General features: G+C 30.9%; 64 protein-coding genes and 11 pseudogenes. 5 read left to right on the forward strand and 70 right to left on the reverse strand.

Going from position 1 to position 57361, the window contains the following annotated elements:
* The first annotated feature begins 254 nt into the window (after positions 1 to 254).
* Positions 255 to 3782 (forward strand): annotated as a pseudogene (gene nifJ, locus JCM7501_RS06180) (pyruvate:ferredoxin (flavodoxin) oxidoreductase).
* 146 nt (positions 3783 to 3928) lie between these two features.
* A pseudogene (locus tag JCM7501_RS06185) lies at positions 3929 to 5015 on the forward strand (VIT1/CCC1 transporter family protein).
* 133 nt (positions 5016 to 5148) lie between these two features.
* Here the strand turns inward: JCM7501_RS06185 and JCM7501_RS06190 are convergent.
* The 4 pseudogenes from JCM7501_RS06190 to JCM7501_RS06205 all read right to left on the reverse strand — a co-directional run bounded on the left by JCM7501_RS06190 (position 5149) and on the right by JCM7501_RS06205 (position 9072).
* Positions 5149 to 5993, reverse strand: a pseudogene (locus JCM7501_RS06190) (M42 family metallopeptidase).
* Between the two features lie 133 nt (positions 5994 to 6126).
* A pseudogene (locus tag JCM7501_RS06195) lies at positions 6127 to 7148 on the reverse strand (M42 family metallopeptidase).
* Positions 7139 to 8001, reverse strand: a pseudogene (locus JCM7501_RS15845) (M42 family peptidase). The pseudogenes JCM7501_RS06195 and JCM7501_RS15845 overlap by 10 nt, the downstream one beginning before the upstream one ends.
* 409 nt (positions 8002 to 8410) lie before the next feature.
* Positions 8411 to 9072, reverse strand: a pseudogene (locus JCM7501_RS06205) (SdpI family protein).
* 101 nt (positions 9073 to 9173) lie between these two features.
* Between JCM7501_RS06205 and JCM7501_RS06210 the strand changes: the two are divergent.
* Positions 9174 to 10121 (forward strand): AEC family transporter, encoded by a 948-nt coding sequence (locus JCM7501_RS06210; protein WP_012994540.1) that lies wholly within the window; start codon positions 9174 to 9176, stop codon positions 10119 to 10121.
* A gap of 71 nt (positions 10122 to 10192) precedes the next feature.
* Here the strand turns inward: JCM7501_RS06210 and JCM7501_RS12925 are convergent, their stop codons facing one another.
* The 27 genes and pseudogenes from JCM7501_RS12925 to JCM7501_RS06315 all read right to left on the reverse strand — a co-directional run bounded on the left by JCM7501_RS12925 (position 10193) and on the right by JCM7501_RS06315 (position 26790).
* Positions 10193 to 10357, reverse strand: coding sequence for a hypothetical protein (locus JCM7501_RS12925; protein WP_211204194.1), 165 nt, complete (start codon positions 10355 to 10357; stop codon positions 10193 to 10195).
* A 48-nt stretch (positions 10358 to 10405) separates the two neighbouring features.
* The gene (locus tag JCM7501_RS06215) at positions 10406 to 11074 is read right to left on the reverse strand and encodes an ABC transporter ATP-binding protein (RefSeq protein WP_012994539.1); all 669 of its coding nucleotides are present in this window, start codon (positions 11072 to 11074) and stop codon (positions 10406 to 10408) included.
* A gap of 32 nt (positions 11075 to 11106) precedes the next feature.
* Positions 11107 to 11958, reverse strand: a complete 852-nt coding sequence (locus JCM7501_RS06220) for an ABC transporter permease (RefSeq protein WP_054644810.1) — start codon at positions 11956 to 11958, stop codon at positions 11107 to 11109.
* Positions 11959 to 11981: 23 nt separating this feature from the next.
* Complete coding sequence (locus tag JCM7501_RS06225; RefSeq protein WP_162199501.1) at positions 11982 to 12398, reverse strand: hypothetical protein; 417 nt, start codon at positions 12396 to 12398, stop codon at positions 11982 to 11984.
* A 17-nt stretch (positions 12399 to 12415) separates the two neighbouring features.
* A complete protein-coding gene (locus tag JCM7501_RS06230) occupies positions 12416 to 13576 on the reverse strand; it encodes an ABC transporter permease (protein ID WP_054644812.1) in 1161 nt (386 codons plus the stop codon).
* Positions 13577 to 13718: 142 nt separating this feature from the next.
* The gene (locus JCM7501_RS16200) at positions 13719 to 13847 is read right to left on the reverse strand and encodes an ATP-binding protein (RefSeq protein ID WP_370590980.1); all 129 of its coding nucleotides are present in this window, start codon (positions 13845 to 13847) and stop codon (positions 13719 to 13721) included.
* A gap of 58 nt (positions 13848 to 13905) precedes the next feature.
* Positions 13906 to 14338, reverse strand: a pseudogene (locus tag JCM7501_RS14450) (IS21 family transposase); the annotation flags it as partial.
* A gap of 175 nt (positions 14339 to 14513) precedes the next feature.
* A complete protein-coding gene (locus JCM7501_RS06240; RefSeq protein WP_028992185.1) occupies positions 14514 to 15209 on the reverse strand; it encodes a CPBP family intramembrane glutamic endopeptidase in 696 nt (231 codons plus the stop codon).
* 18 nt (positions 15210 to 15227) lie between these two features.
* Positions 15228 to 16007 (reverse strand): ABC transporter permease, encoded by a 780-nt coding sequence (locus JCM7501_RS06245; RefSeq protein ID WP_154653784.1) that lies wholly within the window; start codon positions 16005 to 16007, stop codon positions 15228 to 15230.
* A 5-nt stretch (positions 16008 to 16012) separates the two neighbouring features.
* On the reverse strand, positions 16013 to 16348 hold the full coding sequence (locus tag JCM7501_RS12615; protein WP_082392678.1) for an ATP-binding cassette domain-containing protein: 336 nt from the start codon (positions 16346 to 16348) through the stop codon (positions 16013 to 16015).
* A 23-nt stretch (positions 16349 to 16371) separates the two neighbouring features.
* The gene (locus JCM7501_RS12620) at positions 16372 to 16899 is read right to left on the reverse strand and encodes an ABC transporter ATP-binding protein (protein ID WP_082392680.1); all 528 of its coding nucleotides are present in this window, start codon (positions 16897 to 16899) and stop codon (positions 16372 to 16374) included.
* Positions 16900 to 17212: 313 nt separating this feature from the next.
* Positions 17213 to 17656 (reverse strand): hypothetical protein, encoded by a 444-nt coding sequence (locus JCM7501_RS06255; RefSeq protein ID WP_054644813.1) that lies wholly within the window; start codon positions 17654 to 17656, stop codon positions 17213 to 17215.
* Entirely contained in the window at positions 17656 to 18018 is a 363-nt protein-coding gene (locus tag JCM7501_RS06260; RefSeq protein WP_054644814.1) for a P-loop NTPase family protein, read from the reverse strand. The genes JCM7501_RS06255 and JCM7501_RS06260 overlap by 1 nt, the downstream gene beginning before the upstream one ends.
* Positions 18019 to 18041: 23 nt before the next feature.
* Positions 18042 to 18511: pseudogene (locus tag JCM7501_RS06265) on the reverse strand (ATP-binding cassette domain-containing protein).
* Positions 18512 to 18552: 41 nt separating this feature from the next.
* The gene (locus JCM7501_RS06270; RefSeq protein ID WP_038002084.1) at positions 18553 to 19827 is read right to left on the reverse strand and encodes a radical SAM/SPASM domain-containing protein; all 1275 of its coding nucleotides are present in this window, start codon (positions 19825 to 19827) and stop codon (positions 18553 to 18555) included.
* An 89-nt stretch (positions 19828 to 19916) separates the two neighbouring features.
* Entirely contained in the window at positions 19917 to 20087 is a 171-nt protein-coding gene (locus JCM7501_RS12935) for a hypothetical protein (protein ID WP_156202104.1), read from the reverse strand.
* 63 nt (positions 20088 to 20150) lie between these two features.
* Entirely contained in the window at positions 20151 to 20600 is a 450-nt protein-coding gene (locus JCM7501_RS06275) for a hypothetical protein (protein WP_028992191.1), read from the reverse strand.
* A gap of 419 nt (positions 20601 to 21019) precedes the next feature.
* The gene (locus JCM7501_RS06280; protein ID WP_154653785.1) at positions 21020 to 21409 is read right to left on the reverse strand and encodes a helix-turn-helix transcriptional regulator; all 390 of its coding nucleotides are present in this window, start codon (positions 21407 to 21409) and stop codon (positions 21020 to 21022) included.
* Positions 21410 to 21488: 79 nt separating this feature from the next.
* Positions 21489 to 21632 carry a hypothetical protein gene (locus JCM7501_RS13130; RefSeq protein ID WP_173571579.1) on the reverse strand — a complete coding sequence of 48 codons (144 nt, stop codon included), beginning with the start codon at positions 21630 to 21632 and terminating at the stop codon, positions 21489 to 21491.
* Between the two features lie 3 nt (positions 21633 to 21635).
* Positions 21636 to 22130, reverse strand: a complete 495-nt coding sequence (locus JCM7501_RS06285; protein WP_013149842.1) for a nitroreductase family protein — start codon at positions 22128 to 22130, stop codon at positions 21636 to 21638.
* The gene (locus tag JCM7501_RS14455) at positions 22106 to 22591 is read right to left on the reverse strand and encodes an ABC transporter permease (RefSeq protein WP_306301455.1); all 486 of its coding nucleotides are present in this window, start codon (positions 22589 to 22591) and stop codon (positions 22106 to 22108) included. The genes JCM7501_RS06285 and JCM7501_RS14455 overlap by 25 nt, the downstream gene beginning before the upstream one ends.
* Positions 22592 to 22594: 3 nt before the next feature.
* The gene (locus JCM7501_RS14460; RefSeq protein ID WP_256201209.1) at positions 22595 to 22924 is read right to left on the reverse strand and encodes a hypothetical protein; all 330 of its coding nucleotides are present in this window, start codon (positions 22922 to 22924) and stop codon (positions 22595 to 22597) included.
* Positions 22917 to 23684: an ABC transporter permease gene (locus JCM7501_RS06295; RefSeq protein ID WP_028992192.1), complete on the reverse strand. Its 768-nt coding sequence runs from the start codon at positions 23682 to 23684 to the stop codon at positions 22917 to 22919. The genes JCM7501_RS14460 and JCM7501_RS06295 overlap by 8 nt, the downstream gene beginning before the upstream one ends.
* Before the next feature lies 1 nt (position 23685).
* Positions 23686 to 24651 carry an ABC transporter ATP-binding protein gene (locus tag JCM7501_RS06300; RefSeq protein ID WP_028992193.1) on the reverse strand — a complete coding sequence of 322 codons (966 nt, stop codon included), beginning with the start codon at positions 24649 to 24651 and terminating at the stop codon, positions 23686 to 23688.
* Positions 24652 to 24656: 5 nt separating this feature from the next.
* The gene (locus tag JCM7501_RS06305) at positions 24657 to 25508 is read right to left on the reverse strand and encodes a radical SAM/SPASM domain-containing protein (RefSeq protein WP_028992194.1); all 852 of its coding nucleotides are present in this window, start codon (positions 25506 to 25508) and stop codon (positions 24657 to 24659) included.
* Between the two features lie 39 nt (positions 25509 to 25547).
* Positions 25548 to 26552 (reverse strand): radical SAM/SPASM domain-containing protein, encoded by a 1005-nt coding sequence (locus tag JCM7501_RS06310; protein ID WP_054644816.1) that lies wholly within the window; start codon positions 26550 to 26552, stop codon positions 25548 to 25550.
* Positions 26545 to 26790: a PqqD family protein gene (locus JCM7501_RS06315; RefSeq protein ID WP_028992196.1), complete on the reverse strand. Its 246-nt coding sequence runs from the start codon at positions 26788 to 26790 to the stop codon at positions 26545 to 26547. Before JCM7501_RS06315 ends, JCM7501_RS06310 begins: the two co-directional genes overlap by 8 nt.
* Positions 26791 to 27103: 313 nt before the next feature.
* On the opposite strand from JCM7501_RS06315, the gene JCM7501_RS13310 reads away from it, so the two are divergent.
* Positions 27104 to 27421 (forward strand): IS110 family transposase, encoded by a 318-nt coding sequence (locus tag JCM7501_RS13310; RefSeq protein ID WP_211232390.1) that lies wholly within the window; start codon positions 27104 to 27106, stop codon positions 27419 to 27421.
* Entirely contained in the window at positions 27418 to 28362 is a 945-nt protein-coding gene (locus JCM7501_RS06320) for an IS110 family RNA-guided transposase (RefSeq protein ID WP_218184434.1), read from the forward strand. Before JCM7501_RS13310 ends, JCM7501_RS06320 begins: the two co-directional genes overlap by 4 nt.
* A 586-nt stretch (positions 28363 to 28948) precedes the next feature.
* Here JCM7501_RS06320 and JCM7501_RS06325 read toward each other — a convergent pair.
* The 39 genes and pseudogenes from JCM7501_RS06325 to JCM7501_RS06480 all read right to left on the reverse strand — a co-directional run.
* Positions 28949 to 29149, reverse strand: a complete 201-nt coding sequence (locus JCM7501_RS06325) for a hypothetical protein (protein WP_028992197.1) — start codon at positions 29147 to 29149, stop codon at positions 28949 to 28951.
* Between the two features lie 134 nt (positions 29150 to 29283).
* Positions 29284 to 29409, reverse strand: a pseudogene (locus JCM7501_RS12625) (helix-turn-helix transcriptional regulator); the annotation flags it as partial.
* Between the two features lie 27 nt (positions 29410 to 29436).
* A complete protein-coding gene (locus JCM7501_RS06330) occupies positions 29437 to 30648 on the reverse strand; it encodes an ABC transporter permease (RefSeq protein WP_028992198.1) in 1212 nt (403 codons plus the stop codon).
* Positions 30645 to 31619, reverse strand: a complete 975-nt coding sequence (locus JCM7501_RS06335) for an efflux RND transporter periplasmic adaptor subunit (protein WP_028992199.1) — start codon at positions 31617 to 31619, stop codon at positions 30645 to 30647. Before JCM7501_RS06335 ends, JCM7501_RS06330 begins: the two co-directional genes overlap by 4 nt.
* 16 nt (positions 31620 to 31635) lie before the next feature.
* Positions 31636 to 32340: a Yip1 family protein gene (locus tag JCM7501_RS06340; protein ID WP_051421917.1), complete on the reverse strand. Its 705-nt coding sequence runs from the start codon at positions 32338 to 32340 to the stop codon at positions 31636 to 31638.
* Positions 32341 to 32368: 28 nt separating this feature from the next.
* On the reverse strand, positions 32369 to 33097 hold the full coding sequence (locus JCM7501_RS06345; RefSeq protein WP_028992200.1) for an ABC transporter ATP-binding protein: 729 nt from the start codon (positions 33095 to 33097) through the stop codon (positions 32369 to 32371).
* 830 nt (positions 33098 to 33927) lie between these two features.
* Positions 33928 to 34407, reverse strand: a complete 480-nt coding sequence (locus JCM7501_RS13315; RefSeq protein WP_218184435.1) for a 4Fe-4S cluster-binding domain-containing protein — start codon at positions 34405 to 34407, stop codon at positions 33928 to 33930.
* Positions 34408 to 34411: 4 nt separating this feature from the next.
* Positions 34412 to 34564, reverse strand: a complete 153-nt coding sequence (locus tag JCM7501_RS12940; RefSeq protein WP_156202106.1) for a hypothetical protein — start codon at positions 34562 to 34564, stop codon at positions 34412 to 34414.
* Between the two features lie 455 nt (positions 34565 to 35019).
* The gene (locus tag JCM7501_RS06355; protein WP_156202107.1) at positions 35020 to 35487 is read right to left on the reverse strand and encodes an SPASM domain-containing protein; all 468 of its coding nucleotides are present in this window, start codon (positions 35485 to 35487) and stop codon (positions 35020 to 35022) included.
* A 156-nt stretch (positions 35488 to 35643) separates the two neighbouring features.
* Entirely contained in the window at positions 35644 to 36507 is an 864-nt protein-coding gene (locus JCM7501_RS06365; RefSeq protein ID WP_054644819.1) for a radical SAM protein, read from the reverse strand.
* The gene (locus JCM7501_RS06370) at positions 36500 to 38176 is read right to left on the reverse strand and encodes an ABC transporter ATP-binding protein (RefSeq protein ID WP_028992202.1); all 1677 of its coding nucleotides are present in this window, start codon (positions 38174 to 38176) and stop codon (positions 36500 to 36502) included. The genes JCM7501_RS06365 and JCM7501_RS06370 overlap by 8 nt, the downstream gene beginning before the upstream one ends.
* A 103-nt stretch (positions 38177 to 38279) precedes the next feature.
* Positions 38280 to 38444 carry a huazacin family RiPP peptide gene (locus JCM7501_RS12945; protein WP_156202108.1) on the reverse strand — a complete coding sequence of 55 codons (165 nt, stop codon included), beginning with the start codon at positions 38442 to 38444 and terminating at the stop codon, positions 38280 to 38282.
* Positions 38445 to 38470: 26 nt separating this feature from the next.
* Positions 38471 to 38635 (reverse strand): huazacin family RiPP peptide, encoded by a 165-nt coding sequence (locus tag JCM7501_RS12950; RefSeq protein ID WP_156202109.1) that lies wholly within the window; start codon positions 38633 to 38635, stop codon positions 38471 to 38473.
* Positions 38636 to 38933: 298 nt separating this feature from the next.
* Positions 38934 to 39704, reverse strand: a complete 771-nt coding sequence (locus tag JCM7501_RS06375; RefSeq protein ID WP_028992203.1) for a LuxR C-terminal-related transcriptional regulator — start codon at positions 39702 to 39704, stop codon at positions 38934 to 38936.
* Positions 39705 to 39834: 130 nt separating this feature from the next.
* Complete coding sequence (locus tag JCM7501_RS06380) at positions 39835 to 41427, reverse strand: putative ABC exporter domain-containing protein (protein WP_028992204.1); 1593 nt, start codon at positions 41425 to 41427, stop codon at positions 39835 to 39837.
* Positions 41424 to 42137: an ABC transporter ATP-binding protein gene (locus JCM7501_RS06385; RefSeq protein WP_028992205.1), complete on the reverse strand. Its 714-nt coding sequence runs from the start codon at positions 42135 to 42137 to the stop codon at positions 41424 to 41426. Before JCM7501_RS06385 ends, JCM7501_RS06380 begins: the two co-directional genes overlap by 4 nt.
* A 14-nt stretch (positions 42138 to 42151) precedes the next feature.
* Complete coding sequence (locus JCM7501_RS06390; RefSeq protein WP_028992206.1) at positions 42152 to 42349, reverse strand: hypothetical protein; 198 nt, start codon at positions 42347 to 42349, stop codon at positions 42152 to 42154.
* Positions 42350 to 43381: 1032 nt separating this feature from the next.
* Positions 43382 to 43822: a hypothetical protein gene (locus JCM7501_RS06400; protein WP_012994526.1), complete on the reverse strand. Its 441-nt coding sequence runs from the start codon at positions 43820 to 43822 to the stop codon at positions 43382 to 43384.
* A gap of 35 nt (positions 43823 to 43857) precedes the next feature.
* Positions 43858 to 44442: a DUF4879 domain-containing protein gene (locus tag JCM7501_RS06405; protein ID WP_012994525.1), complete on the reverse strand. Its 585-nt coding sequence runs from the start codon at positions 44440 to 44442 to the stop codon at positions 43858 to 43860.
* Between the two features lie 241 nt (positions 44443 to 44683).
* The gene (locus JCM7501_RS06410) at positions 44684 to 44893 is read right to left on the reverse strand and encodes a hypothetical protein (protein WP_028992207.1); all 210 of its coding nucleotides are present in this window, start codon (positions 44891 to 44893) and stop codon (positions 44684 to 44686) included.
* Positions 44894 to 45288: 395 nt separating this feature from the next.
* Positions 45289 to 45622 (reverse strand): annotated as a pseudogene (locus JCM7501_RS06415) (helix-turn-helix transcriptional regulator); the annotation flags it as partial.
* 109 nt (positions 45623 to 45731) lie between these two features.
* On the reverse strand, positions 45732 to 45905 hold the full coding sequence (locus tag JCM7501_RS12955; RefSeq protein WP_154653787.1) for a hypothetical protein: 174 nt from the start codon (positions 45903 to 45905) through the stop codon (positions 45732 to 45734).
* Positions 45902 to 47101 carry an MFS transporter gene (locus JCM7501_RS06420; protein WP_004402046.1) on the reverse strand — a complete coding sequence of 400 codons (1200 nt, stop codon included), beginning with the start codon at positions 47099 to 47101 and terminating at the stop codon, positions 45902 to 45904. Before JCM7501_RS06420 ends, JCM7501_RS12955 begins: the two co-directional genes overlap by 4 nt.
* Entirely contained in the window at positions 47089 to 47625 is a 537-nt protein-coding gene (locus JCM7501_RS06425) for an SPASM domain-containing protein (RefSeq protein ID WP_054644820.1), read from the reverse strand. Before JCM7501_RS06425 ends, JCM7501_RS06420 begins: the two co-directional genes overlap by 13 nt.
* Before the next feature lie 56 nt (positions 47626 to 47681).
* A complete protein-coding gene (locus tag JCM7501_RS06430; protein WP_054644821.1) occupies positions 47682 to 48029 on the reverse strand; it encodes a radical SAM protein in 348 nt (115 codons plus the stop codon).
* A 109-nt stretch (positions 48030 to 48138) separates the two neighbouring features.
* Entirely contained in the window at positions 48139 to 48606 is a 468-nt protein-coding gene (locus JCM7501_RS06435) for a hypothetical protein (protein ID WP_054644822.1), read from the reverse strand.
* A 291-nt stretch (positions 48607 to 48897) separates the two neighbouring features.
* Positions 48898 to 49149: a hypothetical protein gene (locus JCM7501_RS06440; RefSeq protein WP_244499116.1), complete on the reverse strand. Its 252-nt coding sequence runs from the start codon at positions 49147 to 49149 to the stop codon at positions 48898 to 48900.
* A gap of 554 nt (positions 49150 to 49703) precedes the next feature.
* Positions 49704 to 50455 (reverse strand): annotated as a pseudogene (locus JCM7501_RS12960) (LuxR C-terminal-related transcriptional regulator).
* A 228-nt stretch (positions 50456 to 50683) separates the two neighbouring features.
* Positions 50684 to 51481 carry an ABC transporter permease gene (locus JCM7501_RS06455; protein ID WP_012994520.1) on the reverse strand — a complete coding sequence of 266 codons (798 nt, stop codon included), beginning with the start codon at positions 51479 to 51481 and terminating at the stop codon, positions 50684 to 50686.
* Between the two features lie 3 nt (positions 51482 to 51484).
* Positions 51485 to 51703: an ABC-2 family transporter protein gene (locus JCM7501_RS14465; RefSeq protein WP_256201210.1), complete on the reverse strand. Its 219-nt coding sequence runs from the start codon at positions 51701 to 51703 to the stop codon at positions 51485 to 51487.
* A 23-nt stretch (positions 51704 to 51726) separates the two neighbouring features.
* Complete coding sequence (locus tag JCM7501_RS06460) at positions 51727 to 52290, reverse strand: ABC-2 family transporter protein (protein WP_256201211.1); 564 nt, start codon at positions 52288 to 52290, stop codon at positions 51727 to 51729.
* Positions 52253 to 52753 (reverse strand): hypothetical protein, encoded by a 501-nt coding sequence (locus JCM7501_RS13135; protein ID WP_173571580.1) that lies wholly within the window; start codon positions 52751 to 52753, stop codon positions 52253 to 52255. The genes JCM7501_RS06460 and JCM7501_RS13135 overlap by 38 nt, the downstream gene beginning before the upstream one ends.
* A complete protein-coding gene (locus JCM7501_RS13140; protein ID WP_173571581.1) occupies positions 52744 to 53046 on the reverse strand; it encodes a P-loop NTPase family protein in 303 nt (100 codons plus the stop codon). Before JCM7501_RS13140 ends, JCM7501_RS13135 begins: the two co-directional genes overlap by 10 nt.
* A complete protein-coding gene (locus tag JCM7501_RS15615) occupies positions 53004 to 53282 on the reverse strand; it encodes an ATP-binding cassette domain-containing protein (RefSeq protein ID WP_173571582.1) in 279 nt (92 codons plus the stop codon). Before JCM7501_RS15615 ends, JCM7501_RS13140 begins: the two co-directional genes overlap by 43 nt.
* A gap of 400 nt (positions 53283 to 53682) precedes the next feature.
* The gene (locus JCM7501_RS06470; protein ID WP_013149825.1) at positions 53683 to 54966 is read right to left on the reverse strand and encodes a radical SAM/SPASM domain-containing protein; all 1284 of its coding nucleotides are present in this window, start codon (positions 54964 to 54966) and stop codon (positions 53683 to 53685) included.
* Complete coding sequence (locus tag JCM7501_RS14475) at positions 54947 to 55240, reverse strand: SPASM domain-containing protein (RefSeq protein WP_306301456.1); 294 nt, start codon at positions 55238 to 55240, stop codon at positions 54947 to 54949. Before JCM7501_RS14475 ends, JCM7501_RS06470 begins: the two co-directional genes overlap by 20 nt.
* Positions 55129 to 56307, reverse strand: a complete 1179-nt coding sequence (locus tag JCM7501_RS06475) for a radical SAM protein (protein ID WP_256201212.1) — start codon at positions 56305 to 56307, stop codon at positions 55129 to 55131. The genes JCM7501_RS14475 and JCM7501_RS06475 overlap by 112 nt, the downstream gene beginning before the upstream one ends.
* A 157-nt stretch (positions 56308 to 56464) precedes the next feature.
* Positions 56465 to 56623, reverse strand: a complete 159-nt coding sequence (locus tag JCM7501_RS13150; RefSeq protein WP_004406008.1) for a hypothetical protein — start codon at positions 56621 to 56623, stop codon at positions 56465 to 56467.
* A gap of 478 nt (positions 56624 to 57101) precedes the next feature.
* A partial coding sequence (locus tag JCM7501_RS06480; protein ID WP_082392682.1) for an ATP-binding protein occupies positions 57102 to 57361 on the reverse strand: 260 nt, incomplete at its 5' end.

Here is a 57361-nt window from a genome sequence, read left to right on the forward strand (position 1 = left end):
TAAATTTTTTGATATAGATTTGTCACAAAAAAGTTTTAATTTTTTAATTCAGTATGGTATAATTATTATGTACCTGTTATATAGCGTTAATAACAGCAAAAATCTAAATTATTGCAAGCTGTTATATACGCTATAAATATCTGTTATATAATAGAATAAAATATTGTATACTGTGCTATAGCAGGTACATCTTTCTATGATCGCTGATTTTCGTTCATTTTTACTAATTTTAAAATAAGGAGAGGAGAAAAGAAATGGCTAAAGTAATGAAGACCATGGATGGTAACACAGCTGCTGCCCATGTGCTTATGCTTTCACAGAAGTAGCTGCGATTTACCCCATAACTCCATCATCTCCAATGGCAGAAGTAGTAGATGAATGGAGTGCTCATGGAAGAAAAAACATATTTGGTCAGCCAGTAAAAGTTATTGAAATGCAATCAGAAGCAGGTGCTGCAGGAGCTGTCCATGGGTCACTAGCAGCAGGCGCTCTTACAACAACATTTACTGCATCACAAGGACTTCTTTTAATGATTCCCAATATGTATAAAATCGCAGGAGAGCTTTTACCTGGGGTATTCCATGTAAGTGCACGTGCAGTTGCAACCCATGCTCTTTCAATTTTCGGAGACCATTCCGATGTTATGGCATGCCGTCAGACAGGCTTTGCTATGCTTGCTTCTGGCAGTGTACAGGAGGTAATGGATTTAGCAAGCGTGGCACACCTTTCTGCTATTAAAGGAAGAGTGCCTTTCTTGCACTTCTTCGATGGATTTAGAACATCTCATGAAGTGCAAAAAATCGAAGTTTTAGACTACGAAGACCTTGCAAAGCTTGTAGATTATGAAGCTTTAAAAGCCTTCAGGAAAAGAGCATTAAATCCAGAGCATCCTGTAACAAGAGGTACAGCTCAAAACCCAGACATATTCTTCCAAGGAAGAGAAGCTGCCAATAGATTCTACAATGCTATACCTGAAATCGTAGAATATTATATGAATGAAATAAAGAAATTAACAGGAAGAGAATATAAGCTGTTCAATTACTACGGCGCACCAGATGCAGAAAGAATAATAATAGCAATGGGTTCTGTGACAGAAACTATTGAGGAAACAGTTGATTATTTAATGAAAAAAGGTGAAAAAGTAGGAGTAGTTAAAGTTCATCTTTACAGGCCTTTCTCTGCAAAACATTTGTTAGATGTAATACCAAAAACTGTTAAGAAAATAGCAGTGCTGGATAGAACAAAAGAACCCGGTTCAATTGGCGAACCTTTATATGAAGATGTAAAAACTGCTTTGTTTGACAGCGAATTGCGTCCAGTTATCGTTGGAGGTCGTTATGGTCTTGGTTCAAAAGACACTACACCTGCACAGATAATCGCTGTATTCGACAACCTCAAAGCCGATAAACCAAAAGACCATTTCACAATAGGAATAATTGACGATGTCACCTTTACATCACTTCCTGTAGGTGAAGAAGTTGATACCACACCGGAAGGAACAACCAGCTGTAAATTCTGGGGATTTGGTTCTGATGGTACAGTAGGCGCAAACAAGAACGCTATAAAGATCATAGGTGATAATACAGATTTATATGTGCAAGCATATTTCTCTTATGATTCAAAAAAATCAGGCGGTGTAACAGTATCCCACTTAAGATTTGGCAAAAAACCAATAAGGTCAACATACTTGATAAACAAAGCAGACTTTATTGCTTGCCATAAGCAATCTTACGTTTACAACTATGACATATTAGCTGGATTAAAAGATGGCGGTACTTTCCTTCTAAATTGCAATTGGAAAGTTGAAGAACTAGATAAGAAACTACCTGCTTCTATTAAGAGATATTTAGCTAGACACAATATCAACTTCTACATCATCAATGCTGTAGACATTGCAAAAGAAATAGGTTTAGGCGGAAGAATTAACATGATAATGCAATCTGCTTTCTTCAAACTCACAAACATAATACCAATTGAAGAGGCAGTAAAACACTTAAAAGAAGCTATCGTAAAAGAATACGGACATAAAGGCGAAAAGATAGTACAGATGAACTACGAGGCTGTGGACAGAGGTATAAATTCTTTAGTCAAAGTAGAAGTACCTGCTTCTTGGGCAGATGCTGAGGAAGAGCCAAAATCAGAAAGACAAGCGCCTGATTTTGTAAAGAACGTTGCCGACGTAATGAATAGACTGGAAGGAGACAAACTTCCTGTAAGTGCTTTCCTCGGAAGAGAAGATGGTACCTTCCCACCAGGAACTGCAGCTTATGAGAAACGTGGAATTGCTGTTGACGTACCTGAGTGGCAAATAGATAACTGTATACAGTGTAACCAATGTGCATTTGTATGTCCTCACGCTGCAATAAGGCCATTTTTTGCTCACTGAAGAAGAGGCCAAAAATGCACCAGAAGGCTTTAAAGTTAAAAAAGCTATTGGAAAAGGCTTTGAAGGATTGTATTACAGAATTCAGGTTAGCGTTCTTGACTGTACAGGTTGCGGCGTTTGCGCAAATGAATGCCCTGCAAAAGAAAAAGCGCTTGTAATGAAACCTTTAGAAACACAAATGGAAGAAGCAAAGAATTGGGAATACGCAATGACTTTATCGCCAAAAGAAAACCCAATGAACAAAGAAACAGTAAAAGGAAGCCAGTTCGAAAAGCCTCTGCTTGAATTCTCAGGTGCTTGCGCAGGATGCGGTGAAACACCTTACGCTAAACTTGTCACACAGCTTTTTGGCGATAGAATGATGATTGCAAATGCTACAGGTTGTTCTTCAATTTGGGGAGCAAGTGCACCATCTACACCATATTGTACAAACCATGAAGGAAAAGGACCAGCTTGGGCAAACTCCCTCTTTGAGGATAACGCAGAATTTGGTCTTGGCATGGCATTAGCTGTAAAACAACAAAGAGCAAAATTAGCTGATATAGTAAAAGAACTGTTGGAGCTTAACATCACACCAGAGTTAAAAGAAGCATTGCAATTCTGGCTTGACAACATGATGGATGGCAAAAAATCCAAAGAAGCTACAATCAAACTCTTACCAATACTTCAAAACTACAAAACAGAAGATACAAAAGTAAAAGAGCTCATTAACGAAGTGCTTGAAAGAAAAGATTATCTCATCAAGAAATCGCAATGGATATTTGGTGGCGACGGTTGGGCATACGATATAGGCTATGGTGGCTTAGATCATGTTCTTGCTTCAGGAGAAGATATAAATGTTTTAGTATTTGATACAGAAGTTTATTCAAATACTGGCGGGCAATCATCAAAAGCAACACCAGTAGGAGCAGTAGCACAATTTGCTGCAGCTGGTAAACCAATTGGCAAGAAGGACCTAGGAAGAATGGCAATGACATACGGATATGTATATGTAGCACAAGTTGCAATGGGAGCAAGCCAAACACAATTAATAAAAGCGCTAGTAGAAGCAGAAAGCTATCCAGGACCATCTCTCATCATAGCTTATGCTCCATGTATCGCTCATGGCATAAAACAGGGTATGAGCTGTAGCCAATTAGAAGAAAAGAAGGCCGTAGAGGCAGGATATTGGGTTCTCTATAGATACAATCCGCTTCTTAAGAAAGAAGGTAAGAATCCATTCATACTCGACTCCAAGCCACCAAAACTCTCAGTGAGAGACTTCTTGCAGGGTGAAGTCAGATTCTCGGCTCTGGAAAAGACTTTCCCTGAAAAAGCACAGAAGCTCTTTGAAGAAGCTGAGAAACAAGCTCAAGAGAGGTATAAAATCTACGAAAAATTGGCAAAAGATGAATAAAAAGTGGAGGGGGGTATTCCCTCCTTTTTTATTTTTGTAATAATTATCACTATTGGCTTTAATCCTTCTTTAATATGGTATAATAAATATAAATTTTATTTCTGGTATTTTCACAAAAATTATTCTCAGAAAGGACGGTATGACAAATGAATCCTATAGACCAAGCTATCAATTTTTACAAAGAAGAAGTTGAAGCTGCCGAGCTTTATACATACCTGGCAAAAATAGAAAAAAATCCACAAACTAAAGGTAATTGACGCGCTTGCAAAAATGGAGCGTGTTCATGCAAAATTTTGGCATCAATTTTTAAAAACCAGGAATATAGAAATTCAAGAAGGAAAATTCCACAAATTTAAGCTTTTTACTTATAAAATATTGAGAACTTTACTTGGAAGCAAATTATTTGTCACAATACTTGAGATGAATGAGGTAATAAGTACCGAATCCTATTACCGCTATTTTCACGAAGCCTCTCTTACAGAAAAAGAAAAGGCAATTCTCTCAAAAATCATAGAAGACGAACTGGAACATGAAAAAATCTTTAGCAGACAAAAAGACAAATTCAGCATAGAAAACATAAGAGATTTCATACTTGGGATGAATGATGGCCTTGTAGAAATATTAGGAACTGTAACAGGCCTTTCTGCCGTTTATCCAAAAAGCCCCATCACCGTTGGAACCGCTGGCTTAGTAGTAGGAGTAGCTGGTGCTCTTTCCATGGCAATAGGTGCATACACCTCTGTACGGTCTCAACGACAAGTAAATGAGGGAATAAAAAGTAAAATGGAACTTTTATTCAAAGTGTCTAAGGACAGGGCAAAAGAGGAATTCGTGAGTAAATTGTTACAATCTGGCATACCTGAAGATGTCGGAACAGAAATCTTAGGAAAACTCAGTGACAATGAAGATGCCATGATAAACCTCTTAACAGAAGAAATTTCTGAAAACGAAATAAAATCTGCTCTATATACCGGCATTGCATACCTTGTGGGACTCCTATTCCCCGTTTTGCCTTATTTTATAATCACCTCGTCATCTTTAGTAGCACTTTTATTTTCAGTAATTTTTGCAGCAATAGCACTTTCTATAGTAGGAATTGTAGTATCTGTCGCTTCAGAAAGTCTTTCTGTAAAAGGAAAGGTTTTAGAAATGGTAACAACAGGCCTTGGAGCAGCAGCTTTATCATATCTTTTCGGCACTTTGGTACAATATGTATTTGGCATACAAGCATAAAAGGGCAGAGGTTCTGCCCTTTTTTATTTTTATATTATCTTTTTTAGTTATTTTACTTTTTGGCCTTAACAAGCAAGCAAAATGAAGGTTTATCTTGTCTAGAGAAAAACAGAACGTTTGATACTTCTTTCAATTACTTTTCAAGAACTTTTTTCAAAAGTTCAATACTTGCCTCAATGTCATTTTTGTCTACCATCTCTGATATGCTGTGAACATACCTTGTAGGAATCGATATAACACCTGCCGGTATACCACCTTTTGTCAAATGTATAGGTCCTGCGTCAGTTCCACCAAATTCAAGTATTTCTAACTGATAAGGAATGTTATTTTCTTTCGCTACCTCAATCATCATCTCCCTCACAGAAGGACTTACTATTATTGACCTGTCCATCACTTTTATAGCTGCCCCTTTACCAAGAGAGACTGCCATCTTTTCGCTTTAGGTGTATCGCCAGTTGATGTAACATCAACTGCTACAGCAAAATCAGGATGTATGTTATAGGCAGCTGCAGCAGCTCCTCTTGTCCCCACTTCTTCTTGAACAGTAAACACAAAATACACTTCGTTTTCTGTTTTAAGATTTTTTAGTGCCTCAATAACTACATAGCATCCTATCCTATCATCAAAAGCCTTTGATATAAGTCTATCACCTGCTTCAATAAATTCACCTGCAAAAGATGCACTATCTCCAATATTGACATATTTTTGAGCTTCTTCCTTATTTTTTGCCCCAATATCTATATACAATTTTTCAACTCTAAAATCTTTTTTATCCTCTAAATATTCTACTCCTATGGCTCCTTGAACTCCATTTTTAAAAACCACTCTCCTCCCTACTATCTGTTCTACAGAAACTCCCCCTATAGTAGTAAACCTCAAGAAACCTTCATCTTCTATGTGTGTAATCATAAGTCCTATTTCATCTGTATGAGCAGCCACCATTATTTTTTTACCTTTTCCTGCTTTTCTGCATATCATATTCCCTAATGCATCGTATGTAATCTCATCACAAAAATCTTTTACTTCCTCTTTTATAACCTGTAAAACTTCTCCTCACTTCCTGAAGGTCCATAAGTCTGTGTAAGTTTTTTTATCAACTCTATATTTAAACTCATATCAAAGCCTCCTTCTCAATATTCTTTATTATCAAATCAACTAATTTGACTGTGTTGTTAAAATCCTCTAAAAAGGCTACAGAATTAAAAGAGTGAATATACCTACAGGGGACAGATACAGCAATTGCTTTTATGCCACCCTTCGTTAGGTGAATTTTACCTGCATCATTGCCACCACTGGCTATCCTTCTAAACTGATAAGGCACACCATTTTCTTCTGCTATTTTTACAATCTTGTTAATTATCTTTTTGTCATAAAGGGTCGTTCTGTCCATTAATGAAATTGCCGGCCCCTTCCCTAACTCGGTAGAAACCAAATGAGGTTCCGAGTCAGAAACATCCGCAGCCACTGTGCCTTCCACAACTATAGCAAAATCCGGCTCTATATTGTAGCTGCAACGCCAGCTCCTCTTAAACCAACCTCTTCCTGCACAGTAAAAGCTGCACAAACAGGATATTCATAATCCCTTTTCAAGATCTCTATCAAAACATTGCAGCCTATTCTGTCATCTAAAGCCTTTGATTTTACATATCCATTTCCCAGTAATTCAAAGTTGGCATCAAAATACACATAATCCCCTACAGAAACGTGCTTTAATGCCTCTTCCTTTGAAGTAGCCCCTATGTCTATGTACAATGCATCAAAATCAAGAGGCTTCTGCTGCTCTTCCCTTTTTTGAAGATGTATAGGCTTAGCACCTATTACGCCATTTACCCTCTTTTCGCCCACTTTTACAGTTTTAGATACAAGTATTCGGTTGTCTACTCCCCCAACAGGTGAAAAGCTCAAAGTCCCGTCTTCGTTTATAGACTTCACCATTAAAGCTACTTCATCCATGTGGGCAGCCAGCATCACTTTAGGTTTTTCCTTTTTCCCTTTTTTGCAGGCTATTAAATTACCCATTTTGTCTACATAAAGTTCATCAACATAAGGTTTTACAATCTCTTTAATTTTCTCCCTTACTTCTTTTTCATCTCCTGAAGCACCCATCAAATCTGTCAGCTCTTTTAATAACATAGTTGTCCCTCCAATTCCTCTGGAAGATTGGCAATATAATAGGCCAAAAGCTTTCCACTATTTATGATGTCCTTAATATTAACAGTCTCCACTGATGTATGCATGTACCTTAAAGGTATTGAGACAAGTCCTGTTGGAACTCCTCCCCTTGAAATCTGTATAGCCCATGCATCTGTCCCTGAAGGTCCAGGAAGTGGCTCTATTTGGTGATTTATATTGTACTCTTTTGCAGTATCCACAAGCCCTTTATATACAGCTGGATGTATATTAGGACCTTTCCCTATAGCAGGCCCTCTACCCAGCTCTATCTCTGTACTAACACCTCGGGCTTTACCATGTGTAACATCAATAGCAATAGCAATATCTGGCTCAACATTGTAAGCAGAAGTTGTAGCTCCTCTTAGACCTACTTCTTCCTGCAATGTTGCTACTGCATAAACATCGTGATAATGGTATAATTTCTTAAGCTCCTCAAGCATATTGCCATTACAGCAATGCCTGCCCTGTCGTCCAAAGCTTTACCTGAAACATAATCATTTAAAAGCTCTCTAAACTCTCTTTTTATAGTTATTACATCTCCAATTTTAATTAATTCCTCTATTTCTTTTTTACTCATTCCAACATCTATGTACATGTCCTCAATCTTTATAGCCTTTTCCATATCCCCTGAAGACAAAAGATGTGGTGGTTTGCTCCCTATAACTCCCAATATATTCTTCTTTCCGTGAACTATTACCTCTTGAGAGGGAAGAGTTCTTTGGTCTACACCCCCTACAGTGGTAAACTTGATAAATCCCTTATCGTCTATATCCTTTACTATAAGACCTATTTCATCTAAATGGGCTGCCAGCATTACCTTATACTTACCTTTTGTACCCTTTTTTAAAAAAAATAAATTGCCAAATTTATCTTCAGCGACTTCATCAGAAATTGTAGCAAACTCTTCTTTTAATAAATCATAAATTCCTCTTTCATGTCCAGAAACTCCATGGCTTTCGCATAATTTCTTTAGCAAATTCTTATAATCCATTTTCTACCCCTTCCCATCTAGTTTTATTAAACCTCTCCTTTTATTTTTATGATTCACCCCTGCAAGTTTATTATTTCTACAAAACCTCTCAAATTCCTGCTTATTCAAAGGGGTATTGGCTGCCTTTATTAGCTTTACTCGCTAATAAAATGTAGCACTATCCTTTTTGTTATCCTGTTCAATTTTTGGTAAACCTTTTGAACCTTTGGGGTGTTCTTACGTTTATTCCCTTTTATTTTTCTTCATTTTTAAAAATTATATAAGAATATACAATTGGTACTATAACAGCAGTAATTAACAGCACAAACATCAAAACAGCCACCCATGTACCACTGAAGAAGGAAGCAAACAAACCAATAATGCCTGCAATGAGCCATAGTTTCCCGCCTAGCTGATGTGTCTTATTCCATACCTCTTCATCTGCCAGCGTCCAGGGAGTTCTTATTCCTACAAAATAATTATGGCGAAGCTTACCCATAGCACTTCCAAATGCAATGAGCATCACAGGAATCACAGCACTCCCAAGTCTATCCATGTTCACCTTATATCCTAATGCAGAATATGTGGCGGCAAAGTACAATATAGATAAAATAATTACTAAAACAGCCTTATCATCCTATATGCCCCGGCGAACTTACTGTAATTAGCTTTTTTAGGGTCAATCAGAGGAACAAATACCATCAAAAAATATATTACAGTGATAACTGAAGGTAAAATAAAGACATCCTGCTTTGGACCATAACTATCTACTTGGCCAGAAATATTCCAGTGCATTGGAATTTTATCCGGCAGATGCCCAAAAACAGCAAATGTAAAAATCCATATCAATAGTATAATTCCAATTAGCCACCAATCTTTTTTCATTTCCTGTTTTACATCATAATTTTCATGCATAATATTTTTACTCCTTTCTTATATAGTTTAAAATTTTTCTTTTTTATGTTACTCTTAAAAGTAAATACAAAGTTAACATTTCACATCAAGGAGGCAGTTTAATGCAGACTTTTCTATCATCAGTTCAAGGGGTACTTACAATTGTATTTATGTTAATCCTTGGCTATTACCTGGCAAAAGCAGGGTGGTTTGATAGAACAATATCTGATTTATTTGCTAAACTTGTCGTCAATATCACTTTGCCACTTTCTATGATAGTAAACATAACATCAACTTTCTCAAAAAAGCAATTAGAACGCTCAGGAAGAGGACTTTTGATACCTTTTTTGTCAATATTGATATCCTACTTGATTGCATACATACTGGCTGAAATTTTTAAAGTCAAAAGAGAAAGAAAAGGAGTATTTACAGCAATATTTTCACTATCAAATTCCATTTTTGTAGGGCTTCCAATGTCTCAAGCTCTTTTTGGAGAAGTTGCAACGCCATATACTCTTTTATATTACATGGCAAATACTACAATTTGGTGGACATTAGGGGTTTACGGTATTGCTCGGGACACAAACGGCAAAGATCAAAAAATATTAACTTTAGATACGTTAAAAAGAATATTTAATCCTCCTCTTATTGGTTTTATCGGAGGTGTAATATTGGTTTTTGTCAATATTAAACTTCCAACATTTATTTTTGACAGCTTCAAAATGATAGGAGGACTTACAACACCCCTTTCAATATTTTATGTTGGTATAACTATTTACGAAATGAGTTTTGACAAATTTAAGCTTGATAAAGATGCTTTTATGGTTTTTATTGGAAGATTTTTGGTAACTCCTGCTTTGGTATGGATATTAGATTTATTTATACCAATTCCAAAGCTTATGAGAGATGTCTTTATAATAATGTCTGCAATGCCTGTTATGGTAAACTCATCAATAATAGCAAGGGTTTATAAAGCAGATTATGAATTTGCAACAAGTATGATTACATATACAACAATCTTTAGTGTTGTCATAATGCCTTTTTTGATGGTTCTGATAAAGGTTATATAAATCAGAGGATATTTTTTGTGTCATAAAGGTTTCTTAAAAATTAATTATTTGTGAATTTTTAAGGTTCGTTCTTATTTCCCTTTCGGTTTTAATGGTTGTAGGTTTTCTGTTACAGATATAAAGAGTATATTAACTATTCCTATACCTCCAACAATTAACGTAATTGCCGCTATAACCAAAAGTACAGCCGAGACTACAGATAGTACCCTATTTATAACATCTTGGATATCTTTCATTGTATGTGCAATGTATTTGTCTTTATAACTTTAAAAGTTGAGGAAAATTCACTCAATTACCCCATCTTTTATTTTAATTATCCTATCGCTGAAGGATGCAGCATAATTATCATGAGTAACCATTAATACTGTTTTATTATTTTCTTTACTCAAATTATACAGAAGCTTTAAAATTTCTTCTCCCGCTTTTGAATCAAGATTCCCAGTTGGCTCATCCGCAAATATTATTTTAGGATCAATTATCAGCGCTCTTGCAATGGCCACTCGTTGTTGCTGTCCTCCCGATAATTGATAAGGAAAATTCTGCTTTTTTTCAATTAATCCGACCCTTTCTAAAATTTTATCAATATTGCTATTATATTCTTTCCTATTTATTCCTTCAAACTCTAAGGGGAGTGTTATGTTTTCTTCAACGTTTAAATTAGGTATCAAATTATAAAACTGAAATATAAAACCAAATTCTCTTCTTCTCAATTTACTCAATTTATCATCATTTAACAAAGTTAAATCTTCTCCCTTAAAAAAGATACTACCAGAAGTAGGTTTTTCTAAACCACTAAGTACATACAACAAAGTACTTTTCCCTGAGCCAGACGGTCCCATAATAGAAACAAACTCTCCTTCATTGATTTCTAAATCAATACCATTAAGAACTTTTGTCACATTTCCTTCCACATTGTATTCTTTAAATAATTTTTCTGTCTTTAAAATAACCATTTTAGTCCCTCCCTATATTTTTATTTTTTTACCTATTCTATTCCTTTTATTGCTTCTACAATATTAATCTTCCTAATTTTAATAAAAGGATAAATTGAACTTATAAAACCAATAAAAATCGAAGATAATAATAAAATTAAATACACTAAATAATTATAACCAAAAGATAAATCTCCAACATAATAAGACAAAATTTTCACAATAAATAGATTCAGGCAAAATCCAAATAATAAGCCAAAAATTCCTCCCTCAAAACCTATAATAACCCCCTCGCCTATTATACTAAATAACAATTGCTTTAAGGACATCCCAACCGTTCTTTTTATTGCAAAATATCTAACCTGCGTCAAAACATTTATAATAAGATTATTATTTAAACTAAAAATACTTATAAACACCGATATTAAAAATAATGCATTTACTATTAAAAACAATCTATTATTATCTTCAGCATTTAATTTTTTCATTTCTTCAAGTGAATTTATACTATAGTAAGCTCCTTTACCCAACATTTCTGTTATACCATTTTCCACTTGGCTAACATCGTAATTCTTTTTGATTTTTAATAAATATAAAGTGTAGTCATTAGAACCAATGTCCTTTATAAAATTGTCCTTAGATATAAAAAGAACTTTACCCATATTCTCAAAACTACTTACAACTCCAATAACTTTATATTTTTCTCCCTTCTCTTTTGTTTTTGATTTAATTTGAATATAATCACCAACTTTAGTATTTGTGTTCTTAGCAAATGTATTTGTAATTATGATATTTTTTCCATAATTTAATTGCTTAAATAATTCATCTATTGAACCATTTTTATATATTTCAAAAGAAAAATCTTTATATTTCTCTGGATCAATTCCTGAAATTTCTACATCCATATCTCTGATACGTTCCTTTACCCTTAACTGCGAAACAACTTTATCAACCCTGAAATAGAGGATAATTTTTCATCTAAGGACCCCATTGAAGAATCTGTATTAATAACAATATCAACACCTTTATATACCTTATCTACACTTTCTTTGACCAAATATGATAAAGTAAAACTAAGATATGCTATTCCAATTATTATACTAATAAGTATTATAGATTCCGCTGATCTTGAAAAGTCTCTTTTAAATTCTTTATTTAACAATCTTGCTTCCGGTCCCAGTAAATTTATAAATTTTAATAAAGTATTATTAATTAAAATATGTAAAAACTCTATAAGCAAAATAAATGAAAACGAAAATAAAATAATTCCAGAGATAAGATAAAAAATACCATTATCCATTTTCTCACTTAAAATCAATAATATTATAGACACAAATATCATCACTGCTCCGGCATAATTTTTTAAGAATATTTTTTCTTTTTGGTATGTTTTTCCACATTACCTTTTATGATATCTACTACAGAAATTTTAAATATCCTCAAAACTGACAAAATAACACTTAATAAGCCTGTAATCAAAAGCATAAAAAATACTAACATAAACTTTAGAATGCTAAATTTCATTATAATTTCATCTTCAACTATCAATTTAAGAATAAAATGCAAAAAAGGAAAACCTACAATTAAACCAATTATAGTGGAAATTGTAATAATTATGAAGCTTTCTATATATGTACTTATAAATATTTCCATTTTAGTTGCTCCTAAGCTTCTTAAAGTACCAATTTGTGAAATCCTCTCATATAGTACTGTCTTGAAAGTAGAATATGTTAAAAATAAAGTTATGAAAATAGTAAACGCACTAAAAATACTCAATGCTATGCTTATCGTTCCAACATAAGCTTTATAACTTTCTATATCATACCTTTCTTCAACTATGTACCCAGAGCCAATAACTTTTCTTATATCATTAGCAACATCAGAAATACTGTCGAGATTTTTTAGTGTAATACCAATAGAATACACCAACCCTTCTTTTTTAAATAATCTTTGTGCAGCATCAATATTTACAAAAACAATATTACCTTCTTGAAAAATTCCTTTATCCTCTGCAATTCCGCTAACTTTAAATTTTATTTCATTATTTTGAGTAGATAATAAAATAACATCTCCAATATTCAATCCATACTTTTTTGAAAACACCTTGCTCACAACAATTTGATTTTCAGAAGCAGGTAGTTGTATGTGATTAATATAATTGAATGAATAAACTTGTGATTGTTTATTAAAGTCGACACCAACTACATTTATTTTTTCATCTTGATATGCAGCAACACCTCCACATCTTTCAACAATATATTTTATACCCTCAATATTTTTTATTTTGTTTAATACATCCCCTGGCTTAAAATAAATATCTCTATCATTTGAAGAAAGTATTACTATTTGACTATTTAATGTATTATTTCTAAGCTGTTCTTCTCTGGATTCAATAGCCGCATCTTTAAAAAATATAGCTGCCATTAAAGTTACGGCAGATAAAACAAAAGTAAGAAATAATATAAAAAACCTTACTTTTTTAGCAATGATATTTCGCAAAGCCAATTTAAAAAGAGCTTTCATTGATAGCACCTCACTGATGATATTTTTTATTAACATCTAAAATCATATAACTTGTTTTAAATTCTTGTTGTTTAAGACAAACTTAGAATAAAGACCATTTTTGCAAAGATTTTTCCTCAGGCACCCGTGGGGAATTTTTTTGTTAACTTAACTGCTTCATCAATGATTGTTTCATCCGATAGCTTTGTCCATCAAAGATTAACAAATAACAGTAATGTATTAAACGGTCTATTATCGCTGCGGTCATCTGCTCATCATAGAATATATTCACCCAGGAGCAGTAGAGTAAATATGTTTGCCACTATTTAGACTGAATTTCCCATAAGCAGCGGTACCCCACCGATATGTTCAAATATGTTCTTAAGTCCTTCAAATAAACATTCCTGATTTTCTCCCTTGAAAAGCTGTGTATAACCTACATTGCTGTAGGGGAATGATAGATTCAAATAAAATCCATGATACAATGTTCCATTTTCATAAAAATCAACTTCACCAAAATCTACTTGAGCCTCTCCTGGTAGCAGTATGCCTTTGTTTTCCTCGGGCTTTTTTGTCTTCTTCAAGCCATTGATCTATATCTTCTTTGAAAGGCTCAAGTTTTGGAAATACCTTTTTCGCTTTGGTGTCAGTTGAAGCATTCCAGTCTTCATGGTAAACATATTTGCGCACCGTTTTCCGGTCAACTTTAAATTTCCTTGCTATTTCACTGATATTTAACCCTTTAAAAAAGAACGCATTTCTGATATCATCTATTTGGGTCATTGTGAGCATCCTCCATTCCTCCCTTGCAGTTAAGAGTTTCCCTAACTACAAGGATAATGGTTTTTATGGGTGCCTGCAATGACCCTTTGCAAATCTGGGGATTTTTGAGTTGCAAAAGTGGGGATTTTTCTTTGCAACTTTGTCCATTTTTATTTTACAATAAACATCTTTAACCTTATATTAGCGCAACTGCCGCATTATAAGCCCAATGAAGCAAAACACAAGGATGAATACTTTTCGCTCGTGTTGCTATTAATGCCAAGATTAATCCAAGCGGAAAACGAATAAATAAATTAATTTTTATATCTTCATTAGCATGAAATACAAATGCAAAAATTAAAGCATCGATGACTATCGAAGAATAAACATTAAAAATTTTCTTGAGTTCTGTTAATATCACACCCCTTACAAGAATTTCTTCTGATAGTCCTACAGCAAAGTTATGTAAAACCAAAATAAAAAAAAGAGTTTGTTCAATGCGGTAAATACTTAATATTGAAGCAAGTAAAATTGCAAACGAAACTAACATCCAGAAAATATAAATTCTATTTCTTCCATATACCAAACCAATGTTATAAAGTGACTCCTTTTCATACACTTTCTCATATAAAACTGGTAGTACCCCTAAGAAAAATATTACTGGAATGGAGAAAAAACTTATTACATCCTTTAGAGAAGTAACTTTATTTATGTCCAATATAATTGGTCTATTTAAAAATATAGAAGTTATAAATAAAAATGCAATAAGAAGAGTAATAGGAATTGCTATTAGACCAGATATTTTTACGCTTTGTACAATTAATAAATCCCAAAACTCATTAGGCAATATTTGAGGGTTTACTAAAGTTTTCTTTATTTTTCCTTTAATCATTGTATATAACCTACCTTTTTAGTTCTTTATCTCCATTCTTGAAAAATAATATAATGTTACAATCAAAACTATTACGATATATATACCAAGAAATCCAATATTTTGCATAACTTTTATTAAAAGTTGGTATTCTGTTTTATATATATTCCCCCATGCATTTATATCGGCCAAGTAAGTTGGAATAAATCCTTTTATCTTATCTACTTTCTCTAGAACTTTCATTAAAATTATTAAACCTATTGACAGAAGATTGGTTTTATAAATACCAAAAAATAACGACAGCAACATAGTAACTGCAATTATCAAAATAATTTCAAATATTGAAAGAAGAGGCATATATAAAAATGTTAAATATTGTCTACCTAAAAACTCATTAGTTGCAAATTTTGTATTGTAAAGGAAAATATAATAACTGATTATACCAGAAAGAACAACAAAAATGATAAAAACCATTAGAACAGTAAGGAGAGCAAGCACCTTTGACAACATTATTTTTACCCTGTTTTCTGATCTGACAAGCAACAAACTTAAGTTACCCTTCTCTAATTCACCTGCAAATGTTGAAGATGTAAAAATAATAAACATAAAATAAAATAAAAACAAAGATTTTAAGAATCCAAACATCATAATAGCGTATTGGAAAGCAGAAAATTTTTCTCCACTTATCGTTAATATATCACTTTCTGTTTTTGCAAGTAATCCAAAAAGCAGAGGAACAAAAATGGATATCAATAATGACCAAAAAACATCTTTTCTCTTAAATAATTTATATAATTCTATATAATAAAATCTCCTCATTGCTTTCACTGCCCCTCTATGTAAAATAATTCTAATAAACCTGCTTTTTTGATATCAATGTCTAAAATATCAATATTTTGATCATAAAGTTTTTTTAATATGTTATTTAAAATTTCCTGTTTTCTTACAATTAAAACATTGTCTCTTAGATCAAGATAATTATTCATAATTTCATGCTCAAAAGTATTTTTATCAAACTTTTTATTAGATAAAATTATATAGTATTCTTTTTGTTTTACAGCTTCTTTAGGAACACCATCATACAATACAACTCCTTCTCTTAGCAAAATTACTTTATCACATATTTCCTCTACATCTGGCAATTGATGGCTTGAAAACAAAATACTTACTCCCTTATTTTTACTTAAATAACAAGTTTTTCTTTAAGTTCATTAACACCAATTGGATCAAGTCCTATCGTTGGCTCATCGAGAATTAAAAATTGAGGGTCACTCATTAATGCTTGTGCCAAGCCCAATCTTTGTTTCATTCCAAAGGAAAACGTAGTTACATATTTATTTCTTACTTCCCACAAACTCACAAATTCCATTACCTCTTGAATTTTCTTGAGATTATAGTTATTACTTGCTATCATTAAAATTTTTAAATTTTCTAAGGCAGTCAAATAATCGTAAAAGGCAGGTTCTAAAAGTAGACCAATATCCTTTATCACTCTACCATAATTTTGAAATAGATCATAGCCAAACAGTTTTATACTACCTTCTTCAGGCCTTAATAATCCAGTGATGCATTTAATAAATGTTGTCTTTCCTGCACCGTTTGGTCCTACTAATCCTACAATTTCACCTTTAGAAACTTTTACACTAATATTACGCAGTACAACTTTTTTACCATACTTTTTTGTTAAATTTTCTACACTGAGTACCTCCATCCTGTTTTGCCTCCCAAATCAATATCTACCCAATTTACCGCTTTTTCTTGCGTAATTATACATACTTTTATATAAAATGTACCCTAAAAAACTCCAAAATAAAGTGTTAAAGATAGCAATGAAAAGAGTTGTAAATGTAATATTTGTACTCATACCCATTAGTATCACACTGCTAAACGGAATAAGGCTTCAAAAATACACCTACCCGAAGAAATATATTTAGATGGAATAACAAATTCAATCAAACTTAATAAATATACTAAATTCAACAAAGATCCTACCTTTCTATATATCATTGTTAACCCACCAAGTATCATCCTATACTTATTCCATTAAGTAAGGTAAGTAAGATAGTGAAAGGTGATAAAAAAGTATTAGTATTTATAAAAATCCTCACCAAAATTAAAATAATAGTCATTGGGAAAAAAGAAGTTATAAAGCTTATTAACGATCTGCAAATTAAAATTTCAGCAATGGTATAATTACTATTAAACACCTGCTCAAAAGTTCCAATTTCTATATCCTCTCTCAATGAGCTACTTGGTGTTCCTATTAAGGCCAATAATAAGGGATATATAATTAAATTTTCAACATTATCAACATTACTAAATTTATAAACCCCAAAAATAATTGCTGTAATTGCTATTATAAATGAAACAGTATTTCCTATAACATCTAATGGATAATTTTTTAATAAATTTATTAATTTTGTTATTTCAGCAATAAAAAGAACACTCATTTTATTTATGTATGACACTATTTATCCTCCTTAGGAACTATAGATAAGATTTCTACTTTTTTATTCTTTACAGCTTCCGCAGCCAGATACAAGAAATCATAATCATTCATTTTAAATTGTATTGAGTAAATACCTTTTTTATTATCAATAACCTCATAGCAGTATTTTTTTAATGATTCTCCTATGGCATAGTCTAGTATTTTAAAATATACTCTTAATTCCTTGCTAACAAAATTAGTAGGAGACGCGATTACAAGTTTTTTATCTTTAATTATATATTTAATATCACAAATTTCCTCTAAAAAATATTTATCATGACTTGAAATTATAACACTTAACCCTTTTTTAACAAATTTTAAAATAATATCTTTTATAAGCAAACTATTTTCAAAATCTAATCCATTTAATGCTCATCTAATAAAAGTAACTTAGGGCTACCCAATAACGCTATTAAAAACATCAATCTTTGTTTCATACCTTTTGAATATGATTCCACTTTCTTATATACAAAACTTTCCATATTCAACTCTGATATAAGTTCTTCTATAATTTTATTCCTTTCTCTTTTATTATAAAGACCTTTTAGGATAGCAAAATACTCTATATTTTTATAGCCAGATAAATTCCAATACAGACTTCTATTTGTATCAGGCATAATACTTATTATTCTTTTTACTGCCAAAAATTCTTTTTGAACATTCAATCCGTCTACTAGTATTTCACCACTATCTGGAAGAATCATCCTGAGAGCAATTTTATAAAGGTAGTTTTTCCGGAACCATTTGGTCCAATCAACCCTATTATTTTATTCTTTGGCATTTCTATGCTCAAATTTTCAAAAATTATTACATTCTTATAAACCCTTACACAAATTTTTAACTGAAATTATATTATCTGTCACTGCCATTTCCCCTCTATACTATTTTATTCTTTTCCCTCTTTAAACTTTTAAGCATATTCACCACATATTTATAATATTCTGTATACATGCTGCAATAACTATCCTTTCCAAAAAGAGTATGAAAAGAATAAAATGCATTTGCCCTACATCCACCACCACATAAATATCTATACTTACAATTTTTACATTCTTTAAAATCATCAACATGCAAATCTCTAAATCTTCTGGCATTAGAAGAATTTAATACTTCTTCTAGGGATGTATTTACAATGTTACCAAAAGAAAATTCTCCCACATGCAACATGTGACAAGGATAAACATCTCCATTTGCAGCAATACTGATTAATTTTTTCCCTGCCTCACATGATCTCTTTACTTCTACGCTTATATTTTCCACCGAAATATCATTCTTCCCAATTTTATCTGACAAATATTTACCAAGATATATTAATTCACTCGTAGAAGGAACAAAATCTTTACATTCTTTTAAATTATTAAAATTACACGTTAAAAGACTAAAACTTACAGACACATTGAGACTTTTTGCCAGTTTAATATATTCCTCAATATGATAAATATTTTTCTTATGCAAGGTCGGCAAAATATTCACTGATATTCCTGATGATTTTATGAGTTTAATTGTCTGTATCACCTTGTTAAAAATACCGGAATCTCTTAAATAAGTAGCATTTTCTCCATTGAAACCATCAATTGAAACGGCGATATAATCAACATATGGTTTGATATTGTATAATACGCTTTCTTTTATAATAGTACTATTTGTAATAATAACAACTTTTTCTACCATTATTTCTTCTTTCGCATATTTAACAATTTCATCTAAGTCATTTCTTAAAAATGGCTCTCCACCAGAGATAATTAAATTTTTTAACGAATACTTTTTTAATTCTTCAATTATATGCTTTATTATCTCTAGTGAAAGGTCTTCCTCTTTATTCCTCGCGTTATCTCTTGAGTAACAGCCTATACAATGTAAATTACACTTGTTAGTAATATGTAAATACGCACTATCTATTTCATTTTTGCCTTCTATATGATTTGAATCATCATGAACTATTTCATATTTAAACAAAGCCTTCAATAACTCAATATCATCCGCATCAAGATCTTCCATGAGAATAGACTCGCCATTTAATGCTTTTCTTATAAAATGAAACCCTTTATCACTAAGTCCAACCATAGAACCAGTTTTGTAATTACCAATAATATCTATCCCTTCAATATTAAAAAGAATCGTAGTTGGATAAGGTACTACTTTAACTCTCACATTTATTTCCCTCCTATTCTAACATTAGCCAAATCAAAATGGCAAAAATCTTTTAAAACTTCTTTTAAATTTATAAGCAGCCTCTCTATCTAAGAAATATTTCCCGTTTGGCACCTATTTAAAACTCCATATTTTAATAACTTTCTAATAACAAAGGGAACAAAAGGCTTTAGCAAAAGTTTAACAATAGCATTTTGTGTGTATTCAATTTCATTGAATGCTAAAGCTTTTTCGCAAGAATCAGCACCTTTTTTCTTCAAAAAATTTTATACATCTGTTCTGTAAAAAAATAATAACTTCTACACCACCAGAAGAAGACATCATTACTCTCCTTTTTTTTCATAAGATTTTTTAATAAAATTACCAATTTTGCTGCCAATAAAACTAAACAAAGCAGCAATTATTATAAATACAAACAGTCCAGTTATTACATTACCGGTTTCACTAATATGTATCTGAACTGCCGAATTCTGAGACATTGAATTTAATCTATCAATAAACTCTTTTGAAGAAAAAGCTGGAGTAAAAATCAACACAATTATTTCTATTGCCAAAACAATAATAATATTAAATCCTACCACCTTGATTAATCTTGTCGGATTTAATAATCCATTAATAAATGATATTATAGCAACTGTCACTAAAGGGCCAACAATAGTTAATAATATGAAAGCTAAAAGAGTTAAAGAGTTTTTCATTAATGCACCTATTGTTAAAAGAAGTGTTATAATTAGTATAGCTACTATTCCTATAGCATAATTACTTCTTTGCATTTTCTAAAACCTCCATTTTTATTTATGGAGCACGCTCCCCTTTTTGGGGAGCATGCCAATGAGGTAATTTAATATTTATTTTCTGACTACCACCTAAACAATTAAATGCTCCAGTTGTTATAGTTATAACCTATGTTTACACAAAAAACTACACCTACACTTATGCAGCCAGCCTTTTTATTTCCTCCAGCAAATGCAAATAACATTAATCTTTACACCTCCTTTTCCTTTAAATTTACTCCTTGGCATACCTTTAAATTCAAACCCTACTTTAATTCGAAAAAAGTTTTTTAATGTCTTAAGTACGTGTGCTTTTTCCTTCATTTTTAATTTTACAATCCATTTTTTCCAATGTCTACTATATCTTTGTATAGTTTTGGCGAAAAAATAAAAAAACTATACAAAAGTATAGTCCAAATTTAATCTATCAAATTAAGCCTAATGGCTTTTGCAATAGCTTGTTGAAAGTTCTTTACTCGCAATTTTTTAATAATTTCTTTTTTATGATACTTTACCGTAGCTGGTTTTAGTCCGAGTTCCATCGATATGGCTAATTCTGTGTATCCTTTTGCACACTTTTTTATTATTTCAATCTGTTTATCTGTCAATTTTTCAAGGTCTTCCTGTGATTCTAAATCCATTTCTCTTTTATATTCGTTGACAATTTTATATACTAATAAATCTATAAATCCTATCATTTCATCTGCCATATTATGTTTTATTGTTGATATATCCAAATAGCCTACTATATTATCATCAATATCAAGAGGCATGGCTATACAGTAAGTACCATTGTTTGAAAATATCACAATAATGCTGTCCCTGTCCCTATGTCTGTTTTTCAGCTCTATTTCATATTGGATTAAAATCTTGATAAAACTTCTAAGATTATTTACCCTTTATTTTTTCTAATATATCCCTAAATATAACAATACAGCCTATAGCCTGCTTAGTATCCATTACTATTTGATTATTATCTTTTATAAGAATAAAATTTTTATGCTCATCATCAAATTTTATAATCATATCCATGTTTTATATTCCAATGTTATCATCCCTACCTATACCTAGGCATAATATACACCAAGGGTTATAGCCTTTGTCCAGTTTTAACCCATCTATTATTACATCTTTTCTAATTGCCCCTACAAAACATGTCCCGATTCCCATTTCATGTGCAGCAATAATGATGTTTTGTGCAGCAATAACCGAATTTTGACAACTAAATATATTTACAAACTCTCCGTTATATTTCTCTTCAATAATCGAATCATTACATCCAATTAAAAAAATATGTGGTGCTCTTAAAACATGTTTCTGATAATAAGTTCCTTTATAACAAATGTATTTTTCTTCGCTATTACTTACCTCTTTTATAAAAACACACCTTAGTCCTCCTGAGACAGGTCCACTATATCCGATTTCCATTAATACTTTAATTACATCCTGGTCAAGACTAACATTCAAATAATTCCTAACGCTTTTTCGTGAACAAAATTTATCTCTTACATCATATAGATTGTCCCACATTTTTCAACCCTTCTTTTTAATAGTTTAAAGATAAAGACAGATATAATCATCATAATAATCACATAAAAGAAAACCAGGGTTAATTCCATAATTGGCTCGAATATAGTATTGCTCCTAAGTATAGAATGCCTAATTAAATCAAATATGTAAGTTGTTGGCAACACCTTTGAAATCATTTGTATTTTCGGTGGAAGCACAGAAATCGGGAATGTAATTCCACTTAACAACGGCACGGCTCCTGTTATTAAAAATACAAAAGAATCTACCTGCTTTATGTTTAGAGTAATACTACATATGATTATCCCGCTACAAATTGAAACAGCTAATAACAGCAAAACTGATAAAACTAACAATGGTAAACTATAAATACTAAAACTTATATTTAAGTATATAAATATAAACTTTAAAATTATTGCTGAAGCAATAGTATACAATATTGCCTTTATAAAACTAAAGAATATCCACTAATACCAAATTAATTTTTTTACGGGAGAAATCCAAATTTGCTCTAAAGTGCCCATCCACATTTCTTTAGATAAAACATAGCTTGTTTGTTCTTGGATAGAATTAAATATAGAAAAAACAATACCAATACTAATAAAAATAAAATAATTATTTGTTCCTGTAACTTTCTCAAAACTTTTAATATGGTTAGATGATGTTAGATATATTGCTAGAAATATAGCAGGTAACATATTAATCACAGGTAAAAGTATTTCAAAAATTATTTGCATCGGATATCTAATTAGAAAAAGTAATTCCTTTTTTAAAAATACATATGCTTTATCAAACATAAAACACATCCCCATTTTTCATCACTTTCTTCTTAAAATAATAAAAGACGAAGACAGCAATTATATTCAGAACAAATCCATAAATAAATATATATATCAATTGACTATATATTGCTAAAAAAGATGCAGAACCAATTACAACTCGTCTAAATGTATAAATCATTTTTTCAAAAACTATAAATCTACTTAATTTCCCTAAATTGTAAGGCAGGAATGTTGCAGGTTGGCTTACACCACTAAAAATAAGCAAAACTCCACTTATAACCTGTAAAAATGCAAATATTTCTTTAAATTTTAATACTATACCAGATATTACATACGAAAATCCAAAAACAGACGGCATACTGATTAATATAACTACTACTATTAAAGCGTAATTAATCCGACAATCAAATACATATCTAATCAACAGCAAACCTACTAACAATGTCAAACTATTAATTCCAACAGTGACTATACTTTTTCCTAACATTATGTAAATCAGATTAGAAGGTGACATTAAAATTTGCTCTAATGTGCCCATTTCTTGTTCCTTTCTAAGTGAAAGACCTATAGTCCATAGTGCCTGAGATATATACATCCAAAATAGGCTTCCAGATAAAATCCACAAATACTGTGTTTGTTCAACGTTGTAAATTTTTGCAATATAAAATAATGGTAACAAAGAAAAAAGAGCAGCAATTATGTTATAAAATAAATTCAGCGGATATCTACTTAAAATTAAAAACTCCGACTTTGCAGCTGCTAATATATGTCTCATATTAAATAACCCCTTCTTCAAAATAATTTGAAACTATATCCTCTAAAGTAACCCCTTTTACCTCTAAAAAAGTTAATTTACTTTGAGAACTTAATAAACTAATGATTTTTTCTCTATATATACTGCTAGTCCTTACTTGATATGTAAAGTAATTATCCACAGATAATTTGTTTATTGAACCATAATTTAAAATCTCCTTTTCTAAATTATCATCTATCTCCGTTTTTAACTTAAATTCGACCACTTCTTCCATTTTATTTTTTCTCTTCAAATAATCAATTGTTCCCTCTTCAACAATTCTGCCACCCTTCAATATACCTACTCTGGAGCATAACTCTTCTGCTTCATGTAAATAATGAGTAGTTAATAATATAGTCAAACCTAATTCTTCATTTAACCTTTTTAATAATTTTCTAAATTCAAATGCTACTTGTATATCCAATCCAACTGTTGGTTCATCCAAAATTAAAACTTCAGGATCAATTATTAAGGATTTAGCTATTAACAGTCTTTGTTTCATACCTTTAGAATAGGTTTCAACTAAATCCTTTTTATGTTCACCTAATCCAACATAGTCCAAATATATTTCTATATTTTTCTTAAGCTTTTTCTTTGGGACATTATATAAAGTCCCAAAAAATTCTAGATTTTCTTCCGCAGACAGTTTCCAATATAAGGAGCGATCTCCTCCCATAACTACACCTATCTTGGATTTAATTTCTTTTTCATGTTTATCATGTCTCATTCCAAATATTTCAACATTTCCCTTATCTGGCAATAAAATGCCTGTTATAATTCGAATAAGGGTAGTTTTACCTGCTCCATTAAGCCCTAGTAAGCCGTAGATTTCACCTTTTCTTACTTTTAGATCTAAATTTTTTAATACATCATTTCTTTTTACAACTTTAAACCATCTCTTCTTAATATATGATTTATATATATTTGTGCAATTAATTATAGTATCCATTTTTATCACCTTAATAAATTATTTTCTTGTGCCTTTATAATTGATTTTATTTGCTCTCTAAATTTCTCATTATTTTCATATACTTCCGCTAAACATCTTGAACTTTTGCTGCACATTTTTAGTATAACATTATTTTCCCATATATCGATTAAGTTATCTTTAAATATATTTCCCAATCCTATTTTAAATTCACTACATGACTGAACATCTCCATTAGCTGTTATAGCAAAAAATAATCTACAATTCTCATTATTTTTATCTATTTTAATCTCTTTACTCATTTCTAATTCTCTCTTAAACATAGCAGCTCTACCAACTAATATAAGCCTTCTTATAATATGCGGAATATTTTCTCGCTCTAATTCTTTATGCAACTTTCTTACAGATACTTCATTTTCACCTGTTATTACTGAAGATACTGAGATTCCTATACTACTACTTTTTACGATCTCTATACTCTTTCTAATGAGATTATATACATTACCACCCATTATACGATTATTTATATCTGGATCTCCTCCATGCAAACTAATTTGAATCCATTTTACTCCTAACTTTTCAAGTGTTTTGATATTATCTGAATTAATAAAGGTTCCATTAGTTGTGATGGTAACCTCCAAATTTTGTTCTCTAAGTTCATTGACAATATCAAAGAATAATGGATGACTCATAGGTTCTCCACCACTTAATGATACATATATGCATCCAACTTCCTTAATTTTTTTTGCTACCTCTTTTATTTTACTAATGTTAAGTTTTTCAAAGTCCTTTTGATTAGAAGAATTCATACTACAAAATGAACATTTTAAATTACAATAGTTTGTTATATTCCATTCGCAACTAACAGGTCTCTTCATTTACTTTCTCCCCTCTCCAGCACAATGGATCAGATGCATTTATGTCCCAGTTATAAGATATGCACTAGCCCTGCATCCACCTCTGCACTCATTGAAAATATCGCAAGAATTACACTTACCTTTTAACTGTGGAACTTGTCTCCATATGGAAAAACCTTCACTTTTGTTCCATATGTTTTTTAAACTATCATTCCTAATATTTCCACATACCCATTTTTCATCAGTTAAAACTCCACATGCTGTCACATCTCCAAATGGATTAATATTTACACTATATGTGCCTGCGCCACAACTATTAATCAAGAAAGAGCCTCTACCAATATTAAAATTTTTCTGCCCTATTATAGTTGGGATAAAGCATGGCAATACCAAATCAAACTTTTTTTGCTTAATAAGAGGGTGTTCATAAAGTTTATAAATTATTCTCTTTATATTATCTAAATCAACAAATAGTTTATCTAAATTGTTAATAGCATTTCCTTGTGGCAATAGAAATTGTAATCTCATATTTGATACTCCAACACTATTTAAAAAATCGATTAATGCATATAAGTCATCAACATTTTTCTTATGGACTAAAGTAGCTATTAATACAGGGACATTAGCATTCTTCAAATGATAAATTGCCTCTAAGGTTCTCGAAAAAGTATCTTTGCCTCTAATAAACTCATGTTGCTCTTTACTAACTCCATCTATACTAATTTGCACTCCTCGTATCCCTATCTTTTTCATTTTTCTAGCTGCATATTCATCTATATACAACCCATTAGTAGCTACAGTTGTAACGATATTTTTTCTGCAAATATACTCCGCTAATTCAAAGAAATCATTTCTAATCATAGGTTCTCCACCAGCAAATTGAAAAGATATCACTTTTAAATCCGCTAATTCATCAAATAACATTTTAGCGTCTAATGTTGTAAGTTCTTTATCTATACTCTCACTATTGTTCCTATCTCCAAAACAACAATGCAAACATTTTAGATTACATCTATAAGTAGCATCCCAACAAACATGTAGCGGACTGGAAAAAATTTTATTCATCTAACAAACCTTCCTTTCTTGCATTTAAAATAAATTCTTCCAAAAGTTCTTCTATCTCCTCTTCAAGGCTATCTGGATAGAGGCACTTTAATTCTTTTATTATCTCCATTTTTGTTTTGTTGTTTAAACGTTTCACAATTTCATTAGCAGATTCATTTAGTTCAATTAATTTACCTTTTTCTGTATCAAAAATAACAGCATCTTCTTCTCTATAAATTAAACTTTCTTTTAATTTCATTTTAACCCACATCCTTTCGCTTTGCTCAAGCACAAATTGTCATGAAAGTGTGCTTTTGAGCAATATTTTTGATATAATTTCTTTAAAACATATAGATATACTACAAAGCACGGAGGAGGGAGTGGAATTATTTCTCCCACTCATTGGACTCAAATCCGCATTTTAACATGTGTAGAATATCTTTTCAAGCACAAATAAGTGTGACTTTGATCACGTACACTAATCATTGTATAAGCAATTCCTTAGTGTTTTTGTGCTGGATATTCAGTCAATGTCTATATATTTTAATTTTTTCTCTTTTGGAGGGTTGTTTATGTTGAAAATTGTTCACCCTATCTGCTGCAGCATAGACGTCCACAAAAAATTCCTAGTTGCAGCTATTGCTATTACTGATTCTAACAATGTTACTACTTACGTTAAAAGGCGCTTTTCTATCTTCAACTCTGACCTTATTAAGTTAAGGGATTGGCTTCTTAGTTACAATTGTTTCGAAGTTTGCATGGAATTCACCGGTAAGTATTGGATCCCTATCTTTAATGTCCTTGAAAAATCCTGCCATGTTGTTATTGCTAATCCTAAGTATCTCCGTGCCATTAAAGGTCAAAAAACCGATGATAAAGATGCTACTTGATTGCCGATTTGTTTAAATTCGATATCGTCCCTTCTAGTTTTATTCCTCCTAAAGATATCCGCATGTTACGTGAACTTGTTCGCTATCGTTTTAAACTTATTGGTCATCGCTCTAGTGAAAAAAACAGGCTTCAAAATGCCCTCACCGTATCCAACATCGCTTTAGTCTCTGTCCTGAGTGATTCCTTCGGTAAATCTACTTCTTCTATCATTGAATATATCTTAACTTGCGATACTTTTGACCCTGAATACTGCAAGTTACTTCTACACAAAAGTCTTTATAAAAAGGCTGATGAAATCACTCAGTCGATTATTGGATACGAATTGAAGGTCGATCAATCAGTCAAGATGAAGGTTTGTAGAAAACACTATGATTTTATTAATCAACGTGTTTCTGATCTAGATAAAGCCATTTCTCAATTAGCCAAACCTTATCAAGACTTGATTGATATCGCTGTTACTCTCCCTGGCATAACCGAAAAATCGACAACTTATATCATCGCTGAAATCGGCACGGATATGACAGTTTTTAAATCTGACAAGCACCTTTGCTCTTGGGCTGGTCTTTCTCCCCAAAACAACGAAAGTGCAGGTAAGAAAAAATCTGTCCATGTCTCAAGAGCAGGTGTTTATTTAAAACCTCTCTTAATACAGTGTGCCAATGCAGCAATTAGGGATAAAAAGTATTCTTATTTTAGGCTTAAATATGAACGTATTAAAAAGCGTCGTGGTCATAAACGGGCAATTGTTGTTATTGCTCGTATGATCCTTACTTGTCTCTATCATATGCTTTTGAAAAGGGAACCTTTTAATCCTTCTGACGCCGATTACATTAATATGCCAGAAAAACTTTATCAAAAGCATAAGCAACAATATATTAAGAAAGCTATTAGACTTTTAGAAAAAGAAGGTTGTACTATTATCCCTCCAAAAATTACTTAACATCATTATATATTACCATTATCTGGATTTTGGACGGCTTTTTTTGGTGCCCTTTTTGTCATGCCCAAATTTCACTATTTCACTTTCACACTACTTCCCTCCAATACTACATTAATATAGTAATTAAATAAATTTAATAATTTCTAAGCTAAAAACAAAAGATTAAAATTCAAAAAACTACCATAAATTTTGTTTTCTGAATTATAATATTTTAAAAAATGCTAATATAAATCTTTTGCCTAAACCTATATTAAACTATCAAGTTTATATCAACATAATTTAAAACAAGCGTATAAATTATCAACTTTTAATATATAATTTGGTAATAGCAGGTTAACATTAAAACCTGCTATTACCTTCCAAATTACTTTATTACTGCATTAATTTAAAGAAATTGTCGGGCAACCCGTTTTACTCATACAAACAGTAATTTCTAATACTGTTAAATTTGGTTTTGGCATCTTTTTACTTTTATTCATATTATCCCCTCCTTTCGTGTTTAGGTATTTAGTCTATTGCAAAACCCTAAGATTAAGAAAAATTAAGGGTTTGCAACCATTTCTTTGAATGATATCCCATAGCTTTTTTATGTCAATCCTTCCTTCAACGTTTCTTTAATTTCTTTTGTAAAATTTGAAATTGATGCTCTAACAATTCTACTTCCTTTACCTACTGCCAAAATTCTCCTGTTATAAGCAAATACTTTATCAGGGTTATCACTTGTCCAATCAGCAATATTGGTTACATACTCAAATGTCCCATCGTTAAAACACAACGAAGATATCATATTAGGGTAAATCTTTAATAGATTGAAGTTCTTTCTTATTTTCTATTTTACAATCCATTTTTTCCAATGTCTACTATATCTTTGTATAGTTTTGGCGAAAAAATAAAAAAACTATACAAAAGTATAGTCCAAATTTAATCTATTAAATTAAGCTTAATAGCTTTTGCAATCGCCTGTTGAAAGTTTTTTACCTGTAATTTTTTAATAATTTCTTTTTTATGATACTTTACTGTGACAGGCTTTAGCCCAAGTTCTCTTGATTCGGTTTTAAGCTCACTATTTTATTGCTATTCATATCTCAATGCCTCAATCGGGTCAAGGTCTGCAGCTTTTTTAGCTGGATAAACGCCGAATATTATTCCGAGCACGATTGAGCCTAAAAACGCCATAACTACAACTTTAAAATTAACTGTTGGAGGAATTTTAATAAGATGCGCTATAAGCATTCCTCCAAGTATGCCAAAAATAATGCCTATTATTCCTCCTATTCCTGTCAAAATAATTGACTCTGCCAAAAACTGCATTATTATATCTCTTTTTTGTGCACCAAGTGCTTTCTTTATACCTATCTCTCTTATCCTTTCCGTTACAGATACAAGGAGTATATTTACTATGCCTATACCTCCAACAATTAATGTAATTGCCGCTATAACTAAAAGTACAGCCGAGACTACAGACAGTACCCTATTTATAACATTTTGAATATCTTTCATTGTCTGCACAATGTATTTGTCTTTGTTATGGTGCTTAAGCTCAAGAACTTTTATTATTTTGTCACTTATTTGTTTTAGGTTATCTTTTTCTGTTGTTGAAAAATATAGTACATCTACTTTATTTCCAGTACTGGACATATTCTGAAGTGTAGTTAGCGGTATAAACAATGTTGCAGGAAAATCATCACTATTTACTATACCTGAAAGAAAACCGTTATCAGATTTAAGTACACCTATAATCTTAAAATTATTAATAACTCCTGAAGCAGTTTTTACAGTAATTATATTTCCAATAGCCACTGTGTTTTTAAAATATTTTTTTGCAAAACTCTCATCTACAACTGCCACATTCTTTTTGCCCGATACATCAAAATCGTTTATAAACCTTCCGTCTGCCATCTCAACAGGAAAAAAACTCTTGTATTGAGATGTAACTCCAATTATGTTTGCAGTTCTTGTTTTTTTATTTATTTCAATTTCGCCTATAGCTTGTGATTGTGCATATACGTTTTTTAGTTCAGGCACTACTCTTTTTACAACATCCATATCATCAAGTGTTAACCAATCGCTTTGCGGAACTACAGCCTGTCTATATTGAACCATAATTACATTTGCACCTATTTTTTCAAAAGACGAATTCATATACGCTGTTGTCGCATTGCTAATTGCAACAATAGTTACTATTGAAAATACTCCCATTATTATGCCAAGTATTGTAAGCATTGAACGCAATTTATTTGTCCTTAAGCTATCTATTGCCTGTTTGACGCCTTCGATAAAGCTCATTTCTTAACCTCTTCCTTTTCGGTATTTATAATATTTACTCCCGCCCCATCTGTATAATTTGGCTGTGGGTCAACAACAACAAGGTCACCAGCTTTTAAACCACTAATTACTTCAGCTTCAAAATCAGAGATAATCCCTAGTTTAATATTTCTTTTGTACATTGCTTTACCTTTTTCGTCTACCACAAAGACATACTGATTACCATCTTTATCTTCCATAAGCATATCCATAGATACAATCGGAACACCTGTCTTATTAGCCGTAAGTATATCACATGTTACATTAAGCCCCGGTCTTATTATTGAGTTAAGTTTCTCAACCGATATTAAAGCTTCTATTACAGTTTCTTGACCTGCGGCTGTCATTATCTTTGTTGCAACAGGTGCTATGCTTAAAACTTTACCGGTTATATTATCTTCTTTGCTTATAGCATCGCCATAAATTTTAACACTCTGTCCCACTTTCACATTTTTGAGATCGGCTTGTTTTAAATATGCTTTGACGTTCAAATTATCTATATCAACTATTTTAAAGGCTGGAGTCATATTATTTGTATACATTCCTTCTTTTATATTTATTTCAGTTATAACACCGTCAATAGGGCTTAATTCACTGTCTTTTATCATTTTTATCTGCTTGTCATTTCCTGGGATATTCGCATTTATTTCACTTAAATCCAAATCAACAAGCTTATCTCCCTTTTTTACCTTTTGTCTAACTTGGACTTTGATTTTCTTTACTTTTAATGGGGCATTAAAATATACATCTGCACTATTTACTGCAACAACTTCACCATTTACAGTTACAATAGATGATATGCTGCCATTTTCTATCTTTTTTACTTTGACATTGAATACTTTGCCCCTTTGCACTGCAAATGAATTTTTACTGTCTTTATTTAAAAATATATTGCCTGCAATTATGGCTATTATTAAAATTGCAATTACAGCACCTATTAGATATTTTTTCATGATTACCTCCTAAATTTTACATTAATTTTAGGCTATTTGCTTGTAACAATATCTGACCTATGTATACTAAAGCTACAATACTACATGCTTTCGCTTTGCTAATTTTACTGACAAGACTAACCCCTATTGCTATTACAACATAATACCAAATGTTAAATAGATCGATACTCCTCATAATTCCGTATATATAGCTTCCTTTTAATGATTGTGCAAATAATCCAAGAGATGAATTTATAGTAAGTTCACCTGTAAAGAACGAGACAACTAGTGATAAAAGTATATAAAGAAGAGTAATTGTATATGCATATCCTGTTATAGATAAATACTGTTTGAAACTCCCCTGCCCTTTAAATAATTTAATCAATCCAAAAATAATTGCCGTACTTATGAACCATGTTAAAAGCTGGTTAATTGGAGTAGAAATCATGGCCATATATGGTGCCATTTTTACTGCTGCATCAATCTGTTCTTGTGTAAGTGAAACGCCTGACTGCGATAAAGTCATCTGAACATTATTTTTTATATATTCACTAAAAACCGGAAATCTTATTAAATAAAGAAGAACCATTCCAAATACCATTGCTAAAATTGGATATAATATGCGTGGCTTTTCCATAAGGTTTTTCATAGTCTCTGTTGGCGATATAATAATGCCTATGACTCTTTGCATAAAATTCATTTCTTTTACCTGTTCTTCATTCTTTAATTCTAAATTTTCCATTTTGTTCTACCTCCTAAATTTTTATAAGTTACTGGGCTGACTTTTTTAATGCGAGAATGTCATCAGCCAAAAGAGGATTGTCTACTTTCTCATCTTTTATAATACTTCCGTCTCTTAAGGTTATTATGCGCTTTGCATGTTTGGCTATGTCTAGCTCATGGGTTACAAGCAGTATTGTCACCCCCTCCCTGTTAAGCCTCTGGAATACTGCCATTATTTCTTCACCTGAAATACTGTCAAGATTACCTGTCGGTTCATCTGCAAGAATTATTGATGGATTATTTACAAGCGCTCTTGCTATGGCTACTTTCTGCTTCTGTCCCCCTGAAAGTTCATTCGGTTTATGATTCATTCTGTCAACAAGATTTACTCGCTCAAGTGCTTTAATTGCTCTTTTTCTTCTCTCCTTTGCAGGCACTCCTGCATAAATCATGGGAAGCTCGACATTTAGAAGAGCTGTCATTTTAGGTAACAAATTAAAGGATTGAAATACAAAGCCTATCTTCAAATTTCTTATTCTTGCAAGCTCGACATCATTCAATTTTGATATGTCCACGCCATCAAGTGCGTAATAACCGGATGTAGCCTTATCAAGACATCCAATTAAATTCATCAAAGTTGACTTCCCCGAACCAGAGGCACCCATTACAGCAACAAATTCTTCTTTGTCCACTGACAGATTGATATTTTTCAATGTCTCTACCTCTATAATTCCAGTTTTATATGTCTTGTAAATATTTCTCATTTCAATAATCATATCAATCTCTCCATTAAATTATTTTCATAGGTATTTTACACTATTTTAGAAATAATTTCTACTATACTTTTGTATAGTGCAGTAGCTTTTTTATAGGCAATAGAAGGTCTATCTCTTTACACAATCTATAAACTTTCTTTTTATTAATTTTTTATAGCCATAAAAAGGACTTTTTTCAGCTATGTCAAAAAGTATAGTTTTATATTATCGCAAAGATATTGTCCATACATTGTTCTTGAAAAACTATGTATCCATTGCTCTCTTTTTGAAATACTACCTCATACTATTTTCATTTCATCATTCCTTATGTTTTTCTAAATCGCATTTAACAAAATCATTGAGTTTCTTTTTGAGTACTATACATGATAAGCAAAAATTATTCAGGATACAATCATCACATGTTGGGTTTCCCAAAGATCTGTCCTCCCAAACTTTTTCCAATTTAATTATCAGTTGAGAAACTTTTGTATCTTGTTTAAGAGGACCAAAATTATATTCAGAGTGGTTATAAAAAGCTACACATGGATAGATATATCCTTCTGGAGATACGTACATTTTAAATTGGAGGCATTTGTTAGGTTTCATGAAGGAATTGTTAATAGTTGGTTTTATAATATTATTTTGAATTGAATACAACGTATTTTTATATGGGAAATTCCAAATAATAGATTTGTTATCTATCTGGCCTAAAATACTTTCATTTGGGAGATTAAGCACAACGTTAAAAGGTATATTATATTGCTTTAGCAAATGCATTTTAGAGCTAATCTTGCTGTTATATTCAATATTATTGCTAACAATTTGAAGTAGAATCTGCAGTTGATATTTGCTCAAGATAGAAATTTTTCTTCACTTAATAACATTCCATTCGTGATGAGTGAAAAATTAAATTTATATTCAGAAGCAATGTTCATAAATTTTAATAACTCATCAAATTTTATCAATGGATCTCCTCCTATGATAAAAATCTGATTACAACCATGTTTAGTTAATTCAAAAAGAAAATTTCTGATTATATTTTTATTCAGCAAGTGATCTGGAATATTTAAAAATGACAATTTTGCACAACTTATACACGGAAATAATCTGGGTTTTTCACATATCTCACAGTCAAGCGAACAAGTAGAAGCTAAATTTATATATACTGCTTTTATCTCTGAAATGTTGTCAAAATCAATTGGCACAGAAGTACCTGCAATCCATTCATCATGAAAATATTCAACATGAGGTTTTTCTGTAAATCTTATAAGTCTATTAGATATAAGAAAATTTAAAACTTTTTCCCACTTGTCTTTATATATCTTTTCCATTTCATTACATCCAAAATTTTCTAAAGCTTTTTTTTAAAACCTCTATATTTTCCTTTTCTACTATAAAGATCCTAGAATTTAGAAAATCTAGAATTAAACCTATATCTCTGTTATGAATAAATTTCACTCCATAACCCAAACTAATATATTGTTTCATATGCTTACCTCCCATGGAAAATTATAATTAGCAATTGAAGCAAAATACTTTTTGAAATAATAAACTATTTTAAGCTAAAATCTCTCCCATGAAATTGGATAAAATCCATAGATCACATTATACATGCTTCTTATAAACCTTTCCATTGTTCCCCCTTACAATATTGGGTTCAAAAGGTAACAAACAGAATTTTATTTGGGTTACTAAACTCAAAAAGATAGCCCTAATGCAAAAGAAAAGTCAGTAGAAAACAACGAATCTTCTCGTTCCACATTGATAGAAAGCACCATTATAGCCTGAAAATGTCCAATTTTGAGTTAAATAACTCACTTTCATAAACGTCTTTAACTTTCAAAGACCGAAATCTAGAAATATCCCGAAGCCTTTGATTCAAAGTTTCTTTTTCACCGAATCTTTTGATTCAAAATTCCTAGCTTTGAAAAGGATCCTGGAAATTAATAACAATATAAATCTTCATGATGAAAATTAGCATTCTTATTCCTTGAATATTTATTCTTGAAATAGTTTGGATTATGTATAAGTACCTCGATCAAATCTTTCAATGCCTCTTTCGTAGATTTTATTCTACTTTCACAAAAACCTTTCGGTATTTCAAAATATCCATTCGCAGCAAATGTGGCATAACATGTTCCACATATCCTACTAATTGGGCAATTTCTACATTTTGACAAAACTTCCTCGTTATATTTTTCTATTATTTCGGATATTTTTCCCAAATCCAAACCATCGTAGACATCTCCTATAAAGAAGTTGAAATTTATCTTTTCGCAGATGTGAAGTCTTCCTTGCGTATCCACATATAATTTATCTCCTGGAATACAACTACCTGTAAATGAGTCAAAGAAAACATTGTTAGCATAAAACTTAAATCTATTGTACAGCGAGAAAAAAAAACGTCCCAAACATTAAATCAGAATAGCGAGATGGCTTTTTATTAGATTTAATATCTTCTATATATTGTTTCTGTTTATTGGAATAATTTTTTATGAAATCATTTTTCTCTTCAATACTAAAACGTTGATAATAAGATGAAAACAATGGTTCAACCATGCTAACTCTTATAAGTGGTGGTAAATACTCATTTTCAAAAAAATTTCTGCCTTAGTAATATCAGTATAAAAATCATAACATGACAATAAATTTAAATTTTCCCATAAAGAAGGGTATAACTTATTTACTTTCACTAAATTTGCATATATTAAATCGAAAGTTCCTTTATTGTTAGGAAAAATTCTATTTCTATCATGTTCTTCTTTAGGGCCATCTAAGCTTATTGATATATAAAAATCTTTTATATTGTTTATATATCGAAGAGTTTTATCTGACAATAATGTACCATTTGTTGTCATATTAAACATGGGATTATAAGTTCTATATTTGCTCAGTATATATTCAACTATATTTTTAATAATTTCGAATTCAAGTAATGGTTCACCTCCATAAAAAGTAAAAATAGGACGTCTTTTGGGATAGTAATCATAAACTTTTTTAAAATAATGCATATATAAATCTATTGCTTTTTTTGCAATTTCAAATGTTATTGCTTTATCACTATAACTATGATGGTATGGGTAATGATCAGAGTATATACAATATTTGCAACGTAAATTACATTGCTCAGTTATATTGAATATTAATTGTTTCATTCCATAAGTTTCTATATGTTTTTCAATATCCTTTACAGTATATTTTTTTCTACTCTGGATACTAATTGACTTTTGCATCCCAATATATTTTTTAAAAAAGAAATCATAATATTCCAAATTATAGTTGTTATAAATCTTGTTTTCTGAAAACCCATCTTTTCTAATTTCATTTAGTAACATTAAAAATGAGTTATCTATATTAAAAATGAGACCAGTGTCATTATCATAGATATAGGTATCTTTGTTATCTCTTTCAAAAACAAAGACATTATTCATCTTTTTCAACCTCCTTACAATGATTTGCCATCAAATGCATAATTTTATTACATACATCATCAAAATAGTCAGAGTGATCTATTATTATACATATCTTGTCATTCAGTTCTTCTTTTATAAACTTCTTGATCAATTCTCTTGTATCTTTATCCAAATGTGCCGTCGCTTCATCAAATATGAAGACATCAGAATCGGATTTCATAATAGCACGAGCTATTGCTAATTTCTGTATTTGACCACCGGAGAGTTTCACCCCATTTTCTCCCACCAAAGTTTGATCCTTCAAAGGCAAACTCTCTACAAAATCTTTCAATCCCGATTTGTTCAAGGCCATTTTATATTTTTCATCATTGACATTACCTACTATTTTTATGTTGTTCTCGATTGTATCGTTAAATAAGAAAATCTTCTGTGACACTATTGAAACTTGGGTTCTTAGAGATTTTTTTGATAGCTTGTTCAACTCCAGTCCATTTATCAAGATTTCCCCCTCGTAATTTTCATAAAATCCTAAAAGTAATCTTATTACCGTTGACTTCCCACTGCCGTTCGGTCCTTTTAAAAGTACTTTATCTCCTTTTTCTGCCTTTAAATTGAAATTTCTTAAAACGTACTCCTTCCCATCGGGGTAACAGAATCTCACTTTTCTCATTTCTATTTCACTTATCTTATCTATTTTTATATTGTCAGACCTTTCATCTTCTTCAGGATATCTCATAAAGAAATCTCTGATCCTTTCTAAAGCCACAAACGCTGGTTTGAAAGTATACATGCTTAAGCTCCAATTAACCACAGGTGCATACAGTTTTCCAAAATATCCGGTAAAAGCCATATAAGTCCCTATAGATATACTTTCTTGAATAACTGACTGTCCTCCCAAATAAAGCAAAAGAACACTTACAAGGGAAGAAAGAAGCATGATCGCTTCAGAGCCAAACGACAACAAAATGCCGTATTTTATCGATGATTTCACGTATTCCTTGGTAACTTCATTTATATTCTGTGCTTCTTTCTCCTCTAAAGCCATCCTTTTTATCTCTTCTGCTCCACTTATGGATTGTTGGAATTTTCCGTGAAAAATAGCTCCTTTCTCCATTGTTTCGCTAGTAACTTTGGCAAAGGCTGATTCAAAAGTTCTCGAAACTAAATAGAAAATGGGTATTACTAGAATCAACAACAGAGTCAATCTCACGTTCAGAGAAAACATAATCACCATAGCACCTATGAATTCAAAAATACTGAGGATTAACTTGAAACTCTGTAAAGAAAACAATGAACTCAAAGAATCAGCCTCTTTGAACCTCGAAACAATGTATCCACTTTCGCTGTTTGAGAAAAACTCTAGTGGTAGTTTCAAAATGCGATTTGTTAAATCTTTTTTTATGTCAAAGAGTGTATTCTGACTGAGAAGTGTAAAAAGTGCCGAACTTAAGTAGTTTAAAAAACTCTTCAATATGTACACCCCAATAAGTACTAAGACATATTTGGTCAATAAATTTAGATTTCTATTCATTACCCCTTCATCGAAAGCAAGTTTGGTAAGATAAGGTGGTAAAAGAGAAATCAACGATAACGCTACTAAAAAAGTAAAAGATAGAATAAAGAGTTTTATTTTAGGCTTTACATATTTAAAGACAAGATGCAGTAGTTCCAGTTCTTTTGCCTTCATGCTCTTTTAACACTCCTTTCAAAAGAGGAAGGGGAGAAATTATTTAACTATTACTCCCTACTCCCCTTCCAAAACTTAACAGTAATTAACATTAAACTCATAATTAAACAAAAGAAGCAGCAGCTAAACTGGTCTTAAATCCTGCAGTACTCCCTACTGCATCAGCTATAGGTACTGGTCCATCCGAGATACATACACTACACACGGCTGCACATCCTAAACCACAAACTATCCAACATCCCATACCTTCTGGAGATATTTCTTTCACAATATTCACCTCCATTTTTCAATAACCTAAACCTTACTTGCAGCAGCAAAAATAGCTCTTGCAGCAGAAGTAAGCCCTACAGCATCAGCAATTGGAACAGGTCCATCTGAGACACATACTAAACATGGTAGTATACAACCAGAACAAACAACGCACTTTAGTCCTTCAGGTTCAGCGTAAAGTTCCGTCATATTATCCCTCCTTTCTTTCTGATTTTTTAGATTATTTTAAAAAAATATAAATTATACCTTTTTATAATAATTTTTCCATTTTTAACGACTCTTTATATGGACTATCATCGTTTACTTTCTAATACGATTTCTTTTGCTTATCTCACGGAATTAATATTAATTGATTAGAAATAAAGCTGTAACATATTGAAATTTCTCTTCATTTTTATTTTACAATCCATTTTTTCCAATGTCTACTATATCTTTGTATAGTTTTGGCGAAAAAAATAAAAAAACTATACAAAAGTATAGTCCAAATTTAATCTATCAAATTAAGCCTAATGGCTTTTGCAATAGCTTGTTGAAAGTTCTTTACACGTAATTTTCTAACAATTTCTTTCTTATGATACTTTATAGTCTCAGGTTTTATCCCCAATTCCCTTGAAATAGCCATTTCTTTATATCCATTTGCACACAATTTTATTATTTCAATCTGTTTATTTGTCAATTCTTCTAAATTTTCCTGTCTAACTTCTTCTCGCTTGTATTCATCAACAATTCTATATGCCAGTAATTCTATAAGAACCAGCATTTCTTCTGCCATTTCATGTCCTATAATTGAGATGTCCAGATACCCTATCACTTCATTGTCCACGTTAAGAGGCATAGCTATGCAATACCATCTTTTAAAAATATCACAATAGTGCTCTTCCGGTTTTAAATAAACTGTATCTTTTAATTTCATTGCCAATGAAATGGCATTTGTACCACAGCTTTCTTCTTTAAAAGAAGTACCTTCCCTAATGCCTAAATTATCTATGTTTTTGTATACCCTTTTATCGTAGATAATATCTAAAAGATACCCTTCAATATCTACCAACAAAAAAATATATTTCTTTTTTTTGAATTGGTTGTATGCTCTATTAACACATTTTCTAAAAGCATTAATAAGTCTTTTATTATTTTTAAGTGTTATTCGCAATTCTTCTTCCTTTAAAAATATCAACGGAGCAGCTATTGACTTTGTAAGCCCTATCCCTAAACACTTTTTCTGAGAAAAAAGTATTTCATTAGATTTTGAATCTCCCATAAAAATACACCTCTTACGCCTCTTTTTTTATAGTTTCAATCTCTTCTATCAAGTCTTTTCCGTTTATATTTGCTGCACCGCCGGTGGCTTAACATCGTCGCCAGTATCACCGCAATTAATCGTTCCTTCCTCACTTCAGCTCCAACCTCTCAAATATATAATTTGCAAAGAGCAAAAACATTCCCGCTTCTAAAAGCATTATTATAGAAGCTGATAAAATGCCTATTCCCATACTTTTTGTCGCAATACCCAAAGGAATGGAAACTAATCCTACAGGTATAAGCACAAATAATAATCCAAACAACCTAAAAAAAGGTATTGCTATTTTAAGGTCTTCTTTTGATGGCATAAAAATAAGCAAAAAAGCGTAGGAAAAATTCTGTAAAACCGAAAGACTTATTATAAACAGTATAGCTGCAATAGTATTAAGCAAGCCGGGTTTTATAAAAATTGAAGCAGGTACTATAAGAAGTATCGCTGTTATAAACGATTTTAAAAGAGGTACAAAGTTTACTGCAATAAGCTTTTCTATGCCTTCTCCCGGAATTATGTAAATGTACATTCTATTTAATTCTGCCCCTATTGCTGAGACCATACTCAAAAGCCAAGCCATATAAGCGTACATAAAAGCCAAAACAAATATTATAGTGCTATCATTTTTAGGAAGAAAATATCCAAAAGCAATTGAAATTACAAGCAAAAAGAGGTTATAAAAATTAAAATATATAGAGCCTATCTGTCTTTTATTTTCTACCATTTTAAGCCATATAAAAGCCCATGGACCTTTTGGTGAAAATTTCACTTCTACTTTTCTTTTTTTCTTTTTTATATTTTCTTCCGTACCTGACAAGTCACCTTTATCGGCCTTTTCTCTTATCTTTCTTATCTTTTCATTGTAAGTGACAACTTCCTCATAATAGTCTGTCGCAAAATAAAGTCCTATAAATACAAGCAAACCTATTGTTACAAATTGTAAAATTATCTGTATTATTGCGTTGTGAGAATTACCAGTAAAATATGAAAGTATAAGTCCTTTTGAAGGTCCTATAATAGGAACATAATCCCATCCTTTTAAGTCAAAATATTCAATAAAACCATAAATGTTTTGCTCTTTATAGGCAAAATACACTGCAGAACCGAGAAGCAAGACTAATACACTCCATAAAATGTATTTTATTATCTCTTTTGCATTAAACTTCATTGAAATGGAGTAAAATAAAAAGCTTAAAGGACTAAGTGCAAGATAAAAAGTAAATACTCCGAGGTATCCCCAAATTAAGTTCTGTGAATATTTGAAAATTTCCATTGTAACACTTAAAAAAGGCAGATATATGATAAATAGAACAGCAATAAATAAATTTTTAAAAATGCTCCTTACCATGTACCAGAAAAATATCATTCTTTCTCTTATCGGGGAAGACAACAAAAAAGCTGTATCTCCTGGGCTCAATATAATTCCCGGCTGTCTTAAGGAGGTAAATAAAGAAGCAAAAACTCCCAAAAGCATGACCGCTATCAAAACTGCATTAAAAACTTCAAATTTTATCGTACTTATTTCATTGAATGTCTTTCCCCTGTTTGTTATCACGGGTATTAAAATGAATACATACCAGATAAATTGAAGAAGATATATAAATATTCTTTTGGGGTTTTTGATTATATCCTTCACAAAATTTTTAAATCTTAATAAGTCCAATGTAAGCAAAGCCTTTATTTCTGTCATTTTGTCACCTCCAAAAAGAGGTCTTCTAATGTGCCATTAGGTCCTGCTTTTTCCATAACCTCTTCAAGAGTACCTTCATAGATGAGCTTTCCCGCTTTTAAAATAAGCACTCTGTCTCCAAGATTTTGAACTGAATCTAGCATGTGTGTACTCAAAAGAACAGATTTGCCTTCTTTTTTAAGTTCGCGTATGGTATCTTTAAGCTCTCTAATCGCCTTAGGGTCAAGCCCTACAAAGGGTTCATCAAAAAGCATTACCTCAGGTTTGTGCAAAAGGCCGCAAATAACCATCACCTTTTGCCTCATGCCTTTTGACAGATTTGCCCCTAATTCATCTTTTTTATCCAAAAGGTCATAGGCTTCAAGATATCTCAAAGCCTCTTTTTCCCAATTGTCAAGGTTGTAAGCAAGAGCAATAAACTTCATATGCTCCCAAACTGTAAGCATTGGGTATATGTCAGGAATTTCAGGTATGTAGGAAAGCTTTTTTCGCGCCTCTTTGTCTTTATAGTCATAACCGCATACCTTTATCTCTCCCTCTGTCTTCCTCAAAAGTCCCATTATAGTCTTTAAAGTAGTACTTTTACCTGCCCCGTTTGGACCAATAAGACCCACGACTTCACCGGGATAAAGTTCAAAAGTAATGCCATCAACCGCTTTTATTTTGCCGTAATACTTTTTTAAATTTTTAATAGACAATACGCTATTCATCGTAACCCTCCATTTTAGTGTGAATTTTTAACTGTTGTGGTAACAGTATTCAGTTGTGTTGAGTCAATCTTTGTGATAGACGATATCTCATAAGTTTCTGTACTCTGAGATTTTTCAATTGTAAATTCAACTGTACCGATTGGCTTATCATTTTCAAAAATATCATACGTTAATCTCTGATAATCTCCCCACGGAATCTTATCAATCTCCATAGATTCTGCATTCTGTGAACAGCCTGCAAGAATTATTAACAAAAAGCTTCAATAAACATATGATAAAATATCGCAACAATAAAATATATCAAGAGACTTACCTCCATCGTAAAAGTTATTAGACAAGAAATTTTTAATACAATATTATAAATTCTACAAATTTCCCCAAAATCCTTCTTTTATTTCCAAGTCATATCAAAATTTTACATGCTTTTAACAAATCATTATCAGCTTGCCTCTTCATACTTCTAACTATTTATAATCAAAAAGCTCATTATTTTCGCATAAAAACATACAATAGAAAAATATTAAAAAATAAAAGTATAGCCCCTACCGTAATATCATATGTCCCATGAAAAATTTTCTTTTTACCTTTTGCTTGAGGATATCTCATTACAATATAAGAAAACAACTGCAATATAGGCATAAAAAATATAAATTCCAACTTAGATGCAGCATAATTTATATTCCCAAAAGCATCTCTCTGAAGAGGTATACTCTTAGGTAAATATTTGTGTGCGAAACATTTATAATAAAGGTTATAACTGGAAATATACAATCCCACTTAAACAAATATTCAACTACTCTTTTTCGCATTTTCACTATATCCTCCCCTTTAATTTACTTGTTTTTACTGTTAAAGTCTACTATACTTTTGAATAATCTATTCCCTAGACATGCATAAAAGGGACGTTTCTCTGCCCGGATTAGTCTAGGCAGAAAAACCGTCCTCAAAAAACACAGGTTAGTCCCCCTACTATTAACACAACCCTAACTCCAAAAATCTTTGCTGCAAATTCTGGTTACTTTTTACATATTCTAACCTTTCAATACATGAAATTCTACCTATTTAATGTCTTTCTTATATTTCTCTTATCTTCACTTTTCTCTACTATCCTCTCATTATTACTAGGCTAACGCTGCATTTGCCGGCTCGGAGAATACTAACCCAAGAGGTTAGCAGCAGCCTAAAAAAGCAGCAAAGGATTAGAAACTTTGCTGCTTTACTTTTACTTAACAATAAGATAGTTTTCATAAAAGCCGCTTTAAAATATTTAGTATGCGTTTATTATTTAAATAACCAGTTGTATTTCCTATTTTTAAATCTCTATTTACTCTTGCCTCATATTCAGCAATCCAATCCATTCTACCATTACTATCGAACTGCGTCAGGAAAATATTTGGTTTTATTCTTTGAGGCGATTCACTTGGGTCAAAAGTTAAAATTCCGTAATCCAATAGGGAAATCTGTCCTGCTTTATACAGCTCATAAGAAATATTCTTAATATCACTAAAAGAAGCATTTCTAATGTTATATTTACCCGATAACTCCTTCCAAATATCTGAAGAATTATTTGCTTTATCATTATTTTTTATCACAAATGTATTAGAAATTTCTTGTCTCTTATCATGTTTAGTAATTTCACCGTCATATCGAATCTGCTGTTGATAACATAAAGGCATTATCATCATTTCTATCACTTCCCTAAATAAATTATTTAATCGTTTTATTTTATATGTATAAAATCGGACATTGTATTCCATGGATAGTTTGAAGAAGTATTCTGGTAAGTAAAATCACCACTATCATAGCCACTAGCATCCCACCAATAAAACCAACCATCTATAATTGAATCGTTATCTAAATCAATTGGTTGCGATTGAACGGAATTCAAAAGACTTCCATTCATTTTTGCAAAGCGCAGATGTCCATATCCTATTTCAATTGTTACTATATACATCTCATCTCCTCCATGATCTTCAACGGAAGAAAGTTGATTTTCCGAAAAATATTCATATGTTGGATGTTGAGAAGAAATTACAGCATATACCTGTAAATATGTTAATGGCGGAGCTGCCGCGAAAGACTGAACTGTCTTCGATTCCAAAATTTCTTCTTCATAATTTTCCTTAACTGTTTTTAAATATTCACAAACTTTTTCATCAATCCTCATTGGAGATTTTATTAGCAAAGATGAATTAAGTGAATTTTTCTCATTTCCCCTTTCTAACTCTCTAGCCTGAACAGGAACCGATAATACCAAAGTAAAAAGCGCTATAATTGACATTATTATCACAATCTTTTTCATCATCTCTCCCCTCCTTTCATAATCTAATGCATATACTCCTAAGTTTTATTAAATTTTTTATGCCTAAACATTTAACTTTAAATAACATCCAATAACTCTATTTAATTCCATTTTACTATATTGTTCTAAAATTGTCAATGAAAATCGAAAATCTTGTTACAGCCCGTTATCGGCATATAAAGAATTTCTCGGGAATAATCTTTTTCCAACAGAAATAACATTCACCACTCTAAAATTCATTTTTTCAACATTTACTTCTGTAGGCATAGAAATAGTCCTCTGGTAAGTAATGCAGTTTTATTACTGGCTTTAGAAGCAACTGTTCTAATGTACCTACTTGTTTTTCAAAGGATATCGATACAGATACCTCACTTATTATGTTAGCCGCCAGAAACCAATATAAAAAGCCAATGTAATAACTGTCTTTTACAGCAGCATAATTTCTAAATTCCAAAAAGAATCCTGCAAAAAATATATAAGTTACAATCATATTTACTATATATAATTTTCACTAAATTTAGTTTGGGCCACTTTTTAATATTTGACTTTCAGAGGATATTTATGATTTTTTAGCTACTCTTTTGTCTTTTCTTATCCCTGACTATTTTCTTTGTATTTAATTGTCAGTTTTGATTATTATATATTTTATATCATACATACTTTGTTTTTTAATTCTGATTATTTTAATTAACTTTGCACAATAATAACATTTCTGCACTTATTTTTTATTTTCATTATACAATGAAACTAATGGCATGTCTACTATATTTTAGTATAGGTTTTATTACATTTCCAGTTAATGTTTACATAAATAAGCAAAAAAATCATACTAAAGTATAGTCTCAAACTTTAATCTACATCTATTAAACCTAACTTAACTGCTCTTATAACCGCCTCTTTAATGTTTTTTACTTCAAGTTTTTCTGCTATCTTTCTCTTGTTATACTTCACAGTCACAACTTCTATTCCCAGAGCTTCTGCTATGTCTAATTCTCTGTATCCCTTTGCCTCTAACGTCAGTATTTTTATCTGGTCGTCATTTAATTTTATCTTTATCTCATTTATCTCTTTTTCTTTTCAATATCTTTTCATATTCAACTGCTATTTTCTCAGCCAGCAGTTTTATTACCATTGATACTTCATTTGTGATTTTTTTATTAATAGTTGATATATCAACATAACCATGATAATAAATTCGCTCATCTTCTTTACTCTTTGAAGTGCTTCATACAACACTTTTGCTGCATTTGTTTAAAAATACGGATTTATAGCAGTAAAAATCATAAAACTGTTTATACCCGGTGTACCGCTTTATTAATATGTACCAATAATCCATTTTTTCTAGCGTACCTACTACTCATGTCAAAAACTACCTCAAAGCCCTCTGGCAGATATTTAAACCACCCAATAGTCCTGCTTTTTTCAAGACTTCCACCAGTTCTTCCTCTATTGTCTAAAGTACTCAAAGGCACAGCTCTTTTTCTAATCCTATTGCCCTTTTAAAAGGTATACTGGAAATTAAAGCTGTAATTAAAGATAAGAAAAGTGCAGCATAAAGACCCTTTTTGTCACTTAAGATTCCAAAGGAGTAAGTACATAGAATTGTAGAAACACTAATAAACAAACTATATATTGAAATAATCGTTGCACGCTCTGAAGAAGGTATTAACTTATTAAAATAAGACATAAAAATCGGAGTGTGTGCAGAATATACTGCTGTATAAATAATATAAGGTATAAATGAATACTTGGGAATCGCATACATCATAAATATAAACAATGCAGATGTAATACTGACAATCATTAGTGTGCGAGCTGCCCCTCCGAATCTTTCAGCTATCCTGTCAGCATAACGGGGCACAAAAATACTAAGTACCATCGTTAATGCTAAAATAATACCAAACAATTCTACAGGTATGCCTGCCCTTTCGAAATAGGGCTGCCACAACATTGACATGATTCCTGACGAAAAAAAGAAGAAAAAAGACCCGACTGTAATAGATAGCAAAATCCTGTGTTTAAATAGATACACAGTTCCTTTAGCAATTTTATTAAAATACTCTCTGTAACTGTATTCGTCCGTTTTTTTCTGTAATTTAGCTTCTTTGCCCGCTAAAAATACGTAAATAAAAACCAAAAAAATCCCTATACCTTCTATTAGCCAGATTTCTCTAAAGATATTATAACGTACTAAAACGCTGCCTCCTAAAAATCCTATCGTACTACCTAAATAGTTAAAACTTGTAAGACGTCCCCAGTATTTTGTCAGGTCCATTTCTTTTTGACCGAAAAGAAACGAATCAGCAAACCAAGATTCAAAGGCTCCAGAATTAAGAGTTGCTCCAACTCCTGATAAGAAATATAAAAATAATAAAACTGTAAAAGAGGTGTTGAAATATATCCCAATAGAAGTTAAACTGCCAATCAATAAAGATAAAAGGACAGAAAATTTACGGCTATATGTATCAGCAAAAGCACCCGTAGGTATTTCGAATAATATGACCGCTATGTGGTTTATTATTATGAGGAGTGAAATTTGTGAAAAATCTAAATTAATTTTATTAAAATATATTACCCAAAATGGTGCCATTAAAGATGTAAAAAAACTTGAAAACAATGTTACCGTCAAGAAAAATCGTTCATTCCTTTTTAAATTTTGCATTTATTTAAATCCTCCTCTGAAGGAATAAATTTACCAAATGTTAGGAAGTTTTCAGCAATACAATAATTCGTAGAACAGAAGCGAGCAAATTCACATTTGGTACACAGAAATTTTTTGCTTAATCTTTTGGAATAACTTCTTATCCTTTTTGCTTTCTCACTATTCCATATTTCAAAAATATCTTGTGATTTTATGTTGCCTAGAATTATTTTATCATCTACTCTTTGCTCGAAAATCCGGCATGGAAGTACATTCCCATCAGGTTGAATTTCAAAACCGACGTTTATATTGCAACCTGGAACCTTTTGGTCTTCAATAGACTTGGGTACATCTCCCATTATTTTAATGCCTTTATATTTTCCTTCTATATTCCAAATTTTTTCGTTAACTTTCTTTATTTCCTCCTTATTTGGTACAATGTTTGACAATTGTTGCCCCCAATCCCAAGGTTTCAAGCGTGCAAATTTAACTGAAGTAACTCCCAAATCGCTTAACAATTTTACAATTTCTTCTATTTGCATCATATTATGTTTTCCGTAAATTACTTCAACGTCCACTTGAAATGCAATTGAAAATTTTTTTAAATTTGAAATTGAAGAAATAACCTTTTTAAATGTCCCCTCTCCCCTGATAAATCATGAGTCTCGCTATTACTTCCTTCTATTGATAAACTATAACCTACTACGTGATAAGAATTCATTATCTCAATCTTTTCTTTCGATAAATTTATACCATTAGTAACTAGTTCAATAGGGATTTTGTGTTTATTAAATATTTCCAAAATTTTAAAAAAATCCTTTCTAACTGTTGGTTCGCCACCATTAAGAATTATTTTGAAGATCTCGTATTTCTCCATTTGTTCAGCCAATTTTTTTATATCATCTAATTCTAATTCTTTTATTTGGTAATGTCTTAAACTCCCAACCAAACAGTGTTTACACTTTAAATTACACTTATAAGTTAATAGTAGTGATAATACTAACGGTGATTCAAATTCATAAATGTGGTCAATACTATAGTTTGTATTATTTCCTTCTCTATTCTCTCCAATAATTATTTTCTGCAATTGAGTTAAATAATGATCTACTTTTTTCTTTTGCTTTTAAAAAAGATATTTTGTTATCTTCCGAAATTATTTCTACAATTTGTTCAACACTGTAATTCTTAGAAAGCATTTTCAAAATTAAATACAATAATAGACTGTTACTACGGTAAAATAAATTCTTTCGAATGTTATATATCACAATACCATTTTTCTCTCTTTTAAATTTAATCCAGTAAGGAATTTCTGGTAAAAGTCCTAAAACAAAAAATTTTAGCCCAACACCCGAAATAAATTCTTTTCTAACTATGTCATTTATCCATGAAACGACTGTTATATCAGAAGCCAAATAAATTATACGTTTTAATGAAATAAAGAATAGTATTATCAAAATAAAAAACAGTGCATAGAGTCTGGAAAAAGATGATACTTCCCTATTTTCCCATAATACCTTCGCATTCATAGAACCCCATAGCTCCTTTTTATAATTTTTTCAAACTTATACACTAAAAATTAAAAACTGTATACTTTTCTTAAACATATTGGTTAAAAATAAAAAATTCTGTTGAGAAGGTAAATTACAAATCCAAAAATATTTTTATGCCCTTCAATCATTATTTATAATCACATACCTCCAAATTCTCCATTTTTTGGGTAAAGAGTTTTACTTCAATGCCGAACAAATAGATACGTACTTACAGTAGCTTTTGATTATTTAATCAAAAGCTACTGTAAGTATTAAGTAATCATATTTCTAACTAATCATGCGTCTTGGTGCAGAAGGATGACAACCCACATCAAGAATAGTTTCTACTATATCAATTTCCGAATCTATTTCTTTTCTAATAAGTTTCTTAATATTTGACTCTAACGTCAACTCATTACTTATTTTTAACCCTTTTTTAACAGGCTTTTCAATGTTTAACCATATTTTAGATAATTTTGTAATTTCTTTCATCTTTCTCCCTCCTTTCTCTAAACAGTCTCCTTTATTGCAATTTCCCATTGCAAAAAGTTATCACCTCCCCTCAATTTTCTATTTTAGACTTGTGTATGATTTAAAAAACCTTAATTTAAGCCATTCCCAAGTTTTACTTTTTTCTATCACTCTTAATTTTTCATCTTTTATGGAGGATTCCCTCTTTTTTGTCGAATTATTATATATACACCACAAAATACTTATAAGAAAGAAAATCCTATATGTACAACTTCCAATTACTCTTAAATATTCCTGAATTCTTTATTCTTTAATTATTAATATCAAGTTAATTAATCCCAAGTCTCTTTCCTAAAACGATTTTTTAAAATAATTAATCCTTATTGATAATAATTATAGTATTCAACCCTACCCTGCTCCTGCTGCCCAATATGATAAGCTCCACCGGAGCTACAAAAATCATATATTGGTTGTATCTTTTTTGGCCTTCCAAACTTTTCTACAGCTATTATAATATACATTTTTCTCAATGTCTACTATATTTTAGTATAGTTTTTATTACATTTCCAGTTAATGTTTACATAATTAAGCAAAAAAACTATACTAAAGTATAGCCCCAAATTTTAGTCCTCATCTATCAAGCCTAACTTAATCGCCTTTGCTACTGCTTCTTTGATATTTTTTACCCCAAGTTTTTCTACTATCTTTCTTTTGTGATATTTCACAGTCACAACCCCTATCCCAAGAGCTTCTGCTATGTCTAATCCTCTGTATCCCTTTGCCTCTAATGCCAGTATTTTTATCTGGTTGTCATTTAATTTTATCTTTATCTCATTTAGCTCTTTTTCTTTTACTATCTTTTCATATTCACTTGCTATTTTCTCAGCTAGCAGTTTTTTTACCATTGATACTTCATCCGCAATTTTTTTATCAATAGTTGATATATCAATATAACCCATTATTTCCCCATCTTCTACTATTATAGGTGAAGCAATGCAGTGCCATTTTTTGAATATGTCACAGTAGTGTTCTTGGGGTCTTATGTAACTATTCGTTTTAATTGCATTGCCATTGAAATCGCATTTGTACCACAGCTTTCTTCTTCAAAGGATATCCCTAAGCGAAACCCAGAATCTTTTATACATCTTTCTTCTTTTATACTACACTTTGTTTCTAATAAGTATCCTTCAACGTCAGTAAGTAAAAATAGATATTCTCCTTTTACCCAATCCTCTTCTACACTCATATGAAAGGCTTCTATGAGTTCTTTATTTTTATGTATTTTCTTTTGCAAATCTTCTGGATTTAATATCACCAATGGCAGAGTTATTGAAGGGTCAATACCAATTTCCCTACATCGCTCATATGAAGAAATTAGTTCCTCCTATGGACATAAAAAATTCATTTTTTATACCCCCAAAAAGATTGAACCGTTTTTAATATTATACAATATTTAGAGCAAAATTTGTGAAATTTGGAACGAAAGTGTCATTTGGGGGAATGAAAATGCATTTTCCGCCTAATATTTTACAATTAGAAATAAAAATTGAGGAGAATAACCTCCTCTTAGGCTGTAAACAAAGTCAAATTGAAAAATTTCTGCTTAATTGCCAGTACTTGAATAATGCCTTAAAGCCAAGTTCCAAACTTTGTATGAAATTAAGAAAAAGAGGATCGAAACTACAGGAGTTATTAATACTAGCACCAAACCATATTTATAATTTGCTATATAAAACAAACTGGGATAAAAAGCTGTAAAACCAATTGGAATCAAAACTGTAAAAACAATTTTGAGGATATCGTTGTATATTGTGATTGGATATTTTGAAAATTCAAAAAAATCCATTACAAGATTGGATATACCTGTTTCGCCAATTGTAAAAAAAGAAATTGAAGAAGATATTAGTCCCAAGGAAGCATATATTAAGCTTCCTGAAAGAAGTAATACAGGCAAAAAGATTAATTTTATTGACACTATTTTCAGCCTAACAATGGCAATTGTAAGAACAATTATGCCAAATATTAAATCTCCTATCCCATCTTCATCAAAAGAGTCTGCCATTATCTGAAATATGACATCAACCGGTTTTAATAAAAAACTATCTAATAAACCTGTCCTCGTATAGAAAGGCAGTGAAATAGTATTTATAAAAAAGCAGTGCCAAATTGCAAAACTTGTACTGGAAAAACCGTATAAAAATAAAATTTGATTGAAGTCCCATCCTTTAATATTATCAATAAGGTGAAATATAAAAAAGATTATTAAAAGGTTTATCAAGTTCTTTAAAATCAAGGCAACAATTCCAAAAAGAAAATCAGCATCGTATTCCATAAAAGAGCTTATATTTATCTTTGTAAAGTGAATATAAAGCTTTATGTACCTCAAAAGCATATTTTTCATATATTAACCACCTTGTACCTTTATTTTCTTTAAGGCATTTCTATAGACAAGAACATACAATAAAAGCAATAAAGCAATTGATACAGTTTGATATTTTACTACATTACAAAAATCATAATTGGCTTTATTCATAATAAACTCTATGGGTGTAAAATAAATTATTCTAAAAGGAAGCCAATCAACTATCTTTCTAAAAACAGGAGGATAGAGAGATATTGGCATCAATCTTCCTGAAAATATTCCCACTATGACATATTTAAAGCTTTGTATTCCCCAAGTACTGGTGTATAAAAAGCTATAATCCCCATCAGCAGTTCAAAAAAGAACACAAAAACATATGACAGTAAAAGTATAAGTGCAAATTGAAAAAATCTTAAAACTGTCAGTTCTAATTTATAAGGAAGAAGAACCAACAGAACTATAAAGATGAATCCCCCATTTATTAATAACCTATATGCACTTTTGCCCAGAGATTCATAAAATAGCTGTGTTTCAATTTTAACTGGTTTTAAAAGTAAATGAATGATGTCTCCTGTTCTAACATGAAAAGCTATTTTACTACTTACATCCGTTGGAAACACGTAACTTATAATCTGGGCTAAAAAGATATAAAAAATAATATCATTAAAACTATACTGTTTTATATCGCCGGAATGATATATAGCCTGCCACAAAAAATACTGCATAATTAAGTAAAGCAGACCAGATAAAAAACTAAAAAAGGTACCTAATCTGTAAATGTATTGGCTTTCAAAACCTATTTTTATCAATTTAAAACCCAATCTTGCCTTTGTAGAGATTGTCTCCATTTTTCCTGCCCCTATCTTTATTTTGAAGATAAATTTGTTTTACAATATCTTTAAAATCAGGATAGTTTATTTCTACTCCTAACACAGTATTGTAACTAAATACATCTGTAAGCACTTGAGGCACTAAATCTTTAGAAACGTTGTCGACCTTTAAAAAGTTTTTAGATATACTAAAAGGCAAACTTTTTACACTTTGTGGTATTACTGCTTCTTTGTTTTTCAGTGTAAAGATGATTTGGCTTCCAACTTCTAATGTGTTTAAAACTTCATCTTTTGAAGCATCAAAGAGAATTTTACCTCTATCCAAAATTATTATTCTATCACTTACCTCTTCAATGTCAGATAAATCGTGGGTAGTGAGAATAATTGTAACTTTCTTTTTTTCCTTGATTTCTTTTAAAAAATGAAGTAAGGCCTCTTTGCTAAAAATATCTAAACCTATGGTAGGCTCATCTAAAAACACAACCTCCGGCCCGTGTAGAAAAGCAGCGCATAACTCAGCCTCATCTTTTCACCTAAACTCAATGTCCTTACTGGTCTATGCATAATTTTTTTTATATCAAGCACTTCAGAAAAATAATCAAGCCTTTCTTTAAAAACTTTATCATCTACATTATAAATTTCTTTCAACAAGCCGTAAGACTCATAAGCTGGCAGGTCCCATCTTAACTGGGTTCTTTGTCCAAATACTGCCCCAATTCTATAATTGTTTTTCATTCTATGTTTTGAAGGAATATTGCCAAATACTCTGACCACGCCCTCTGTAGCTCTAAAATCCCTGTTAAAATTTTTATGGTTGTGGATTTTCCAGCCCCATTTACTCCAATTAGCCCTACACTTTCACCCAAATCAATAGAAAAGCTGACATTATCTAATGCTTTAACTTCTTTTACACCTTCCCTACTCCATAGTCTTTTAAAAATCCTTCCAAGACTTTTCCCTTCATAAGCGCAATAAACTTTTGTTAAATTCTTAACCTCAATAACTCTCATTTGTATCCTCCAACTTTTTCAAATTATAATTATCATTTCATGTCCATTAGGCATAACCCGGAATAAAAGAAATAACCAGAGATTGGCTTCTACCTTTCTTTGTTTTTATATCTCTATCTTTATTTCATAGTAATTAGCTAAAGCATGCCAACAGCTAAGCACTTTTCCTCTATTAGCAGTATTAGAGTCTAAATCGTATTTTTGTATAACCAAAGTAGTATTACCAACTTCTTCTACTGCTTTAAGCGTTTAAATTCTACTGGATATTTTTTTACTCCCACCTTTCATTTTAGCCCCTATTAGTTTTTATTTTAACTAACCTAGTATACGATTGTCCAGATAGATTAATGTGCAGATTTTCTTAGGAATTTATCTATAATTTTTGCATGATATGAAAATATTATTGATAATCGTTTAAGTATCTTAAATAACTTTCAATAATTTTATCAAAAGAATAACAATTACCTTTAAACAAGTCTCCCTTCCTTAGTATAGCTTTATAACTACATCCTCCCCCACATATATACTTAAATTTACATTTTATACAATTAGAAATAGTAGTAATATTTCTGTTTCTCCATTTATTTATTCTATTGTCATCTAATACATATTCATTACCGAATTTTTCGCCTATTTTAAATTCATCTCTACCAGCTCCCCACCAGCAACTATAAATATAACCTAATGCATCAAAAACATATTGATTTCTACACGCATCGCAAAAAACAAATTTCAAAGGAGGAGTTTCATTACCTCTTAGAGCATCAATAAATGATATGCCATGGAAATCCAGTCCAAATAATCTATTTTTTTGAGGCATACTTTTGAAAATTGACAAGACTTTATTAAGTATCTCACACTCTTCCAGATAAATTTTATTGGGATTATGACCACTAAAGGAAATAGGATATAGGTAAATGTGGAAATTTTTAAAATTATTCCATTTTTTGCTAATTACTACCTCTGATAATTCAGGCAAATCATTTATATTTTGTTCATCAATGTTAACTCTAACATAAGTATAGATGTTATTTTCTAATAAACAATCGATTGATTCACACACTCTTTCAAAACTATTGATAGTAGTATCAATTGGTATCCTACGCTTATTATGTGTTTCCACACTACCATCCAATGTTATTTGACATGTAGTAATTCCGTATTTCTTTAAATTTTTAATATATTTTTTTATTTCCAAACCATTTGTTATAAAATTCAATTTATAAGAGACGGAAAGATTTTGTATATTCTTAAATAAGTAATCATAAAATTTCATATTTCTTTGCATTATAGGCTCTCCACCTAATATATTAAATTCTATATCTTTATTTCTTTCATCTTTTAAAATTTCTTTCAATAATTTAACTATTGCTTCAGCATAATCGATATCCACAATTTTTTTAATTCGTTTCAAATCACCTTCATAACAATATTCGCAATTCATGTTGCACAGATATGTTGGTATTATTGTGAAATTTATTCTATTGCTGATTATTCTCTGCAATTTTTTTTGTAATATATTGCTTTTCTCCTCATATAAATGTGAAAACTCTTCGTAAATTTCTAAATTGGCACTAGTCTTACTTATGTAATTTATTTTTCCAACAAGAAAATCGACAACTGCTCCTTTTTTCTCACTGATATCATAATAACTTTGATACTGATTAAGAATAATCTTGTCCATTGAAAAAGCCCTCCAGTTCTAATTCAACCAAAAAGTTATTTAAAGAATTCTCTATATCTAGACAATACGGAGAGTTTATATCTCCATTAACTGCTAAATTTGAAACCAAACAACCTCCATTACACATACCAATAAATTTACATTTTAAACATTTTTCATTGTCTAATACCGAATAACTACTCCAGTTCTCTTTTTCTTTATAAAACATAAAGTAAGGATAATATTGCCCAATAGCATAAGATACATCTCCAGCAATTTCATCACAGGGATAAATTTGCCATCCGGATAAAAAGCAAAAACCCCAGGATATATAGCTTTACATCCCTTCAAATTTGGGATAGCTATTTCTTTTTTAAGAAATTGTCTATAAATTTTACCTAAAATACTAACTTCACTTCCTATCAGCATTTCATCTGTTATTCTTTTGTCTTTTAGTTTTGTTCTTAAAAGAACCGGATAATATTCTGTGTAAGGTAATTCATTTTTATAAAAATTATTTTCTGGATGTTTTCTTGACTGTATTCTACCAAATTCTATCCTACAATTTTGTTTGCCTAAAATATCGTTAATTTCTAATTCGTTAAATAAATCTGAAATTGAGTCACAATTAAGTTTATCAAGTAAAAAATTTATTATCACTTGAATATGATCGTACTTATTCAAGACATACCTTATATTATCTGTAATTATTCTAAAAGTATCAAAATTAGAGTTATCTCTTATAAAATTATGAATTTTCTTAGGACCGTTTAAAGTAAATCTTAATATTTTTATCATTTGTTTATTTGAACTTAAAACATCGTCATATTGTTTTAAGTATATCCCGTTAGTAACTATTTCAACAGTTGCATCTATAGTCTTAAACCTATCAAACATATATTCTATTATTTGCTTATTCTGAGGTAGTAACGGTTCCCCTCCAAAAATGACTAAATGCTTATTTTCTTTTTTACTTAGTAAATCGATAGTGGTAACTACTGAATCGACATGCTTTTTAGAAATTGTAATATTTTTACTTTTATAATCACGTTGGTAACAATAAGGACAATTCAAGTTGCATTCGGTAGTTACATATATGAAAAATTGTGGTTTTAACCTCCCTTTATTTCCTAAAAGAGTTATTGCTTTATTTAAAAGAGCTTCATCGCTCCCTTTATCTTCCACAATAAATAATTTAGAAATTAACTTTCCTAGTTTTTTATTGCTTATAAAATCAAATTTATTTTTTTCCCACAAAACAATATCTTCTCCAGTTAGAATCTCATAACTAAATGTCAAAGTATGAAAAAGTAAAAGCTTACTATTTATAAAACACTCATGAATATACTTTGATTTAAACATTATAATTCTCCTCCACATATAATCATTTCTTGACCTATTATCGAAATACTTAATAAATCTAAAAATCTAAGAACTACATCACTCACTAGTAAGAGAAGAGTGATGTAGTTCTTCTAACATTTGAATCAAAATTACTACGTAACTTAACTACTTTTGTTTAACCGTCTCCGATTGTATTTTTTCTCCCATACATACAATTACAAACGTCAGAAATTATTTTTAATTCTTCCTCAGTTAAATCTAACCACGTTTTTACATCTAAATCTTGTTTCTTAATTCGTGTTTTAACCCCTTCATCTTGTCTTTTAACTTTCATCCCTTTCACCTCCTACTTGTTAAAAAGTTTATCGCAAGAAAGGAAAACCCTTCCTGCTGGCGTAAATAACAGGAATTAGATTAGAAAACCTGAATTTTTTAGAAAAAGCTATCGCTCTCAGTTAGTTTAACTGTCCCTGAAAGAGACCCTCTCGAAATAAAGATATAGCTCCTTACAATTACTAGAGAAATGGTACTTTTAGTATCGCAGTTAGGTAAGTTTAACTATTACACTGCAACTTACAATATCTAAACCACACTGGCAAATTGTTTTCTATCTTTTTAACAAGCGATAATTCCTTTTTAATATTTCCCTAAAAGCTAAACTCTTGCTTTCACTATTCAATACTCAATAACTATAAACTTGTGCATAATTTGAAAGCCTTAATTTAAGCCACTTCCAAGATGTACTTTTTTGCTATTGTAAAAGTCAATATATTTTGTACAAAAAATGGAATATAATTTTGTACAAAAATGTACTAAGATGCATTCGAAGAACTGTTAAAATATTCAACTTTTGACTTTAATCTATATGAAGGCCCTTTTATTGATATAACATGCGAATGATGAAGTAATCTATCCAATATTGTATTGGCTAATGTTGCTGATCCAAATACTTCTGCCCAATTAGAAAAGGGCTTATTAGTTGTAATAATAGTACTATGCTTTTCATACCTTTTAGATATTAGCTGAAAAAATATATTTGAAGCATCTGTGTCTATTGGTAAATATCCTATTT

The sequence above is a fragment of the Thermoanaerobacter thermocopriae JCM 7501 genome, assembly GCF_001310975.1.
Classification (GTDB): Bacteria; Bacillota; Thermoanaerobacteria; order Thermoanaerobacterales; family Thermoanaerobacteraceae; genus Thermoanaerobacter; species Thermoanaerobacter thermocopriae.

Bases quoted from the DNA above. Each gene is read 5' to 3' on its own strand.
- JCM7501_RS06210 (WP_012994540.1), top strand. From the start codon at position 9,174: ATGCAGACTTTTCTATCATCAGTTCAAGGGGTACTTACAATTGTATTT.
- JCM7501_RS12925 (WP_211204194.1), bottom strand. From the start codon at position 10,357: ATGAAAGATATCCAAGATGTTATAAATAGGGTACTATCTGTAGTCTCG.
- JCM7501_RS06215 (WP_012994539.1), bottom strand. From the start codon at position 11,074: ATGGTTATTTTAAAGACAGAAAAATTATTTAAAGAATACAATGTGGAA.
- JCM7501_RS06220 (WP_054644810.1), bottom strand. From the start codon at position 11,958: ATGGATGTAGAAATTTCAGGAATTGATCCAGAGAAATATAAAGATTTT.
- JCM7501_RS06230 (WP_054644812.1), bottom strand. From the start codon at position 13,576: ATGAAAGCTCTTTTTAAATTGGCTTTGCGAAATATCATTGCTAAAAAA.
- JCM7501_RS06240 (WP_028992185.1), bottom strand. From the start codon at position 15,209: ATGATTAAAGGAAAAATAAAGAAAACTTTAGTAAACCCTCAAATATTG.
- JCM7501_RS06245 (WP_154653784.1), bottom strand. From the start codon at position 16,007: ATGAGGAGATTTTATTATATAGAATTATATAAATTATTTAAGAGAAAA.
- JCM7501_RS12620 (WP_082392680.1), bottom strand. From the start codon at position 16,899: ATGGAGGTACTCAGTGTAGAAAATTTAACAAAAAAGTATGGTAAAAAA.
- JCM7501_RS06275 (WP_028992191.1), bottom strand. From the start codon at position 20,600: ATGCAAAGAAGTAATTATGCTATAGGAATAGTAGCTATACTAATTATA.
- JCM7501_RS13130 (WP_173571579.1), bottom strand. From the start codon at position 21,632: ATGGATATGATTATAAAATTTGATGATGAGCATAAAAATTTTATTCTT.
- JCM7501_RS06285 (WP_013149842.1), bottom strand. From the start codon at position 22,130: ATGTGGGACAATCTATATGATGTAAGAGATAAATTTTGTTCACGAAAA.
- JCM7501_RS14460 (WP_256201209.1), bottom strand. From the start codon at position 22,924: ATGTTTGATAAAGCATATGTATTTTTAAAAAAGGAATTACTTTTTCTA.
- JCM7501_RS06295 (WP_028992192.1), bottom strand. From the start codon at position 23,684: ATGAGACATATATTAGCAGCTGCAAAGTCGGAGTTTTTAATTTTAAGT.
- JCM7501_RS06300 (WP_028992193.1), bottom strand. From the start codon at position 24,651: ATGGATACTATAATTAATTGCACAAATATATATAAATCATATATTAAG.
- JCM7501_RS06305 (WP_028992194.1), bottom strand. From the start codon at position 25,508: ATGAAGAGACCTGTTAGTTGCGAATGGAATATAACAAACTATTGTAAT.
- JCM7501_RS06310 (WP_054644816.1), bottom strand. From the start codon at position 26,552: ATGAATAAAATTTTTTCCAGTCCGCTACATGTTTGTTGGGATGCTACT.
- JCM7501_RS06315 (WP_028992196.1), bottom strand. From the start codon at position 26,790: ATGAAATTAAAAGAAAGTTTAATTTATAGAGAAGAAGATGCTGTTATT.
- JCM7501_RS13310 (WP_211232390.1), top strand. From the start codon at position 27,104: ATGTTGAAAATTGTTCACCCTATCTGCTGCAGCATAGACGTCCACAAA.
- JCM7501_RS06325 (WP_028992197.1), bottom strand. From the start codon at position 29,149: ATGATATCTTCGTTGTGTTTTAACGATGGGACATTTGAGTATGTAACC.
- JCM7501_RS06330 (WP_028992198.1), bottom strand. From the start codon at position 30,648: ATGAGCTTTATCGAAGGCGTCAAACAGGCAATAGATAGCTTAAGGACA.
- JCM7501_RS06335 (WP_028992199.1), bottom strand. From the start codon at position 31,619: ATGAAAAAATATCTAATAGGTGCTGTAATTGCAATTTTAATAATAGCC.
- JCM7501_RS06340 (WP_051421917.1), bottom strand. From the start codon at position 32,340: ATGGAAAATTTAGAATTAAAGAATGAAGAACAGGTAAAAGAAATGAAT.
- JCM7501_RS06345 (WP_028992200.1), bottom strand. From the start codon at position 33,097: ATGATTATTGAAATGAGAAATATTTACAAGACATATAAAACTGGAATT.
- JCM7501_RS13315 (WP_218184435.1), bottom strand. From the start codon at position 34,407: ATGGAAAAGATATATAAAGACAAGTGGGAAAAAGTTTTAAATTTTCTT.
- JCM7501_RS12940 (WP_156202106.1), bottom strand. From the start codon at position 34,564: ATGAAACAATATATTAGTTTGGGTTATGGAGTGAAATTTATTCATAAC.
- JCM7501_RS06365 (WP_054644819.1), bottom strand. From the start codon at position 36,507: ATGAATAATGTCTTTGTTTTTGAAAGAGATAACAAAGATACCTATATC.
- JCM7501_RS06370 (WP_028992202.1), bottom strand. From the start codon at position 38,176: ATGAAGGCAAAAGAACTGGAACTACTGCATCTTGTCTTTAAATATGTA.
- JCM7501_RS12950 (WP_156202109.1), bottom strand. From the start codon at position 38,635: ATGACGGAACTTTACGCTGAACCTGAAGGACTAAAGTGCGTTGTTTGT.
- JCM7501_RS06375 (WP_028992203.1), bottom strand. From the start codon at position 39,704: ATGGGAGATTCAAAATCTAATGAAATACTTTTTTCTCAGAAAAAGTGT.
- JCM7501_RS06380 (WP_028992204.1), bottom strand. From the start codon at position 41,427: ATGACAGAAATAAAGGCTTTGCTTACATTGGACTTATTAAGATTTAAA.
- JCM7501_RS06385 (WP_028992205.1), bottom strand. From the start codon at position 42,137: ATGAATAGCGTATTGTCTATTAAAAATTTAAAAAAGTATTACGGCAAA.
- JCM7501_RS06390 (WP_028992206.1), bottom strand. From the start codon at position 42,349: ATGGAGATTGATAAGATTCCGTGGGGAGATTATCAGAGATTAACGTAT.
- JCM7501_RS06400 (WP_012994526.1), bottom strand. From the start codon at position 43,822: ATGATGATAATGCCTTTATGTTATCAACAGCAGATTCGATATGACGGT.
- JCM7501_RS06405 (WP_012994525.1), bottom strand. From the start codon at position 44,442: ATGATGAAAAAGATTGTGATAATAATGTCAATTATAGCGCTTTTTACT.
- JCM7501_RS06420 (WP_004402046.1), bottom strand. From the start codon at position 47,101: ATGCAAAATTTAAAAAGGAATGAACGATTTTTCTTGACGGTAACATTG.
- JCM7501_RS06425 (WP_054644820.1), bottom strand. From the start codon at position 47,625: ATGATGCAAATAGAAGAAATTGTAAAATTGTTAAGCGATTTGGGAGTT.
- JCM7501_RS06435 (WP_054644822.1), bottom strand. From the start codon at position 48,606: ATGAATGCGAAGGTATTATGGGAAAATAGGGAAGTATCATCTTTTTCC.
- JCM7501_RS06440 (WP_244499116.1), bottom strand. From the start codon at position 49,149: ATGGGAAATTGCAATAAAGGAGACTGTTTAGAGAAAGGAGGGAGAAAG.
- JCM7501_RS06455 (WP_012994520.1), bottom strand. From the start codon at position 51,481: ATGAAAAATATGCTTTTGAGGTACATAAAGCTTTATATTCACTTTACA.
- JCM7501_RS14465 (WP_256201210.1), bottom strand. From the start codon at position 51,703: ATGCCAATATCTCTCTATCCTCCTGTTTTTAGAAAGATAGTTGATTGG.
- JCM7501_RS06460 (WP_256201211.1), bottom strand. From the start codon at position 52,290: ATGGAGACAATCTCTACAAAGGCAAGATTGGGTTTTAAATTGATAAAA.
- JCM7501_RS15615 (WP_173571582.1), bottom strand. From the start codon at position 53,282: ATGAGAGTTATTGAGGTTAAGAATTTAACAAAAGTTTATTGCGCTTAT.
- JCM7501_RS06470 (WP_013149825.1), bottom strand. From the start codon at position 54,966: ATGGACAAGATTATTCTTAATCAGTATCAAAGTTATTATGATATCAGT.
- JCM7501_RS06475 (WP_256201212.1), bottom strand. From the start codon at position 56,307: ATGTTTAAATCAAAGTATATTCATGAGTGTTTTATAAATAGTAAGCTT.
- JCM7501_RS13150 (WP_004406008.1), bottom strand. From the start codon at position 56,623: ATGAAAGTTAAAAGACAAGATGAAGGGGTTAAAACACGAATTAAGAAA.